Origin of the sequence: Chitinophaga alhagiae (assembly GCF_003568665.1) — a bacterium.
GTDB classification, from domain to species: domain Bacteria; phylum Bacteroidota; class Bacteroidia; order Chitinophagales; family Chitinophagaceae; genus Chitinophaga; species Chitinophaga alhagiae.
This window is the reverse complement of sequence record NZ_QXMH01000003.1, coordinates 57,672-115,342: the sequence shown is the minus strand read 5'-3', so window position 1 is coordinate 115,342 and position 57,671 is coordinate 57,672. Positions and strand designations below refer to the sequence as shown.

Annotated in this window: 48 protein-coding genes (2 of these 48 cut by a window edge); 38 read left to right on the top strand and 10 right to left on the bottom strand. The window is 53.5% G+C overall.

The annotated features are described in order from the left end of the window. The 12 genes from D3A97_RS16835 to D3A97_RS16780 all read left to right on the top strand — a co-directional run. Positions 1 to 404, top strand: the 3' portion of a protein-coding gene (locus D3A97_RS16835; protein WP_119079702.1) for an MBL fold metallo-hydrolase. The gene continues 376 nt to the left of window position 1, outside the view; the window shows 404 of its 780 coding nt (coding positions 377–780); its start codon lies beyond the left edge, outside the window; it ends in the stop codon at positions 402 to 404. 106 nt (positions 405 to 510) lie between these two features. Then, on the top strand, positions 511 to 2,250 hold the full coding sequence (gene nuoC / locus D3A97_RS16830; protein ID WP_119079701.1) for an NADH-quinone oxidoreductase subunit C/D: 1,740 nt from the start codon (positions 511 to 513) through the stop codon (positions 2,248 to 2,250). Between the two features lie 14 nt (positions 2,251 to 2,264). After that, positions 2,265 to 2,729, top strand: coding sequence for an NADH-quinone oxidoreductase subunit NuoE (nuoE, locus tag D3A97_RS16825; RefSeq protein ID WP_119079700.1), 465 nt, complete (start codon positions 2,265 to 2,267; stop codon positions 2,727 to 2,729). 2 nt (positions 2,730 to 2,731) lie between these two features. Next, a complete protein-coding gene (gene nuoF / locus D3A97_RS16820) occupies positions 2,732 to 3,997 on the top strand; it encodes an NADH-quinone oxidoreductase subunit NuoF (protein ID WP_119079699.1) in 1,266 nt (421 codons plus the stop codon). Positions 3,998 to 4,147: 150 nt separating this feature from the next. Further along, a complete protein-coding gene (gene nuoG / locus D3A97_RS16815) occupies positions 4,148 to 6,871 on the top strand; it encodes an NADH-quinone oxidoreductase subunit NuoG (RefSeq protein ID WP_119079698.1) in 2,724 nt (907 codons plus the stop codon). 10 nt (positions 6,872 to 6,881) lie between these two features. Then, positions 6,882 to 7,826 carry an NADH-quinone oxidoreductase subunit NuoH gene (gene nuoH / locus D3A97_RS16810; protein WP_119079697.1) on the top strand — a complete coding sequence of 315 codons (945 nt, stop codon included), beginning with the start codon at positions 6,882 to 6,884 and terminating at the stop codon, positions 7,824 to 7,826. A gap of 11 nt (positions 7,827 to 7,837) precedes the next feature. After that, the gene (nuoI, locus tag D3A97_RS16805; RefSeq protein WP_119079695.1) at positions 7,838 to 8,353 is read left to right on the top strand and encodes an NADH-quinone oxidoreductase subunit NuoI; all 516 of its coding nucleotides are present in this window, start codon (positions 7,838 to 7,840) and stop codon (positions 8,351 to 8,353) included. Positions 8,354 to 8,364: 11 nt separating this feature from the next. Further along, positions 8,365 to 8,895 carry an NADH-quinone oxidoreductase subunit J gene (gene nuoJ / locus D3A97_RS16800; protein WP_119079693.1) on the top strand — a complete coding sequence of 177 codons (531 nt, stop codon included), beginning with the start codon at positions 8,365 to 8,367 and terminating at the stop codon, positions 8,893 to 8,895. Next, positions 8,892 to 9,197 (top strand): NADH-quinone oxidoreductase subunit NuoK, encoded by a 306-nt coding sequence (gene nuoK, locus D3A97_RS16795; RefSeq protein WP_119079692.1) that lies wholly within the window; start codon positions 8,892 to 8,894, stop codon positions 9,195 to 9,197. Before nuoJ ends, nuoK begins: the two co-directional genes overlap by 4 nt. A 101-nt stretch (positions 9,198 to 9,298) precedes the next feature. Further along, the gene (gene nuoL, locus D3A97_RS16790) at positions 9,299 to 11,161 is read left to right on the top strand and encodes an NADH-quinone oxidoreductase subunit L (protein ID WP_119079691.1); all 1,863 of its coding nucleotides are present in this window, start codon (positions 9,299 to 9,301) and stop codon (positions 11,159 to 11,161) included. An 18-nt stretch (positions 11,162 to 11,179) separates the two neighbouring features. Continuing rightward, positions 11,180 to 12,646: an NADH-quinone oxidoreductase subunit M gene (nuoM, locus tag D3A97_RS16785; protein WP_119079689.1), complete on the top strand. Its 1,467-nt coding sequence runs from the start codon at positions 11,180 to 11,182 to the stop codon at positions 12,644 to 12,646. Between the two features lie 9 nt (positions 12,647 to 12,655). After that, positions 12,656 to 14,083, top strand: a complete 1,428-nt coding sequence (locus D3A97_RS16780; protein ID WP_119079687.1) for an NADH-quinone oxidoreductase subunit N — start codon at positions 12,656 to 12,658, stop codon at positions 14,081 to 14,083. A gap of 4 nt (positions 14,084 to 14,087) precedes the next feature. Here D3A97_RS16780 and D3A97_RS16775 read toward each other — a convergent pair whose 3' ends face one another. Further along, on the bottom strand, positions 14,088 to 14,798 hold the full coding sequence (locus D3A97_RS16775; RefSeq protein ID WP_119079686.1) for a hypothetical protein: 711 nt from the start codon (positions 14,796 to 14,798) through the stop codon (positions 14,088 to 14,090). Positions 14,799 to 14,983: 185 nt separating this feature from the next. Between D3A97_RS16775 and D3A97_RS16770 the strand changes: the two genes are divergently transcribed. Then, a complete protein-coding gene (locus D3A97_RS16770) occupies positions 14,984 to 18,226 on the top strand; it encodes a S41 family peptidase (protein ID WP_119079685.1) in 3,243 nt (1,080 codons plus the stop codon). 149 nt (positions 18,227 to 18,375) lie between these two features. Here D3A97_RS16770 and D3A97_RS16765 read toward each other — a convergent pair whose 3' ends face one another. The 3 genes from D3A97_RS16765 to D3A97_RS16755 form a co-directional block, all read right to left on the bottom strand. Further along, entirely contained in the window at positions 18,376 to 20,133 is a 1,758-nt protein-coding gene (locus D3A97_RS16765) for a RagB/SusD family nutrient uptake outer membrane protein (RefSeq protein ID WP_119079684.1), read from the bottom strand. 17 nt (positions 20,134 to 20,150) lie between these two features. Further along, positions 20,151 to 23,414: a SusC/RagA family TonB-linked outer membrane protein gene (locus D3A97_RS16760; RefSeq protein ID WP_119079682.1), complete on the bottom strand. Its 3,264-nt coding sequence runs from the start codon at positions 23,412 to 23,414 to the stop codon at positions 20,151 to 20,153. Positions 23,415 to 24,020: 606 nt separating this feature from the next. After that, positions 24,021 to 25,286 (bottom strand): aspartate kinase, encoded by a 1,266-nt coding sequence (locus D3A97_RS16755; RefSeq protein ID WP_119079680.1) that lies wholly within the window; start codon positions 25,284 to 25,286, stop codon positions 24,021 to 24,023. Positions 25,287 to 25,436: 150 nt separating this feature from the next. On the opposite strand from D3A97_RS16755, the gene fbp reads away from it, so the two are divergent. The 5 genes from fbp (at position 25,437) to D3A97_RS16730 (ending at position 29,020) form a co-directional block, all read left to right on the top strand. After that, complete coding sequence (gene fbp, locus D3A97_RS16750) at positions 25,437 to 26,438, top strand: class 1 fructose-bisphosphatase (protein WP_119080149.1); 1,002 nt, start codon at positions 25,437 to 25,439, stop codon at positions 26,436 to 26,438. A 59-nt stretch (positions 26,439 to 26,497) separates the two neighbouring features. Further along, entirely contained in the window at positions 26,498 to 27,019 is a 522-nt protein-coding gene (locus D3A97_RS16745) for a CAP domain-containing protein (RefSeq protein ID WP_119079679.1), read from the top strand. 86 nt (positions 27,020 to 27,105) lie between these two features. Continuing rightward, complete coding sequence (locus tag D3A97_RS16740; RefSeq protein WP_119079677.1) at positions 27,106 to 27,870, top strand: ABC transporter ATP-binding protein; 765 nt, start codon at positions 27,106 to 27,108, stop codon at positions 27,868 to 27,870. 29 nt (positions 27,871 to 27,899) lie between these two features. Beyond that, on the top strand, positions 27,900 to 28,430 hold the full coding sequence (locus tag D3A97_RS16735; RefSeq protein ID WP_119079675.1) for a YfiT family bacillithiol transferase: 531 nt from the start codon (positions 27,900 to 27,902) through the stop codon (positions 28,428 to 28,430). A gap of 29 nt (positions 28,431 to 28,459) precedes the next feature. Further along, the gene (locus D3A97_RS16730; RefSeq protein WP_119079674.1) at positions 28,460 to 29,020 is read left to right on the top strand and encodes an NUDIX hydrolase; all 561 of its coding nucleotides are present in this window, start codon (positions 28,460 to 28,462) and stop codon (positions 29,018 to 29,020) included. Between the two features lie 160 nt (positions 29,021 to 29,180). Here the strand turns inward: D3A97_RS16730 and D3A97_RS16725 are convergent, their stop codons facing one another. From D3A97_RS16725 to D3A97_RS16715, 3 genes are all read right to left on the bottom strand, one after another. Then, complete coding sequence (locus tag D3A97_RS16725) at positions 29,181 to 30,467, bottom strand: bifunctional folylpolyglutamate synthase/dihydrofolate synthase (RefSeq protein WP_119079673.1); 1,287 nt, start codon at positions 30,465 to 30,467, stop codon at positions 29,181 to 29,183. 8 nt (positions 30,468 to 30,475) lie between these two features. Further along, the gene (locus tag D3A97_RS16720; RefSeq protein WP_119079671.1) at positions 30,476 to 31,915 is read right to left on the bottom strand and encodes a DUF5723 family protein; all 1,440 of its coding nucleotides are present in this window, start codon (positions 31,913 to 31,915) and stop codon (positions 30,476 to 30,478) included. A gap of 93 nt (positions 31,916 to 32,008) precedes the next feature. Continuing rightward, a complete protein-coding gene (locus tag D3A97_RS16715; protein WP_119079670.1) occupies positions 32,009 to 32,896 on the bottom strand; it encodes a hypothetical protein in 888 nt (295 codons plus the stop codon). A 286-nt stretch (positions 32,897 to 33,182) separates the two neighbouring features. On the opposite strand from D3A97_RS16715, the gene D3A97_RS16710 reads away from it, so the two are divergent. Continuing rightward, positions 33,183 to 34,442 carry an MFS transporter gene (locus tag D3A97_RS16710; RefSeq protein ID WP_232826002.1) on the top strand — a complete coding sequence of 420 codons (1,260 nt, stop codon included), beginning with the start codon at positions 33,183 to 33,185 and terminating at the stop codon, positions 34,440 to 34,442. Here D3A97_RS16710 and D3A97_RS16705 read toward each other — a convergent pair. Genes D3A97_RS16705 through D3A97_RS16695 form a run of 3 tightly spaced genes read right to left on the bottom strand, consistent with a single transcriptional unit; the run spans position 34,384 to position 37,300 of the window. Then, on the bottom strand, positions 34,384 to 35,679 hold the full coding sequence (locus D3A97_RS16705; RefSeq protein ID WP_119079668.1) for a radical SAM family protein: 1,296 nt from the start codon (positions 35,677 to 35,679) through the stop codon (positions 34,384 to 34,386). The genes D3A97_RS16710 and D3A97_RS16705 overlap by 59 nt on opposite strands. Further along, entirely contained in the window at positions 35,676 to 36,263 is a 588-nt protein-coding gene (locus D3A97_RS16700) for a hypothetical protein (RefSeq protein WP_119079667.1), read from the bottom strand. The genes D3A97_RS16705 and D3A97_RS16700 overlap by 4 nt, the downstream gene beginning before the upstream one ends. A 2-nt stretch (positions 36,264 to 36,265) precedes the next feature. Next, positions 36,266 to 37,300 carry an agmatinase family protein gene (locus tag D3A97_RS16695; protein ID WP_119079665.1) on the bottom strand — a complete coding sequence of 345 codons (1,035 nt, stop codon included), beginning with the start codon at positions 37,298 to 37,300 and terminating at the stop codon, positions 36,266 to 36,268. A 138-nt stretch (positions 37,301 to 37,438) separates the two neighbouring features. Here D3A97_RS16695 and D3A97_RS16690 point away from each other — a divergent pair, with 138 nt between their 5' ends. From D3A97_RS16690 to D3A97_RS16600, 19 genes are all read left to right on the top strand, one after another. Continuing rightward, entirely contained in the window at positions 37,439 to 37,840 is a 402-nt protein-coding gene (locus tag D3A97_RS16690) for a cytochrome c maturation protein CcmE domain-containing protein (RefSeq protein WP_119079664.1), read from the top strand. A 39-nt stretch (positions 37,841 to 37,879) separates the two neighbouring features. Next, positions 37,880 to 40,366 (top strand): cytochrome c biogenesis protein CcsA, encoded by a 2,487-nt coding sequence (gene ccsA / locus D3A97_RS16685; RefSeq protein WP_232826001.1) that lies wholly within the window; start codon positions 37,880 to 37,882, stop codon positions 40,364 to 40,366. A 76-nt stretch (positions 40,367 to 40,442) separates the two neighbouring features. Then, positions 40,443 to 41,438, top strand: coding sequence for an alpha/beta hydrolase (locus tag D3A97_RS16680; RefSeq protein ID WP_119079663.1), 996 nt, complete (start codon positions 40,443 to 40,445; stop codon positions 41,436 to 41,438). A gap of 62 nt (positions 41,439 to 41,500) precedes the next feature. Next, positions 41,501 to 42,067 (top strand): DUF4294 domain-containing protein, encoded by a 567-nt coding sequence (locus tag D3A97_RS16675; RefSeq protein WP_198674037.1) that lies wholly within the window; start codon positions 41,501 to 41,503, stop codon positions 42,065 to 42,067. A 68-nt stretch (positions 42,068 to 42,135) separates the two neighbouring features. Continuing rightward, complete coding sequence (gene bshB1 / locus D3A97_RS16670) at positions 42,136 to 42,867, top strand: bacillithiol biosynthesis deacetylase BshB1 (protein ID WP_119079661.1); 732 nt, start codon at positions 42,136 to 42,138, stop codon at positions 42,865 to 42,867. 644 nt (positions 42,868 to 43,511) lie between these two features. After that, positions 43,512 to 44,066: a peroxiredoxin gene (locus D3A97_RS16665; protein WP_119079660.1), complete on the top strand. Its 555-nt coding sequence runs from the start codon at positions 43,512 to 43,514 to the stop codon at positions 44,064 to 44,066. A gap of 76 nt (positions 44,067 to 44,142) precedes the next feature. Continuing rightward, the gene (locus D3A97_RS16660) at positions 44,143 to 44,730 is read left to right on the top strand and encodes a carboxymuconolactone decarboxylase family protein (protein WP_119079659.1); all 588 of its coding nucleotides are present in this window, start codon (positions 44,143 to 44,145) and stop codon (positions 44,728 to 44,730) included. Between the two features lie 115 nt (positions 44,731 to 44,845). Then, on the top strand, positions 44,846 to 45,085 hold the full coding sequence (rpmB, locus tag D3A97_RS16655) for a 50S ribosomal protein L28 (protein ID WP_119079658.1): 240 nt from the start codon (positions 44,846 to 44,848) through the stop codon (positions 45,083 to 45,085). A gap of 28 nt (positions 45,086 to 45,113) precedes the next feature. After that, positions 45,114 to 45,296 carry a 50S ribosomal protein L33 gene (gene rpmG / locus D3A97_RS16650; protein ID WP_012790733.1) on the top strand — a complete coding sequence of 61 codons (183 nt, stop codon included), beginning with the start codon at positions 45,114 to 45,116 and terminating at the stop codon, positions 45,294 to 45,296. Positions 45,297 to 45,391: 95 nt separating this feature from the next. Beyond that, positions 45,392 to 45,562 carry a DUF4295 family protein gene (locus tag D3A97_RS16645; protein WP_119079657.1) on the top strand — a complete coding sequence of 57 codons (171 nt, stop codon included), beginning with the start codon at positions 45,392 to 45,394 and terminating at the stop codon, positions 45,560 to 45,562. A 271-nt stretch (positions 45,563 to 45,833) separates the two neighbouring features. After that, positions 45,834 to 46,796: a signal recognition particle-docking protein FtsY gene (gene ftsY / locus D3A97_RS16640; protein ID WP_119079656.1), complete on the top strand. Its 963-nt coding sequence runs from the start codon at positions 45,834 to 45,836 to the stop codon at positions 46,794 to 46,796. A gap of 87 nt (positions 46,797 to 46,883) precedes the next feature. Further along, on the top strand, positions 46,884 to 48,191 hold the full coding sequence (locus D3A97_RS16635) for a hypothetical protein (protein WP_157986594.1): 1,308 nt from the start codon (positions 46,884 to 46,886) through the stop codon (positions 48,189 to 48,191). 156 nt (positions 48,192 to 48,347) lie between these two features. Next, the gene (locus D3A97_RS16630; protein WP_119079654.1) at positions 48,348 to 49,247 is read left to right on the top strand and encodes a cupin-like domain-containing protein; all 900 of its coding nucleotides are present in this window, start codon (positions 48,348 to 48,350) and stop codon (positions 49,245 to 49,247) included. 175 nt (positions 49,248 to 49,422) lie between these two features. Continuing rightward, positions 49,423 to 50,730, top strand: a complete 1,308-nt coding sequence (rimO, locus tag D3A97_RS16625; RefSeq protein WP_119079653.1) for a 30S ribosomal protein S12 methylthiotransferase RimO — start codon at positions 49,423 to 49,425, stop codon at positions 50,728 to 50,730. Positions 50,731 to 50,794: 64 nt separating this feature from the next. Continuing rightward, entirely contained in the window at positions 50,795 to 52,549 is a 1,755-nt protein-coding gene (locus D3A97_RS16620) for a DEAD/DEAH box helicase (protein ID WP_119079652.1), read from the top strand. A 90-nt stretch (positions 52,550 to 52,639) separates the two neighbouring features. Then, positions 52,640 to 54,628, top strand: coding sequence for a 1,4-alpha-glucan branching protein GlgB (gene glgB / locus D3A97_RS16615; protein WP_119080147.1), 1,989 nt, complete (start codon positions 52,640 to 52,642; stop codon positions 54,626 to 54,628). A gap of 273 nt (positions 54,629 to 54,901) precedes the next feature. Next, positions 54,902 to 55,837, top strand: coding sequence for a DUF4382 domain-containing protein (locus D3A97_RS16610; RefSeq protein ID WP_119079651.1), 936 nt, complete (start codon positions 54,902 to 54,904; stop codon positions 55,835 to 55,837). Positions 55,838 to 55,943: 106 nt separating this feature from the next. Continuing rightward, a complete protein-coding gene (locus tag D3A97_RS16605; protein WP_119079650.1) occupies positions 55,944 to 56,519 on the top strand; it encodes a toxin-antitoxin system YwqK family antitoxin in 576 nt (191 codons plus the stop codon). A gap of 300 nt (positions 56,520 to 56,819) precedes the next feature. Beyond that, positions 56,820 to 57,671, top strand: the beginning of a protein-coding gene (locus D3A97_RS16600; RefSeq protein ID WP_119079649.1) for an ATP-binding response regulator. Its footprint extends 1,041 nt past the window's final position; only the first 852 of its 1,893 coding nucleotides appear in the window; the start codon lies at positions 56,820 to 56,822; its stop codon lies beyond the right edge, outside the window.

The following is a 57,671-nucleotide window of genomic DNA, read 5'->3' as shown; positions in this document are numbered from 1 at the left end:
TACCCGCCGCCACCGCAGATGAATTGATGGAGGACGGAGACTGGCTGCCGCTGGCCGGTGGCATGCATGTGGCCCACATTCCCGGGCATAGCCCCGGCCAGGTGGCGTTCTTCATGCCAGGGCAAAAGAACGTACTGTTTGCGGCAGACGCTGCAGACAATATGTTCGGCCTCAGCTATTCCTGTTTTTACGAGGACCTGGCAGAAGCGCAGCACAGCCTGGAACGCCTGGCCACATTCGATTTTGACGTAGCCTGTTTCGGGCACGGCCGCAGCATGCTGAAAGATGCCGCGGAACGTTTCCGGAAAAGATTCATACCCGTGCATCCAGCAACACCCGCGCAATGGCCGGCCGTGGAAACGGAGGCAATGGTGAGGATGCATGAGCCCGAAGAAAAGATCTGATATAGCTATAAACACAAACTGATACAGAAGCTCATTACAGCAAGGGATTAAAGCAGCTTGGCAAAGCTCAACAGCATGGCGCATTGATACAATTAAAACTGTCATCATGCCCGCAAGCATTTTTCAAACCCTCTGCTCCCGGTTTGGTGAGAATATTTTCCACGAACAGACCACCCGGGATGAAACGCCCACCATCTGGACGCCACAAGGGAAGATCATTGCCGTATTGCAGTACCTCCGCAGTGATGTGGAACAACCCTACCGCATGCTCTATGACCTCACGGCCATTGATGAGCGTGCCTTGAAAAGTAAGTACAACGGCACCGGAGATTTTACCCTCGTTTACCACCTCTTCTCTTTCGAACGCAACGCCCTGCTCCGTTTGAAAGTTGTGCTCCGCGGAGAGTATCCCGTCACCCCCAGCATCACCCATTTATGGCCCGCCGCCAACTGGTACGAACGTGAAGTGTATGACATGTTCGGCATCCGCTTTGACGGCCATCCGCTGCTCAAACGCATACTCATGCCGCTCACCTGGGAGGGGCACCCGCTCCGCAAGGAGCATCCCGCACGCGCCACTGAAATGGGCCCTTTCCGCCTCTTCGATGAAAAAGAAGACAAGGAACAGGCCGCCCTGCAGTTCAAACCCGAAGAGTGGGGGCTGCAGCGGCATAGTGAAGATTCTGATTACATGTTCCTCAACATAGGCCCGCAACACCCCGGCACCCACGGCGTACTGCGCATCATCCTGCAACTGGACGGGGAAGATATTGTAGACGCGGTGCCGGATATCGGCTTTCACCACCGCGGCGCGGAAAAAATGGGAGAACGCCAGAGCTGGCACACGTACATCCCTTATACAGACCGCATAGACTACCTGGGCGGCGTGAACAATAACCTGGCCTACCTGCTGTCTGTAGAAAAACTGGCCGGCATCAAGGTGCCGCCGCGCGCGGAAGTGATACGCGTAATGTTGTGCGAGCTGTTCCGCATGGCCAGCCACCTGGTATGGTACGGCACCTTTGCACAAGACGTAGGGCAGCTCAGCCCGGTATTTTACATGTTCACAGACCGGGAAAAGATATTCTCCATCATAGAAGCCGTATGCGGCGGCCGCATGCACCCCAACTGGTTCCGCATTGGCGGTGTGGCGCAAGACCTGCCCCGCGGCTGGGAAGTGCTGGTGCGTGACTTCGTGAACTACTTCCCTAAAAAACTGAAAGAGTACGATAAAATGGTGATGCGCAACAGCCTGTTCAAAGCACGCACCGTTGGCATTGGCGTGTTTACGCAGGAGGAGGCCATAGACTGGGGAGTAACCGGCCCCGGCCTGCGCGCCTGCGGCATGGAGTGGGATATGCGCAAAAAACAGCCTTACAGCGGTTATGAGAACTACGAGTTTGACATACCCACCGCGGAGAACGGGGATTGTTATGACAGGGCCGTGGTACGGGTGAACGAAATGTGGCAAAGCCTGCGCATTGTAGAGCAATGCCTGAACAATATGCCGGAAGGGCCTTACAAGTCAGATCACCCGCTTACCACGCCGCCGTTGAAACAATTCACCATGCAGGACATTGAAACGCTCATCCATCATTTCCTCAACGTAAGCTGGGGACCGGTGATGCCCGCGGGAGAGGCCCTGGTGATCACGGAAGCCACCAAGGGCTGGAACAGCTATTACGTGACCAGCGACGGCAATACGTCTCCGTACCGCGTAAGGGTGCGCACGCCTTCCTTTGCGCACATGCAGATGATACCGTATATCAGTCGCGGCTACACCGTAGCCGACCTGTTGTCCATACTCGGCGCCATGGATTATGTGCTGGCGGATATTGACCGTTAAAAACCGTTTGAACTATGCTCACCACTTCAGAAAAGGAACAAATTGAAAAGGAGATCAGGCAGGTGCCGGTAAAAAAGGCGGCCTGCATAGAAGCGCTGAAGATCGTACAGGAGCACCGCCGCTGGGTGTCTGATGAAGGCATCCGCGATGTAGCGGACATCCTGGAAATGAGCCCGGAAGAAGTGGACAGCGTAGCCACGTTCTACAACCTGATCTTCCGCCAGCCGGTAGGCCGCCACATCATTCTGCTGTGTGACAGCATCAGCTGTTACGTGATGGGTTACCCCGCGCTGCACCGCCAGTTGGTACAGCTGCTGGGCATACAATACGGCCAGACCACGCCAGACGGCCGGTTTACACTGCTTCCCAACCCCTGCCTCGGTACTTGTGACCATGCGCCCGCGCTCATGGTAGACCATGACCTGTACCGGGACCTGGCGCCGGCAGAGCTGGAATCCGTACTTGCTAAATATACCTGACCATGGAACGTCCGTTAACACAACATATCACCTTTCCGCCGCTGGGCCTGCGCCAGTACGAAGCCGTAGGCGGCTACCAGGCCGCGCGCAAGGCCATCCGGCACATGGAGCCGAAAGATGTAACGGCGCTGGTGAAAGAGGCCAACATGCGCGGCCGCGGCGGGGCGGGCTTCAGCACCGGCATGAAGTGGAGTTTTGTGCCCATGGACATGCCTGGCCCCAAATACCTGATATGCAACGCGGATGAAATGGAACCGGGCACCTTTAAAGACCGCTGGCTGCTGGAAGGCAACCCCCATCAGCTGATAGAAGGCATGATCGTTTCCGCCTACGCCATCCAGGCCACGGAATCTTTTGTGTTCCTCCGCTGGGCGTATAAAACGGCGGCAGAAGAAATACGCAAGGCCATTGCCGAAGCCTACGATGCCGGTTACCTGGGCAAGAACATCCTGGGCACGGACTATTCCCTGGAAATGCACCTGCATACCGGCGTAGGCCGCTACATGTGCGGGGAAGAGACCGCGCTGCTCAACTCGCTGGAAGGGAAAAGGGCCACGCCCCGCGCCAAGCCGCCCTTTCCACATGTAAGCGGTTTGTTTGGCCGGCCCACCATTGTCAATAATGTGGAAACACTCAGTTATATCCCACACATCGTGAACCATGGCGCGGCCTGGTTCCAGTCGTTAAGCCGCACGGCAGACGGCGGCACCAAAATTTACGGGGTAAGTGGCCGGGTCAACAAACCTGGCGCATGGGAGCTGCCCATGGGCGTTACCATGCGTGAGCTGATAGAAGAGCATGCGGGCGGCATGCAGAACGGTTACCGCTTTCGCGGGGTGTTGCCGGGCGGGGCCTCCACAGACTTCCTGGTAGAAGAGCACATGGACGTGAAGATGGACTTCACCGGTGTGGCGGCTGCCGGCAGTCGCCTGGGCACAGGCACCATGGTGGTGCTGGATGACCATACCTGCCCGGTGGGTTTTGTACATAACCTGGAGCGCTTTTTTGCGCAGGAGTCTTGCGGCTTCTGCACGCCCTGCCGGGAAGGCCTGCCGTGGACGGAAAAACTGCTCTGGGCGCTGGAGCTGGGAGAAGGGAAGGAGGAAGACCTGGCCGTGCTGGCGGCACACGCCACGCTGCTGGGCCCGGGCAACACCTTCTGCGCGCTGGCGCCGGGGGCCATGGAGCCGCTGCAAAGCGCGCTTAAATATTTCAGGGACGATTTTGAACAACATATCAGGCAAAAGAAATGCCCATATCACAGTTGAAAGGAAAGAAGAAACGACAAGCAGGAACAACAGGCAAAAGAATGTCAGGAATACGATTGAAAAGAGGACACAATAAAAAAACAGCATTCGCATGTTTCATAATAAGTGCTGACGAATGCTTCACATTTTGTAATTAATTCATCATTCCCAATGGCCAGGATATTCATAGACAACACGCCCTACGAGGTGAAAGAAGGCAAAAATCTGCTGGAAGCCTGTCTGCAACTGGGCCTTGACCTGCCTTATTTCTGCTGGCATCCTTCCCTCGGCTCCGTAGGCGCCTGCCGGCAATGTGCCATCAAGAGCTTTAAAGATGAAGACGATAAAAAGGGGCGGATCGTTATGAGCTGCATGGAGCCGGTGCGAGACAATATGCGTATATCCGTCAACGATAGCGAGGCCACCTCTTTCCGCGAACATGTAATAGGCTGGCTGATGACCAACCATCCGCATGATTGTGCCGTATGTGACGAAGGCGGCTCCTGCCACCTGCAGGACATGACGGTGATGACAGGCCACAGCTATCGGGATTACCGCTTCACCAAACGCACCTACCACAACCAGGACCTCGGCCCTTTCCTCAACCACGAAATGAACCGCTGCATTCAATGCTACCGCTGCGTGCGTTTTTATAAAGACTATGCCGGCGGCAAAGACCTCAACGTATTTGCCGCGCATAACCACGTGTACTTCGGCCGCCAGCAGAACGGCACGCTGGAAAGCGAGTTCAGCGGCAACCTGGCGGAAGTATGCCCCACCGGCGTGTTCACAGACAAGACCCTTAAATCGCACTATACCCGTAAGTGGGACATGACCTATGCGCCTTCCGTATGCCAGGGCTGCTCGCTGGGCTGCAACATCAGCGCCGGGGAGCGGTATGGCTCGTTGCGGCAGATCGTGAACCGGTACAACGGAGAAGTGAACGGGTATTTTTTGTGTGATAGGGGCCGCTACGGGTATGAGTTCGTCAACAGCTCCCAGCGCATTGTACATCCCGCCATACGCCCGCATCACAACGGTTCTGCTTCCCGCGAGTACATTATTGGCGAAGTAGCCGCCCGGCTGAAGAACGGCAAGGCCATCGGCATAGGTTCCCCACGCGCTAGCCTGGAGTCTAACTTCACCCTGCGGCAACTGGTAGGGGCGGAGCATTTTTACCTCGGCATGTCTGATACAGACCATGACCATACTTCCCTGGCCCTGAAAATACTGCACGGCGGGCCGGTACGCACCCCCTCGCTGCATGAGGCGGAAACGGCTGATATGGTGCTGATACTGGGAGAAGACCTTACCAATACCGCGCCCATGCTGGCCCTGGCGGTACGGCAGGCCGTGCGGCAGGTGCCCATGAACGAAGCCATGCAGCAGGTACACCTGGCCGCCTGGCAGGATGCCGCCGTGCGGGAGGCCATGCAGGAAGCCAAAGGCCCGCTGTTCATCCTGCATACTTTCCCTACCAGCCTGGACGAGCTGGCCACCGGTATTCACCGCGATGCGCCGGACAACCTGGCCCGCATAGCCTTTGCCATCAGCCGCGCATTGGGCGCGCCGGTAAACGGCAGCCTGGAGCTTGGTGAAACAGAGCAGGCACTGGTCAACGATATTACCGCGGCCCTGAAAGCCGCCAAACGGCCGCTGATCATTGCCGGCTACGGCACCGGCTGCGACCATATGATGAAAGCGGCCGCCAATATCAGTTGGGCGCTGCTGCAGGGCGGCGGGCAGCCCATGCTTAGCCTCACGCTGCCGGAATGCAACAGCCTGGGCCTCGAAATGCTGGGCGGCCACCGTTTCGATTCCGCGCTGGCCGCGCTGAAGAACGGCGAGGCAGACACGCTGGTGGTACTGGAAAACGACCTTTACCGCCGTGCGGATAAACATGTGATAGATGAGCTGTTCAGTTATGCCAAAGACGTGATACTGGTAGACCATCTGTATAACCAGACGGCGGAGAACGCCACCGTGTTGCTGCCGGCGGGCACCTTTGCAGAAGCAGACGGCACTATTGTGAACAACGAAGGCCGCGCCCAGCGCTATTACCAGGTCTATGTTCCCAAAGGAGAAGTACAGGAAAGCTGGAAATGGTTCCTCCAGATAGGGGAAAAGGCCGGGGTACAGCGCCTGCATGGCCTGCATAACCTGGATGATGTGGTGTGGGCCATGACTACCGCCATACCCGCGTTGGCGCCCATAGCAAAACTGGCCCCCAATGCGGATTTCAGGATGGCGGGCCAGAAGATACCGCGAGAACCGCACCGTTACAGCGGCCGCACCGCCATGCTGGCCAATGAGAGCGTGAACGAGCCCAGGCCGCCGGAAGATGAAGATACCCCGCTGTCTTTCACCATGGAAGGTTACAGGGGAGAAGCGCCGGCGCCGCTGATACCCTTCTTCTGGGCCCCGGGCTGGAACTCGCCGCAGGCCGTCAACAAGTTCCAGTCGGAAATTGGCGGGCACCTGCACGGGGGAGACCCCGGCAAACGCCTGCTGGAGCCGCATGTGAACGGCAGTATTCCGTTCTTCACAGAGGTGCCGCAGCCATACCTGTCTATGCCCGGCCACCTGCACGTAATGCCCCTGTACAGCATCTTCGGCTCTGAAGAACTAAGCATGTACACCAAAGGTATTGCACAGCGGGCACAGGATTTTTTTGTGATCTACATGAACCCGGAAGATATTGATGAATGGAACATTACGCCCGGCATCTGGGTCAACTTCCATATTGAAGGGCACGCCTACCTGATGGTGGCCGTGCCCAACCATTGGCTGCCAAGAGGTATTGCCGCCATGAACGCGGGGCTGCCCAAATCTCAGATCATAGACCTGCCGCAGTGCATCCGTTTCAGCGGCAGCGAGGTAACGTCAACCTTCTAAAAACTGTTGTATGAATTACTGGTGGATCATAGGAGGCGTTTTATTTGTACTGCTGAACACCGCGGCCGGCCTGATATGGCTGGAACGCAGAATGCTGGCGCTTTGGCAAGACCGTTACGGCCCCAACCGCGCCGGCCCCTTCGGCCTCTTTATTGTACTGGCGGATACACTGAAGCTCTTTTTCAAGGAAGACTGGATACCGCCTTTTGCAGACAAGGTAGTGTTCGTATTTGCACCGGCCATTGTGGTGGCCAGTGTGCTCATGAGCTTCACCGTGATCCCTTTCGGGCCTAACATCATGGTGGCGGACCTGAACATTGGCCTGCTGTTTTTCCTGGCCATGTCTTCCCTGGGCGTATACAGTATTGTATTGGGCGGCTGGGCCTCCAACAACAAATATGCCCTCCTGGGCGCCATGCGCGGCGCATCCCAGATGATCAGCTACGAAGTGTTCATGGGTATGGCGCTGATGGGCGTGGTGATACTCAGCGGCAGCTTCAACCTCCGGGAAATAGTGGAAGCGCAGCGAAAGATCTGGTTCATAGTACCGCAGTTTCTCGGCTTTGTCATCTTCCTCATAGCCGGCATTGCCGAAACGCACCGCCTGCCTTTTGATATACCTGAAGCAGAAAGTGAACTGGTGGCCGGTTTCCACTCGGAATACTCCGGCATGAAGTTCGGCATGTTCTTCATTGGCGAGTACCTGGGCGTAACGCTCATTTCCGCCATGCTGGTAACACTGTATTGCGGCGGCTGGCTGGGCCCTGATTTTCTGCCCGGCGTAGTATGGTTTGTGCTGAAAACCTTTGTGTTCATCAGCCTCTTTATTCTGCTGCGCGCTTCCATGCCGCGGCCCCGGTATGACCAGTTGATGGAGTATGGCTGGAAGGTATTGTTCCCGCTGTCTCTCCTCAACCTGATGGCAACAGCGGCTATTGTTTTAAGTCTGAAATAAAAAGACCGTATATGTTTAGTCTGATCAGAAGCATGTGGCTCGTATTTCTCCACGCTTTTCACAAGCGGGATACTTACCAGTACCCGGAAGAAAAGGCGCCGCTGCCCGCCCGCTGGCGCGGCCGCATTGTGCTCACCCGGGACCCCGATGGCGGAGAACGCTGTGTGGGCTGTTACCTCTGCGCGGCGGCCTGCCCGGTAGACTGTATTTCCCTCCAGGCTGCGGAAGCGCCTGACGGCAGGCGGTACCCTGGTTTCTTCCGCATCAACTTTTCCCGCTGCATCTTTTGCGGCTTTTGCGAAGAAGCCTGTCCCACCTACGCCATTCAACTGATACCTGATTTTGAAATGGCGGAATACGACCGGCAGAACCTGGTATACGAAAAAGATGCGCTGCTCATCAACAGCCAGGGTAAATACCCCGGCTACAACTATTACAAAGTGGCCGGCATGTCTATCAGTGGAAAGGAGAAGGGCGAAGCAGCAAGGGAAGAGCCGCCGGTGAACGTGAAAAGCCTTTTGCCTTAAAACCGGGTGTTATGGGAGCCGCATTTTATATAGCCGCCGCAATTGCCATATTGTCTACCGCCATGGTCATTACCCGGTACAACATCATGCATGCTTTGCTGTACCTGATCGTGTCACTGCTGAGCGTGGCGGTGATCTTCTACATCTATGGCGCTCCTTTTATGGCGGCGCTGGAAGTGATCATCTACGCCGGGGCCATTATGGTGCTGATGATATTTTTTGTGATGATGCTGAACCTCGGCCAGCAGTCTGCCGGAGATGAACGCCACTGGCTCACGCCGCGGGTATGGATAGGGCCGGCGCTGCTCTGCCTGTTTTTGCTGGCGGAACTGGTGTACCTCATCATGCAGCCGCCCGCGCCGCCGGCCGGGGAGATCGTGATGGTGGACCCCAAGGCCGTAGGCAAGAGCCTGTTCGGCCCATACATACTGGCCGTGGAGCTGGCCGGCATGCTGCTGATGGCGGGCATTGTAGGGGCCTATCACCTGGGCAGGCAGAAAAAGAAGATCACGCATCGTTTCCTTGAAAGAGCAACACAATGATAACGTCCACAACAGCAGGCCTGGTGCTTGCAGGCATTTTATTCACAATGGGGCTGGTGAGCATGCTCATACGCCGCAATCTTATTTTCATGCTGGTGTCTGTAGAAGTAATGCTGAACGCGGCGGGCCTGGCCTTTATAGTAGCCGCCTCCCGCTGGGGGCAGCCGGAAGGGCAGGTGATGTTCATGTTCATACTTGCGATGGCCGCGGCGGAAGTGTCTGTAGGCCTGGCTTTGATATTGCAGCTGTATCATCAGCTCAAAACGCTGGACAGTGATGAGGCCAGCAAAATGAATGGATAGCTTACCGGGTTGGTGTAGTCCCGGCCCGCAAATACATTGCCGGTGTGCCTGACGCGTTCGCAAAGGTTACAGGCACGAACATACAATTAAACAGACGTTTTATGAACTGGATGTACCTGGTTCCCGCCATGCCTTTTTTAGGCGCTCTGCTGCTGGTGCTGTTCTCGAAGAAGATCGGCAAAACCGGCGTGTCCCTGATCGGCTGCGGCAGTGTGGGTATTGCCGCGCTGGTCACCATTGTTGCCGGGCTGCAATTCATGAACAGTGGGCTGCAGCAGTTCAGCCTGCCGCTGTGGAACTGGCTCAGCGTAGGCAATTTCAACATCGGCATCACCCTCCATCTGGATGCGCTCTCGCTGGCATTTACTTTTGTGATCACTTTTGTGGGTTTCCTCATACATGTTTATTCTACGGGCTATATGGCGGAAGACCCTGACTTCGCCCGTTTCTTTGCCAGCATGAACCTGTTTGTGGGCGCCATGCTGATGCTGGTACTGGCAGACAACCTGTTGCTGCTCTACTTTGGCTGGGAAGGCGTGGGTTTGTGCAGTTACCTGCTCATCGGCTTCTGGTACAAAGACCCCGCCAACGGCGCCGCCGCCCGCAAGGCATTTATTGTGACCAGGGTGGGAGACACCGCCATGGCCATTGCGCTTTTCCTGCTGGTACAACATACCGGCAGCCTGCAGTTGACAGACATTCTGGCCAAAGCTCCCACGTTGTGGACAACGGGAGACGCCACCGTAGTGACCATCGCCTTCCTGCTGCTGGGCGGTGCTGTAGGCAAGTCTGCCCAGTTACCGCTGCAAACCTGGCTGCCTGATGCCATGGCCGGCCCCACGCCCGTGAGCGCGCTTATACATGCCGCTACCATGGTAACCGCAGGCGTGTACCTCATTGCCCGCAGCCATGTGCTCTTCACCATGGCGCCCGCCGCACAGGCCACGGTAGCCATAGTAGGCGCCGTTACGCTTATCCTGGCCGGCTGCAGCGCTTTTGTGCAGACAGATATCAAAAGAGTGCTGGCATATTCCACCATCAGCCAGATCGGGTACATGTTCCTGGCCCTCGGCGTGGGCGCATGGTCTGCCGCTATTTTTCATTTCATTACGCACGCATTTTTCAAGGCCCTGCTGTTTCTCGGGGCAGGAGCCGTTATTGTGGCGCTGCATCATGAGCAGGACATGTTTAAAATGGGCGGTCTTCGTAAAAGCCTGCCCGGCGTGTTCTGGATATTCCTTATCGGCTCCGCGTCACTGGCCGCCATTCCGTTTGTAACGGCCGGTTTTTACAGCAAAGACCAGATCGTTTGGCTGGCGGGCGCATCCGCGCAGGGTGGGGCAGGTTACTGGATAGTGGCCGTAATGGGGGCTTTCATCACGGCCATGTATACCACCCGTATGATGCTGCTCGTGTTTTACGGAAAAGAAAAAACGCACGTGCATCACCGCCCCGGCCTGAATATGATGGTACCGCTGTATGTACTGGCCGTATGCTCCACGCTGGCCGGCTTTATGGAATTGCCGCATACGTTGGGGCATGTGACCCTCCTCAGCGATTTTCTGCAGCCGGTATTGCCCGCCGTGGTAACGGAGCATGCCAGCACCGCGCTGGAGTGGGGCTCCCAGGGCGTTGCCACCCTGTTGTGCCTGGCCGGTATCTATATTGTATGGCGGGTGCTGCCCATTCCTTTCCCCCGTGAAGTGAAAACGTTCCTGAAAAACGGCTGGGGTTTTGATGCCGCCTACAACCTGCTGTTCGTACAGCCGTATGTGCTGTTGGCCCGGCTCAACAGGAAAGATGTGGTAGACCGCCTCTATGTGGGCCTGGCCGCTATTACACGGTATTTTCACCGTATGATGTCTGCTACGCAGAGCGGCATTTTACGCTGGTATATTATGGGTATTGTGATGGGCGCCGTAGTGATACTGTCTGTGATCATCTGGCGTCAATATACTGTTTAACGCTTAAACCGTTTACGCATGATACTGTTTTTGTTCATTCTCATTCCTGTGCTGGGCGCATTTGCGGCGTGGCTGTCTGCTGCATGGAACAAAAAGCTGCCGCGGTGGATTGCGTTGATGGTGCTGGTGTTTGAACTGGCTATGGCTACTGCTTTCTGGAGTGAGGCCGTCGGAGACGGGAGCTGGTACGTTACTTTCATCCGCCCGTGGATGCCCCGCTTCGGCATCAGCTTCTCCCTGGCCATGGATGGCCTGAGCCTGCTCATGCTGATACTGACGTTTTTCCTCGGTGCTTTGTCTGTACTGGTATCGTGGAACGAAATAAAGGAACGGACGGGTTTTTTCTTTTTTAACCTCTTGTTCGTACTGGCGGGCATTACCGGTGTATTCCTCACCATGGACCTCTTCCTGTTTTATTTCTTCTGGGAAGTGATGCTCATCCCCATGTACTTCCTTATTGGTATCTGGGGCCACGGCAACCGGCTGTACGCCGCGCTGAAGTTCTTCATCTTCACCCAGGCTGGCGGCCTGCTCATGCTGCTGGCCATCCTGGGCTTATACTTTGTGCATGCCCAGAGCACCGGCGTGTTCACCTTCAATTATTTTGACCTGCTCAATACGCCTATGGCGCAGGAAACGGGGCGCTGGCTGATGCTGGGTTTCCTCATTGCCTTCATCGTGAAGCTGCCTGCTTTTCCTTTTCATACCTGGCTGCCAGACGCGCATACAGAAGCGCCTACCGCCGGCTCTGTAGTACTGGCGGGCCTGTTGCTGAAAACCGGCGCTTATGGCATTTTGCGCTTCGTATTGCCGCTTTTCCCCGAAGCCTCACAGTATTTTGCCCCTTACATCATGCTGCTGGGCGCCATTGGTATTTTATACGGTGGCAAACTGGCATACGCCCAAACGGATTTCAAAAGGCTGGTAGCCTATACCAGCGTAAGCCATATGGGGTTTGTGCTGGTGGGGGCTTTTGCTTTCAATGAGCTGGCTTACCAGGGCGTGGTGATGCAGATGATCACGCACGGTATCAGCACGGGCGCGCTGTTCATGATTGCCGGCTCTTTGTATGACCGGCTGCATACCCGCGAGCTGGAAGAAATGGGCGGCCTCTGGCCGGCGCTGCCGGGCATGGGAGTAGTAACCATGGTATTCGTGATGGCGTCACTGGGCCTGCCGGGCCTCGGCAACTTCATTGCGGAATTTCTGATACTTGCCGGCAGCTGGCAGGCGCAGCCATGGATCACCGTGGCCGCCACCATCGGGCTGGTAGTGGCTACGGTGTATTCGCTGCGTATTATGCAGAAGGTATTCTTCGGCGTTTCAGTGCGGGAATACAAGCTGCCGGACCTCAGCCTCCGCGAGGCGCTGATGTTTGTGCCGCTGGTGATCGTCATTATCTGGCTGGGCGTATATCCCCAGCCGGTTATCAACACCGCCAAACCTGCCACACCGGCCGTTGCCGTTCACTTTACCTCTAAATAGCAAAAGCATATGTCTGCCACCGACCTTTTAAGCATATTACCTTTACTGATCATCAGCGGCGCCGCGGTCATAGCCATGCTGCTGGTGGCTATTAAAAGGAACCACCGCGTAATGCACGCGTTCACCGTACTGGCGTTCATACTGGCCTTTCTGGCGCTGTTCCTGCAGCCCGGCCCGCTGCCGTATGAGCTGCGGCCGCTGTTTGTGGTAGACGCTTTTGCCATGTTCAATACCGGCTTGATACTGGTGGCGGGCCTGAGCGTGCTTTTTTTGTCTTACAGCTACTTTGAACAAAGGGAAGAGCGGAAGGAAGAGTACTACATCCTGCTGCTGCTGGCTACGGTGGGGGGAATTGTACTGGTGGTGAGCCAGCATTTTATTTCCCTGTTCCTGGGCCTTGAAACCATGAGCATCAGCCTCTACGGTCTCATTGCCTACCTGCGTGCCCGCGAGCGGTCAGATGAGGCGGGTATCAAATACCTGTTGCTGGCGGCATTGTCTTCCGCGTTCCTGCTGTTTGGCATGGCCCTCGTGTATGCTGAAAGCGGGCGTATGGACTTTACCGGCATCGGCCTTTACCTGGCCGGTACCGCCACTGTACCCGTTAGTGTGGTGGCCGGTTTCGGGCTGATGCTGATCGGCATCGGCTTCAAGCTGGGCATAGTGCCTTTCCATATGTGGACGCCTGATATTTACGAAGGTTCCCCGCTGCCGGTGGCGGCCTATATTGCTACCGTATCCAAAGGCAGCATGCTGGTGCTGCTGATGCGCTTCTACAGGGACATTAACGGGTATGAATATACGATACTCTGGTGGGTGATCGCCATCATTGCCATGGCCAGCATGTTTACCGGCAACTGGCTGGCCCTGCTGCAACAGAACGTGAAGCGGCTGCTGGCTTATTCTTCCATTGCCCATATGGGCTATATCCTCATTGCCTTCCTGGCCGGCCAGGAAGCAGGGCAGGAAGCGGTGATGTTCTATCTGGTAGCATACGTTATTACCAGCATCGGCGCTTTTGGGGTGCTGGCCCTGCTCTCTGACAAGGTAAGGGATGCGGAAGAGCTGAGCGACTTCAAAGGTCTCTTCTGGCGGCAACCCTGGCTGGCCGCCATTTTTACCGCTATGATGCTTTCACTGGCGGGCATTCCCCTCACCGCCGGCTTCATTGGCAAGTTCTATATTGTAGCGGCCGGCGTAGATGCTGGCCTGTGGCTGCTCTTGATATTGCTGGTGGTCAACAGCGTAATCGGCCTGTTCTATTATGTTCGTGTAGTAGCCGTGATGTTCCAGCCACTGGAGGCCCCGCAGCGGAAACCCCTGCCTTTCTTCGGGGTATTTGCCCTTTCCGGCCTCATGGTGCTGCTGCTGTGGCTGGGCATTTACCCGTCTTCTCTCATTGCCGTGATCAGGGATATGATGCTGACAATGGGGTGAGGGGCTATGATTTCCTGAAGATCTTTTCCGGGTGAGCCTGAATGAAATCCCAGGCTTTTTTCACATCTCCCTTTACGTTAGGAGTGAGGAATTGTATCCATTCTGGTAGCTGTATTTCCTTTCGGATAAAACAAAAAAGCGCAAGTGCATAACCCCATTCCTGTTGCTTCAGATATCCGGCACCACTGGTGCTCCAGCCTTCAAACCCTTGCACAAAACGGTAGGCGGTATTTGCGTTAAAGATGCCGAAGCCATAGATCACTGTTAGCAGGTCTGTCATGTCTTCGTCTACTTTCTTCATTCTGCCGTCTCCCAGCAGTTTGATATGTGCTATTTCGTGTGCCAGGGTAGCTACAAGGCCTTCGGTATGTTTTAAGGCGCCCAGCTCGAGAGAAATAATAAAGCTGCCTTGCCTGTTCCTGCCGTGGTACATACCAAGGGAAAGATCATGCTGCTTTTCATAGTTGGAAGGAATTATACCGCCATGGCCGCCGGAGTAATCTACCCGCTCCTGGCTGTAAAAACGCAGCGTAATGTTGGCAGGGTCTGTTTCCATTTGCTGCGCTATGACCGGTAGCAGTGTATGAGCATCGTTTTCTGTCTGGTCAAAGGCTTGCGGGAAATCAGCCACATCTGGCCGGAATACCCGGCGCCGGCGGATGTTCTCTTCCCCGAACTCTTCTACCAGCCAAAGGAAAGCCCCCTCTAACCACATTCGTACTTCCTCCGGTACAGGGCACTGGTTTCTACTTGGTTTATTGAACAGGCCAAACACGGGTTAAATATATAAATTAATCTTCAGGTAATCTGACCGCCGGTATATTTTAGCAACCCCAAATTACCCGTTTTCCCCTATTTTGCATCATTGCCATTTTAGTTGCACAAAACCCATAACTGCTTATGATGAACAAATTAATCGGCCTGGCCGCCGGCGCCTTCCTCGCCTTCGGCCCTATATCTGTACAGGCCCAGTCTGAAACGAAACTTTTACGGAACCCCGCCGTCAGTGAAAAGCACATCGTTTTTATGTACGCAGGTGATATCTGGCTCGCCAACAGGGATGGTTCCTCGCCGGTGAGGCTCACCGTCAACCCGGCGTTTGAGCAAGATCCTTATTTTTCTCCTGACGGGAAAAAGATCGCCTTCACTGGTAATTATGACGGGAACACGGACGTGTACGTTATTTCCGTTGAAGGGGGAGACCCGCAGCGGGTTACCTGGCACCCCGCGCGAGACCTGGTGCGTGGCTGGGTAGACAATGATCACATCCTGTTTGCCTCCGGTGGAGAATCTCCCACCGGAAGGACCACGCAACTCTATAGCGTAAATGCTAAAGGAGGGTTGCCTGTGGTGCATGCCAGCATCCCGGAAGCCACGCAGGGCGCGGTTTCGCCAGACGGGAAGTACACCGCCTACATCAAAAACCCGGACCCCACAGAAGGCAGCGTAATGTACCGCCCATTCAAACGCTACCGCGGCGGGTATATGCCCAAGATCTGGATCTTCAATAACAGCACCCACCAGGTGGAAGAAATACCACCGGCGGGCTCTAACAACATCCGCCCGGTATGGGTGGGCAAAAGCGTTTATTTCCTCAGTGACCGTAACCATACCATGAACATTTTCCGGTATGATACGGAAAGCAAACAGGTAACACAGGTAACAAAGTATAAGGACGATGATGTGAAAACCCTGACCACAGACGGTAACACCCTGGCCTTTGAACAGGGCGCTACCCTGCACCTGCTGAACCCCGCTACCGCCGCGGTAACAAACATCAAGGTCAGCATCCGGGCAGACATCCCCTCCAAGCGTCCGCGCTATGAAAATATCCGCGGCTTTGAGCGCGTGAACCTGTCACCTACCGGCGTAAGGGTACTGGTGCAGGGCAGGGGGGAAATATTCTCCATTCCCAAGGAAAAGGGAGACGTGCGCAACATCTCCAACTCGCCCGGCTCTCATGAACGTGAACCGGCCTGGTCGCCAGACGGCAAATGGATCTCTTACCTCTCTGATAAGGACGGGAATTACAAGCTCATACTGCGGGACCAGAAGGCCATGGAAAAGCCGGTAGAGATCGAGCTGGGAAAAACGGTGTATTATTTCGGCCTCGGCTGGTCGCCAGACAGCAGGAAGATCGTTTATGCCGATGCACATTTTAACCTTTATTACGTAGACGTACAAACGAAAAAGATCACTCATATCGATACCAACAACAACGGTTCCATCCCTTCCGGCAGTTCCAATGTATTTGCGCCTGTCTGGTCTCCTGATTCCAAATGGATCAGCTATATCAAATTGCAGGAGAACGGGTTTGACGCTGTTTATCTTTATAGTATTGAAACCGGCAAAAGCACGCAGGTAACAGACGGCATGGGCGATGTGGGCAACCCCACGTTCAGCGCGGACGGAAAGTACCTGTTTTTCCCCGGCAGCACCAACAGCGGCATGTCTATTAGCGGGCTGCATATGCAAACCTATGGCCGCAACCGGTCTTTCAACATCTACGCGGTGATGCTGGCTAAAAACACGCCCACTATTTTTACACCGGAGAGCGATGAGGAACCCGTAAAAACCACAGAGCCGGAAAAGAAGAAAGATACTGCCAAACCCGCTGCCACAGCCGGTACCAAAATAGACCTGGACGGTATTCAGCAGCGTACCATTGCCCTGCCGCTGCCCGCTGCCAGCTACCGCTCATTAAGCGGGGCGGTAAAAGACAAGCTGTTTTACCTCACGGACGGAGAGCTGCGCTACTATGACCTGAAAACGCGTAAAAGTGAAACCTTTACCAAAGCAGGCGGCTACATTGTGAGCGCAGACGGCAAGAAGATACTGCTGGCCTCCGGGGGCGGCTACAATGTAGTGCCCGCAGACCGGAAACCCAATGCGGGAGAAGGGAAAATTGACGTTTCCAATGTCAGCGTATACGTAGATCCCGTGGCCGAGTGGAACCAGATATTTGACGAAGTGTACAAAATAGAGAAAGACTTCTTCTATGTCAGGAACATGCACGGTGTAGACTGGGATGCCAACCGGAAGAAGTATGCCGCGCTGCTGTCGCATGTGGCCAACCGTTCAGACCTCAACTACCTGCTCAACGAAATGATGAGCGAAATGGTGGTAGGGCATAACTACGTAGGCGCGGGAGACATCCCGGCCGGCCCCAATGTGTCTACTGGTGTACTGGGCGCAGATTATGAAATTCACCAAAACCGTTACCGCCTGGCCAAAATATACAGCACCCTGGCCTGGAACCCGCAGCTGAAGGCCCCGCTGGCCGTACCGGGTCTCGATGTAAAGGAAGGTGATTATATACTGGCCGTTAACGGCCACCCCCTTACGGCAGACATGAACATCCACGCCCTCTTGCAAAACACCGTAAACCGGCAGGTAACCCTGAAAGTGAACAGCCAGCCATCGGAAGCAGGCGCGCGGGAAATAGTGGTGCAACCGGTAGACGCGGGTGCGGAAATGGAACTGCGCAAATATGACTGGATAGAGAGCAACCGCAAGAAGGTAGACCAGTTGAGCAACGGTAAAATAGCCTATGTGTACATGCTCAATACGGGCCAGGAAGGTTACACCTCGTTTAACCGCTATTATTACGCGCAAACAGACAAGCAAGCCCTGCTGCTGGACGAGCGTTTTAACGGCGGTGGATCTGTGGCGGATTATGTGATTGACGTACTGGACAGGGAAGTACTGAGCTTTTGGGGGGTAAGGAACGGCCGCAGTTTCACCACGCCCGGCAACGGCATTTACGGCCCCAAAGCCATGCTGATCAATGAGTACGCCGGTTCCGGCGGGGACATGATGCCCTGGATGTTCCAGCAGAAAAAGCTCGGCAAGCTCATCGGTAAACGTACCATGGGCATACTGGTAGGCATCAGCGGCTATCCCAGCCTGATGGATGGTGGTTATGTAACCTCGCCCAGCTTTGGTATTTACGATACCAAAGGCAACTGGATCATCGAGAATGAAGGCACCCACGCGGATATTGACGTAGAGCAGACGCCGGCTGATGTGATTGCCGGCCGTGACCCGCAACTGGAGCGGGGCGTGCAGGTGCTGCTGGAAGAGCTGAAAACAAAGAGCTTCAAACCGGTACCCAAACCGGCAGACCCGGTGCGGGTGAAATAAAAATGGTGAGTTTGCGGAGGCACTTGCCGTTGACAAAACCCGTATTCACATTTGTTGAATAACTGGTGGTTGCGGTAGTGCAACCGGAAAACAGAGAGGGTGTATCATATCCGATACACCCTCTTTTCATATGCGTAATACAGCAGCATCTATAACCCGTCGTCCCAGTTAGGGTTCTGCGTGAGGTTGGTATTCAGCAGCCTTTCCTGGATGGGAATAGGTTGCAGGTAATCCCTGGTTTCGTCAAACTGCTTGGAAATATTGCGGTTGATGATCACGTTACCGCCGGCGGCACCGTTTTCCAGGTCCATTTCAGTGCCCAGCTTGAAATACTGTACGCCTTTTACGGCAGGGTCTGGTTTGGCGCCCTCATAGATGTGTACATCAGTTTTGCCGTCATGGTCAAGGTCGTATTGGCCAATGCCGGGGAAGTACATGCCTTTAAACTGGCGGGTCAGCAGTTTTCCTTCTTTCCAGCGCATCAGGTCCCACCAGCGGTAGCTTTCCATCACCAGCTCCACCCTTCTTTCCCGGCGGATCTCGAGAATAACGCCTTCATTGGCGCCGCTAACGTTGAGGTACTGATCGCCCACATACGGGTCAGGCGCTGCGTTGGCCGCGGCCATGTCTATATTCGGCATACCCACCCTGTCTCGCAATAGTTTGATGGATTTGTCCAGGTCAGCCTGGGTGAGCTGCCCCAGTTCGGCTTTGGCTTCCGCATAGTTCAGCAGCACTTCCGCATACCTGAAAATTGGCATGGAGTTGATGGAACGGTTGAACGAGTCGAACGAAAGGTCTGTTACGAACTTGATCAGCTGGTAGCCGGTAACGCTTGCGCCAAAATCGGGCGCCAGCCTGGCGGTAGTGCCAATGCGGGAGTAGCCGGGCGTGCGGATGGTCTGGGAAAGCCGCGGGTCGCGGTTTTGGGTCTCGGAGTAGAAAGTAATGGTATCGTACCGCGGGATGTCCGTAAAGCGGGTGCCGTCTTTCATCAGGTAGCTGTTTACCAGCTGTTTTTCCAGTCCAGGTTTGCCGTAAGATGATGTGATCGTATAGTAGTTCACGTTATGCCATACCTGTAATTCATTGCTGAAGGTTTTGGCCAGTATTATTTCATCCTTGATAGGTGCTATGGAGGCGAACAGTTCAAGATACGCCTTGTCTGGCGTGGACGTGTAGATCTTGTACTTGCCGGTGCTCATCAGCGCTTCCGAGGCCTCTACGGACTTTTGCAGGAAAGTTTCCCAGCCGGGGAGGCTCATTTCAGGATGGTACTTCCGGAAGGTGCCCTCAAACAGGCAGATGCGGCTCTTGAGCGCAAGGGCGGTGTATTTGGTTACGGCGTCCGTACTGGTAGTGGCGCCGTCCATTTTTGCAATGGCGTAGTCAATGTCAGCAAGAATGGAATCTACCACCAGCGCACGGCTGTCTCGCGCTTTGGTGAGCTTGTCCTGGTCTCCCTGTAAAATGGTAGAACCATACCAGGGCACATCTCCGAAGCGTTGTACTTTGTCGAAGTAGAAGTAGGCACGGAAGAATTTGGCTACGGCCACATATTTCTCTGCTTGCTGCTCCGGCAATACCCGGTTGTAATTGTCAAGGAAGAAGTTGATCTTGCGCAGCTCCGTCCACGTCCAGTTGCCGCCGGTTACGGGTACGGTGCGCCTGCCGGTGAGGTTATCTCCCAGGGAGGCTTTTACAATATTGTCGATATCCTCGTTGTAGATGCCTTCCGCGTTGGGGAAAGCGCTGTAGAGGGAATTGAGGTACGTGCTCAATTCTTTTTCGTTCTTGAAGAACTGGTCGGGCGCTATGTCAGACAGCGGCTGCCGGTCCATGAATTTGCTGCAGCCGGCAAATATGCTGCCGCCCGCAAGTATGAGTATGGATAAGTACTTTTTCATTTCAGTTCGTTTAATGGTTAGAATGACAGATCGAGACCGGCAGAAAAGGTTTTGGCGAACGGATACACGCGTCCGTTAGCGTCTGCGGCGGCCTGTTCCGGGTCTATGTATTTCGTTTCCAGCTTCGTCCAGGTAACCAGGTTGTCCCCGCTTACATAGAAACGGCAGCGGCCCAGGTGCAGGCGTCTCAGCAGGTGGTCTGGCAGGGAATAACCAACGGTAAGGTTTTTCAGGCGGAGGTACGCCAGGTCCTGCATGTATCTGTTGTTCGTGTTGGTGAGCGGGTTGTTGCCGTTGAGGGCAATGTAGCCGCGCAGGCGGGGAAAGTAGCTGGACTGTCCTTTTTCCGGGCTCCAGATCTTGTCCATGAAATCCTCGGGCACAAAAGAATAGTACGGGCGGCTGTACGGGCCCCAGAATTTATCCGCATTGGCGCCGGGGTACCAGTTTTTGCGGCCTATGCCCTGGAAGAAGAACGAAAGGTCAAACCCGTTCCAACTGGCGCTGCCGGTGAAGCCATATGGGAAGCGTATCTGGTTATTGCCGAGCTTTACGAGGTCTCCATGATCACCGAGGGTGTTTTTGCCCGGGCTGATCACACCGTCCCCATTGAGGTCCAGGAACTTCAGGTCACCGGCGCGGAGGCGGTTCCATTCGCCGCTGGCGCTGACGATGTTGGCGCCTACCAGCTTCTGGTCAACCTTGGCGGCCCATGCGGTGGCTTCTTCGTCTGTATTGAAATAGCCGTCTGTCGTATATCCCCACATGTCTCCGTAGCGCTGGCCAACATAATAGTCGTTCAGCAACTGGCTGGGGTTGTCAAAGCGGGTGATAACAGACGTGAAATCGCTCAGGTTGCCGCCAATGCTGTACATAAACGGTTTGCCGCCCACATCGAACTGGTTGTTGTAGCTGATGTTCAGCTCAAAGCCGCGGGTACGGAGGTCTGCCGCGTTTTCCCTCGGTTCTGCCGTGCCGAATACGGCCGGCAGGGTTTTACCCTTGGTCAGCATATCTTTTGTATCGCGGATGTAATAATCGAAGTTGAGGATCAGTTTGTTCTTCAGCAAGGCAGCGTCTACACCGAAATTGACGGAGCTGGTCTTTTCCCAGGTGAGGGTAGGAGAAATGGCGTTCGGCGCGGTCAGGTATTCCAGTTTCCTGCCGCCGGCTATCCAGTCTAGCGTACCCCTGCTCAACAGGGGAATGTACGGATAGGCGGAGCTGGTGATCTGGTTGCCCAGCGAGCCGTAAGAGGCGCGGAACTTCAGGTCGCCCACCGTGTTCTTCAAGGGTTCAAAGAAAGATTCCTCACTCACCCTCCAGCCTGCTGATATAGAGGGGAAGAAACCGAAACGCTGGTCTTTCGGAAAGCGGGAAGTACCGTCGTACCGCCCGTTCATTTCCAGCAGGTATTTGCCTTTATAATCGTAGTTGGCGCGGGCAAAGAAACCTAGGAGGGCCCACTCGCTTTGGGCGCCGTTGAGGGCGTAGTTACCGGAGCCGAGGCCTATGTCTATCAGGTCTTCAGACAACAGGTCGCCGCGCTCGGAGGTAATGCGTTTGAACTGTTTCAGTTCCTGGTTGTACCCCGCCATGAATTTTACATTATGGTGGCCATAGCTTTTAATGAACTCGCCATAGGCGTTGGCCACATGGTACATGTCGCTGTTCACTTCTTCGCGCAAAAAGTCTGCACGCGGCAGTTTGCTGATAACGCCGGGGTAGATGGAGTAGGGCGCAGCCGCCTGCCGGATGGTGGTGGTGGTAGCCGCATCATTGTCCCTGGCCGGGTTAAGGGTGAAAGTATAGTTGGCGTAGAGGTTGATGTTGTCGTTCACCTTGATAGTGGCGCCCCAGGTACTCATCAGCTCATTCCAGCGTTCTATGCCCCTTGATTTACCGTACAGCAGGTCTGCATAAATACCGTCTCCTATCTGGTAGTTGTTCAAGGCAGTGATGTAGGTGGCCGTACCGTCGGGGTTGCGCGGCACGTAGGAGGGGAGGGCGTGTACGGTGATAGATACGAAGTTGTTGTTAACGCCCCAGCCCGGGTAGGTGTATTTGGCAATGCTGAACTGCGTGTTGTTGGTGAACGTGAGCCACTTGTTGGCCCGCACCGTGAGTTTGGTGCGCAGGTTGTAGGAGTTGTATTCGTCCCTGTTGATGCGCATCATCCCTTTCCGGTGATACATGCGGCCGGAGAGCATGAAGTCTACCTTGTCCGTTCCGCCGGTAATGCTGAGGCTATGCTCCATGGCAGGTTGCGCATCAAAGAACATTTCTTTCCACCAGTCGGTGTTGCCGTAATACACGTACTGGTCCCGGCCGTTCCGGTTGTCTATTACCACAGACGGCAGCGATTTGTCTGTTTGCCTTTTTTTCAGCTCTTCATAGTCTTCCGGTGTATAGCGGGTGTAGGTGTTACCGGTAGATACGCGAAAGGCTTCATCGTTCATCATGGCGGCGTTATACCCGTCAGTCATGAAATCTGTGCTCACGGTTGATCTTGAAGAGGAGAAGTTGTTGCCGTAGTTCACGGTCAGCTTACCGTTCTTAGCGGCTTTGGTGGTAACCAGTATTACGCCGAACGCGGCGCGGGCGCCATAGATGGCGGAGGCCGCCGCGTCTTTGAGAATGGTAACGGTCTCAATGTCCCGGGGATTCACGTTGTTCATGGAGCCGGGTACCCCGTCTATCAATACCAGCGGGCTGGCGCCGGAGCTGAGCGGGTTGTTGCCGCGGATGTTGAAGCGGCCGTTGGAGCCGGGGCGGCCATCGGTAAAGTTGATGTTCAGGCCAGGCACGGCTCCCTGGAGGGCTTGCGTAACGTTAGCCACAGGCCGGCTTTCGAGCATTTTGGCATCTACCTGGGCAACGGCGCCGGTAAGGTTCACTTTCTTCTGAGTGCCGTATCCCACTACCACCAGTTCGTTCAGTTTCTGGTTGGCTTCCTTCAGTTGTATTTTCAGATTGTTGTTGCCGGCTTTCAAAACCTGGTTATTTAGTACTTGTGCTTCGTAACCAATGAAAGAAAACGTAACAGTTACTGGCGAGCCAACCGGCAGGCCGGGAATATTGAAAACGCCTTTTGCATCGCTGGCCGCGCCCTTGCGCTGGCCGTCTGGCGTTTTTACTTCTACGGAAACACCGGGCAGCGCTTCCCCGCTGGTACCGGTTACAACGCCCGTGAGTACGGCGTTGGGTTGTTGGGCCATAGCCGCTGCAGGAAGCAATACCAGCAGCCATAGCCAGATCTTGAACAGTTTTTGTGTAAGCATGACGAAGTAGATTTTATAGATGAACACTGTTAAAAGCCGGAAATAGAAAACCCGTTCAGGGCAGTTTGCTGCACTGTCAGATATAGACGCCGTTCCAGTCTCGAGAATTAGAAATGCGCCCGCAAGATGGGAAGAAATGCAAAGGATTGCATCTCCTTCAAGGTTAAGTTACCTTTAAACAATTGTTAAGCGATTGAAACAGGCTGATGACAAGGCCAATCTGGTTGAATTTCCATGACTCGTGGATGTATGGTTCTGATATAAATACGGTTGCCTACTTGTTTTTACAGGTTTTCGGCTCCTTCCTGGTTTTTTCAATATGGTCACTGCACTGGGTACATTATTCACTGCGTTGATAAAAATAAAAACTATTTTCTACATTTTAATAATAAAATAAAAGCATGAAAGGAAAGTTATTGAAATGTAAGGAAAGTGATGGAGGCAGGCACAAAATTGCCTCCCGGGGCTTCCCGGTTGACCGAGAACCCTTTAGCAAATTGTACGGCGAAAATTACTTCATTACCAGCTGCGCGGTTCTGTCCGGCCGGTGTTCCAGTATTATCTGTGCCCCTTGGTGAGGTTTTGCAGCAGGCAGTACGGCGAAAATTACTTCATTACGAGTTGCACGGTACTGTCCGACCGCTGTTCCAGCAGTATCTTGTGTCCCTTGGTCAGGTTTTCGAGCAGGCCATTGCGGTAATGTCGCACGGTCAGCAGTTCCAGCCCTTCATTATAGGAGATCTTGAAACCGCTGTGCAGGGCCTTGATAAGCAGCTCTATTTTCTCGGGGTTGTTGTCTATGCAGCAGGAGAAGCTGATAGCCGCGTTCTGGGTAAGGTTGATCTTGATCTTTTTGGCGTGGAATATTTCATAGATGTCACTGATCTTGTCTTCCGTAATGAACCCGAAGTCCCGGGAAGTAATGGTGATCAGCACCTGGTTCTTTTTCAGTACAATAATAGGTGGCAACTTGCGGTTGTCCGCATCCTCCCGGATCACGGTGCCGGGCAGGTCTTTGTTCAGGAAGCATTTTACGTATAGCGGTATCTGCTTGTTCTGCAGGGGTTTGATGGTTTTGGGGTGTATCACCTGCGCGCCGTAATAGGCCATTTCAATTACTTCGTTAAAAGCTATTTCCGGTATATTAACGGTATCGGGGAACAGCTTCGGGTCTGCGTTCTTCAGGCCCTCCACGTCTTTCCAGATGGTCTGGCTTTCGGCTTCCAGGAGGTTGGCAAATACGGCAGCGGAAAAATCACTGCCTTCGCGGCCCAGGGTAACGCTTTCGTTCTGGTCCGTACTGCCAATAAAACCCTGGGCAATCACGATGTCTACTGCATTGAACAGGGGCAGCACTTTTTCCTTCACCTGTTTTTCCGTTACTTCCCAGTCAATATTGGCATCGCGGAAGTTGTCGTCTGTGCGGAACACGTCGCGCACGTCTACCCAAACATTGGTAATGCCAGTCTGGTTAAAGTAGGCGCTCACAATGGCGGTGCTGAGCAGCTCGCCGAGGCCCACCAGCTGGTCATAGTAATAGTCGTACGGGCGGAGGGGCTTTTCTCCCAGCGTCCATTCGGCCTCTGTAAAAAACTGCTGCAACTGGGTGAACAGCGGATGCTCCCGGCCGCCCAGCAGGTTTTCAGCCACCTGGAGGTGCTGCTGTTCAATGTTGAACAGCAACTGGGCGGCTATTTCGCGCTTGCGCATGAAGAAGTTCTGGGCCACCTTTTCCAGCTCATTGGTGGTTTTACCCATGGCAGACATCACTACCAGTATTTTTTCACCGGCATAGGCCTGTAAGATATTACCCACCTGCTGAATGCGCTCAATAGTTTCTAAACTTGCGCCGCCAAATTTGAAAACCTTCATACGGAGAATCGACTTCTGTTAAAAAATTACCCGGCAAAGTACGGCAACTTTAGAATTGTTTAAAAATGAATTTACCGGAAAATGACAATTTCTATGAAATAGGGCTGTTTAGCTTAATTTAGCACACCTTAACCAAACACGTATATGAACATGAACCAACGAGTTATGACGCTGGACGAATTTACCATCCAGGAACTGAGAAACTACCCTGGCGCAACGGGCCAGCTATCCGGCCTCCTGCGTGACATCGGGCTGGCCGCCAAAAGGGTGAACGTGGAAGTGAACAAGGCCGGTATTGCGGACATATTGGGCGAAGCCGGTAAAACCAACGTACAGGGCGAGGCGGTAAAGAAACTGGACGAATTTGCCAATGACCAGCTCATCAACTCCCTGCGCACCAGCATCTACTGCTGCGGCGTGGCGTCTGAAGAAAATGAAGACTTTATCTGTTTTGAGGATGAATTTTCCCGGAACTCCAAATACGTGGTGCTGATGGACCCGCTGGACGGGTCGGGCAACATAGACGTGAACGTGTCTATTGGTACCATCTTTTCCGTATACCGCCGCCTTTCTCCCAACGGGGAGCTATGTACGCGGGAAGACTTCCTGCAGCCGGGCAATATGCAGATAGCCGCGGGGTATATTATCTACGGCTCTTCCACCATGCTCGTATACGCCACCCGCAGAAGCGTGCAGGGCTTTACGCTAGACCCCAGCATCGGGGAATTTTGCCTTTCACACCCTAACATGCGGGTGCCGGAAGACAGTGATATCTTTTCCGTGAACATGGGATATTATTATCTCTACGAGAAGAAGATACAGCTGGCCATAGACCTGTTTATGGCGCAAAACGCGGCAGACAAGGTATACCGCCACCGTTTTGTAGGCTGCATGGTATCCGAGATACACCGTACCCTGGTGCAGGGCGGGGTGTTCATGTATCCTGCATTTGGCAAGTATGCCAACGGGCGCTTGCGGCTGTGCTATGAGTGCAACCCCATGTCTTTCCTGATGGAAAAAGCAGGCGGCGCGGCCATTGCAGACGGGCAGCGGCGGTTGCTGGACATCAAGCCTGACGAGCTGCACCAGCGCATCCCCATTTTTATCGGCTCCAAAAAGATGGTGGAAGCTATCCAGGCGGTGATCGATTAAACTTTTGGCGCGAAATTGGATCATACAATTTTCAGTATTAAAAAAACGTTTCTAAAAACATGTTTAACCAGCACTATTGTAAGGTCCTTTTGTTTTCCGCAGCGGTATTGATAGGCTGCCAGGCCACCGCCTGCAGCAAGGCTGTAACGGGTAAACCCGGTACTACGGCTGTACGCAACACAGGCGATGTGGAAGAAGATATCCTGTATTACGTCAACAAGTACCGCAAGTCAAAAGGCCTGCCCGCGCTCAAAATGAATGAGACCATCAACGTGGAAGCCCGCAGCCACAGCAAGGCCATGGCCAACGGCCGCACAGGTTTCGGGCACGACGGGTTTGAAAGCCGCGTGGATGATATTTCCAAAAAACTGGGCCGGGTAAGCGGCGCCGCGGAAAACGTGGCGTACGGCAACCTGAGCGCAGAAGCAGTGGTAGACGGCTGGATCAAAAGCCCCGGCCACCGCAGGAACATGCTCGGCAACTTTAACCTGATCGGTATCGGCGCGGCCAGGGGGAAAGGGAATATTGTTTACTTCACGCAAATATTCATCAACAAGCCGCAGGCAACGGCTTCCAAATAACTACCTGCCAACCTTTTAAATTCAGAAGAGAGGCGCCCGGTAAAACGGAGCGCCTCTTTTTTTGTGTTTTTATGTAATTTGGCCGAATGGAAAAACGCAAGATCATTGAGGTGAAAGACCTGGTAAAGCAGTATGGCGACTTTACCGCGGTAAAAGGGATCAGTTTCGATGTATACGAGAACGAGGTGTTTGGCCTCCTGGGGCCTAATGGCGCGGGCAAGTCCACCACGCTGGAAATTATTGAGACCCTGCGCGAGAAAACCTCGGGCACTGTGATCGTAGACGGCCTGAACCTGGACGAGCGGCCCGATGCCATCAAGAAGATCATTGGCGTGCAGTTGCAAACATCCGGTTATTACCCCGGCCTGAACCTGCTGGAGCTGATAGCGCTGTTTGCCGGGCTGTATAACCAGCCGGTAAACGGTATGGAGCTGCTGAAGGAGTTCAACCTGGAAGATAAAGCAGGAGAGAAATTCAAATCCCTTTCCGGCGGCCAGAAGCAACGTTTTTCCATTGCCACTACGCTGATCAACCGCCCCCGCATCATTTTCCTGGACGAGCCTACCACCGGCCTGGACCCGCAGGCCCGCCGCAACCTGTGGACGCTTATTCAGCACGTACGGGCGCAGGGAACCACTGTAGTCATCACCACGCACTACATGGACGAAGCGGAGTTTCTCTGTGACCGCTGTGCCATTGTAGACAGCGGCCGCATCATTGCGCTGGACTCTCCGGATGCGTTGATAGACCAACTGGTGGCAGGCGGTTTTGAAAGGAAGAAGGAAGTGAAAAAGGCCAACCTGGAGGATGTGTTCATTCACCTCACCGGGAAAGATCTCCGGGAGGAGTAGACAGCATTCGTCAATCGTAATTGTTTCATATGGAAGATTTACGCTACCCCATCGGCCCCTTTCACGCGCCGGTGGTGATCAATGCAGACATGCGGAGAAAGTACATCAACGACATCCGCTATTTACCCGCTCTGCTGGAGCTGGCCGTGCAAAACCTGGATGCGCACCAGCTACAGACGCCTTACCGCCCCGGCGGGTGGACGGTAGCGCAGGTGGTCCATCACCTGGCAGATTCCCACATGAACGGTTTTACCCGCCTGAAGCTGGCCCTCACGGAAAACAATCCCACCATCAAACCATACGACGAAGCGGCCTGGGCGGAACTGCCAGACGTACAGCATGTGCCCATCAACGTGTCTATTACCCTGCTGCACGCGTTGCACGCCCGCTGGGTGGCCGTGCTGGAGCACCTGGAAGCGGGAGACTGGGACCGTACCTTTTTTCACCCCGGTAATAACGTGTCAAACACCCTGTCAAAACACCTGGCCAACTATTCCTGGCATGGCCTTCACCACCTGGCGCATATTGAGCGTCTGAAAGAAAGGGAAGGCTGGAAGTAAGTATTCTTCATTCGTAATAACAACAGACATTGGACTGGAAACTTGTAAACTCGGAATATCTCTTTAAAGAACCCTGGTTAACCCTGCGCAGAGACATTTGCGAAACACCCGCCGGCGTGCTCGTAAACCCGTATTACGTGCTGGAGTACCCAGACTGGGTGTGTGTGATGGCCGTAACGGAAAGCAGGCAGGTGATCCTCATCCGGCAATACCGGCATGCTTACGGCCGGGTGCTGCTGGAAATTCCGGGCGGTGTAATGGATGCCACGGACGTTTCTCCCGAAGCCGCCGCCCGCCGGGAATTGCTGGAAGAAACCGGCTTCGCCTTCCATCAATTTTATGACCTGGGCGCTGTATCTCACAACCCTTCTACCAGCACCAACCTTACCCACATGTTCCTGGCTACCGGCGGAACGCGTGTACAGGAGCAGGCGCTGGATGAGAATGAGGAAATAGAGGTGCTGCTGAAAGATATAGACGAAGTGGAAGCCATGCTTAAAGAGCGTGAGTTCTTGCAAAGCCTGCATGTAAGCTGCCTGCATTACGGGCTGGAAAAAATAAAGGAGCTGCGGGGCAGGGGGGAACTGTAGGTGTTGCAACAGGAGGCGTGGAACAGGAGCATTGCACGATGGTACCCGTCGGCTGCGGGGGGGACGGCAGGTGTTGCTGCGTTGCAGCGGGAGGTCAGCACGATGGTATCCGGTTGGCTGCGGGGCAATACAGATAATATCCAGCTTTCCCCGCGTGTTTTCAGACGCCCGGCACTTCCCCCACAATGAATACAGACCCGCAAACCAGCACCATGTCTTCCGCACCGGCATTGGCCAGTGCGGCCTGATAGGCGGAGGGCACGTTCTCAAACGCTGCCCCCTGCAGGCCCGCTTCCTGCGCCATGCGGTACAGGTCTTCTTCCGGGAGGGCGCGCGGTATCTGCGCTTTGGTAAAATAGTACTGCGCGTCTTTGGGCAGGAGCCGGAGCGCTGCCGGCACGTCTTTATCTTTTACAAAGCCGGTCACAATATGCAGCCGGCGGTAATTGACCAGCGCCAGTTGTTCCAGTATGGCCTTCATGCCCGCTTCATTGTGCCCCACGTCCAGCACGGTGTAGGGCGCCTGCCGTACTACCTGCCAACGCCCCCCTAACCCCGTGAGCTTCCGCACATTACCGAGCGCCGCCGCCGCATTGCCCGTTTCCCAGCCCGCCTGTTGCAAGATGCGCAGCGCAGACAGTACGCCCAGCAGGTTTTTTTCCTGGTAATGGCCCGGCAGGTCAAGCGTGTAGGTGGCCTGCTCGCTGGTGCGTGTGTTCGCTACCGTTACCCGCAGGGAATCCGGGGCGGGGTGTGAGTCCATTATTGCCCATTCCTGGTCTGCAAAATAAATGGGGGAGAGGCGCTGGTCTGCCGCGTCGTAGAACACGGAGGCGGTTTCCGGTTGTGTTTCACTGATCACCACCGGCACGTCTGGCTTGATGATGCCCGCTTTTTCATACGCTATCTGCTGCAGGGTATTACCCAGCACGTTCATATGGTCAAAGCTGATATTGGTGATCAGGGAAAGGATGGGGGTGATCACGTTCGTACTGTCCAGGCGGCCGCCCAGCCCGGTCTCTATCACTGCAATGTCTATCTTTTCGGCGGCAAAGTAGGCAAAGGCCATGGCTACCGTCAGCTCAAAGAACGAAGGTTGTATGGTGTCTATTTTGGTACGCAGGCGCTCCACGAAATCCACCACCCGGTTTTCGGGTATCATGGCGCCGTCTATTTTAATGCGTTCCCTGAAATCATGCAGGTGCGGTGAAGTATAAAGCCCTGTTTTATACCCGGCCTGTTGCAGCACCGCGGCCAGCATGTGGCTGGAAGAGCCTTTGCCGTTGGTGCCGGCAATATGTATGGAGGGAAACCGGTTTTCGGGGTGGCCCAGTATGGTGCAAAGCTCCCGGGTGTTCAGCAGGTCATGTTTCAGGGCGGAAGCGCCCTGCTTGCTGAACATGGGTAGCTGGTTGTACAGGTAGTCGATGGTTTGCTCGTAGTTCATATGCCTGGCTATATGTCAGGGCAGGCAACGTTGCTTTTCCGCCTGCGGAAAATGCCGCCGTCTCCCTTATCCCAGCTTCCCTTTTTAAAGCGGACCGGGATCACGCGCAAAGCTACGAATACATCCGCATGATTGATGCGGCTTTGGAAAAGAGTAGTGAAAAGACTGGAAGAACCAATTACCAGCGGCCCGGCGCGGAGGGCCAGCCCGGCGTCTGCCTGCCCGTAGCGGTTAACGGAAAGCGGCAGGTAAGCGCCCAGGTGTTTTGTTTCAAAACGCGGGGTTACCATCAGCCAGGTGAGGGCGCTGGTCTTGTGATCATCATTGGTGCCGCCGGTGAGGGCAATGGTAGCGCTGGCGCTCACAAAAAAACGGCCGTCTATATTGTAGTCTCCCATCAGGTTGAGGGAGGTGGGCAGGTTCATGTAAAACGTATTGTCCGTTTCCAGGGCGGTGAAGGTGTTGGCCAGGCGGTTGGCATACTGACGGATGCTTTCTTCCTTGCGTTTGCCCAGCATGTTGGCGGGGTAGTTCTGTGCCCGCATGTCAAGGTCTGCGCTGATGAGCGACTTGTCATACCGGATGCCGCCAATGTCTACCACGGAAATACCTACACGGGCTTTCCAGGTATCTGCGTCAGGGTTCCAGTCGCCATTCTCGTATACGCTGCCAAACCCGTCGTTATCCGGCCGCCATTCGTAAATAACGCCAATGTCTGCCCCTATGCCGGGGTTGTGGAAAGGGCTGTAGAGAGATTGCCAGCTATCCCCGTTGGTATCCAGCTCTGCGTTGTACCCGTAGTATAACGAGCCCTGGTTGATATCAAGGAGGTTCTGGTTTTTCAGCAGCAACGAACCATCGCGCCCTACTGCGTAGACCGCGGCCTGACCGGCCAGGTATTTGAGGGTAATGCCGGCTTTGAGGCGATGGTCTCCGCGGTCCCGTATCACACGGGCGTAGCTGAGGCCGAACTCGTTCCACCAGTGGGCAAACCCGCCGCCGTAGGTGTCTGAAACATTACGGTTGTTGTATTTGGGGTTAGGGTAGTTGATGGCGAAGAAATTGGCGGTGGAAGTTTCCATGCCACCACCATAAGTGGAGCCGCGTACGCGCCAGGTGAAGGCTACAGACTGTTTTTCGTCAATAGCGTAGAGCCCTGACGGCAGCATAATGTCTGCGCTGCCCCAGCCATATTGTTTGCGGGTGGCGTTGGTATCCGGAAAGTAATCCCGCCATATCCGGAAAGAGTCTGCCGAAAGCAGTGATGATTTTTCAAACTTGGTGTACGTATTGCCGGCCCTTGCATCTGCGCCCACGATGTTCACATCCCAGCGGTAACGGCTGCCGGCCGCGCTGGCAGGATTGAACGGCACGGCATGTATACCGGCGTACTGGCTGGTATGATATCCCGGAAAACTTTGCGCCTGCACGGCGGCAGTTGCGCACATTCCCGCTATTAACAGTAAGAGCCTGTTCTTTAAGTACATAGAATAGTCGGCAGATTAGTTTTTAATAACGGGAAAACAGGAATAATATTCTCCCTATTGTGCTTTGAAGTAAAAACGGATGGGGCCGAACTGTTCTTCCGGCGCGTCCGAGCTGGCATTGTACTTAATTCTTTTGGCCGCTTCAATAGCGATCTGAATGGCTTTTGGATTGTTAATGGTAGAATTTTTTAAGGTATAGGAAGCGCTGATCACATTGCCTTGCCGGTCTACTTTAATGTTTACGGCTACATAGCCGGTTTCGTTGCCATCCCAGGTAACAGAGGGCCTGTTTACCAGGTTCCTGCCCTGCAGGCGGAAGTCAGATGCGCCCCTGCCTGCGCCGGGTGTACCGGTATAGCCGGTGGCATTCGGGTCTCCGCCCAGTACGCCACGGTCTCCGGGCCTGCCGGTATTGCCTTCGCCGGTGGAGTTGTTGCTGCCATTGGCGTTGTTGCCGCTATTGGCGCTGTTGGAGCTGCCACCGGTGAATACTGCCTTGGGCCTTTGCGGGGCTGGCGGAATGGGAGTAGGCGGCGCTACGGCTTTGGGCTTGCGCGGTGTTTTTTCCGTTTTGGCCTCTACGGTTTTGGCTATTTCTTTCGGTTTGGGCGCCGGTTTGGGAGGATTTTTCACCTCCGGGGCGTCTTCTTCGTTTTGGGTGGCCAGGTCTTGCGTGTTGCCCTGCTCTTCAGCGGGCGCCGGCGTGTTTTGAGGAACGGCAGGCGCAGGCTGGCTGGCTGCCGGCGGGTTGGGGTTCAACGGCTGTTCGTCTCCCATACCGTCATCAGAGGTGCCCAGGTTCACTTCCATGCCCAGGTCCTGGTCAGGCAGTGGCGGCGGCGCCGAGAAGCTGATCATGAACAGCCCAACTAACAGCAACGCATGCACGGCTACCGTGAAACCGGCCGCTTTTATATTTTTCTGTTGTTTTTGTTCCTCCATCTTGATTCCAAAGTTAATGTTTTTTCAATATGCCGCCCGTGTATTGTATGAGCGGGCAAACGGGCCGGGGCCTTTTTGCCTGTTTGCGGCAAAAACCGCACCAGGCAGCCTGCGGAAAGCACTTCATGCATCCCGGGCCGCCGCGGCAATACATGCGTTTCGGATACATCCCGGCCCGCCGCTGTATTGGTAGTCAGTGCGGCCAAATTACCGGATAAACGCAATTAATCAACAAACCGCCTCATTGGTAATATTCCTTTTGGCAGTTACTGTAACCCGGCATAGCTTGCAAACGTATATGTACAACAAAACGATCTCGCTTTACAGGAACGCCTACAGCGGCATTTCGCCCCGCGTGTGGTGGCTGGCCGTGGTGCTGCTGATCAACCGCAGCGGTAACATGGTGATCCCCTTTTTAACGATCTACCTCACCTTTGAATTGCATCTGCCCCTTGAACAGGCGGGTATTATTATGACCCTCTTCGGCGCCGGTGCTATCTGCGGCTCCCTGCTGGGCGGCAAACTGGCGGATACCATCGGGTTTTACCCTGTGCAGTGCTGGAGCCTGGTGCTCAACGGGGCCATGTTCATTTTGCTTGGGCAAATGCATACTTTTTCCTCCCTGGCCGCCGCCATTTTTTTCCAGGGCCTCATAGGGGAGTCTTTCAGGCCGGCCAACGCCGCCGCCGTAGCGCATTACAGCGATGCCGCCGGCCGGTTGCGGGCCTATTCCCTCATACGCCTGGCCACCAACCTGGGCTGGGCCGTTGGCCCTGCTTTGGGCGGCATGCTGGCCGCCATCGGTTACAAGTGGCTGTTCTGGACAGACGGGCTGGTGTGCATTTCCGCGGGCCTGCTCATGCGCCTGGTATTGCCCCCCGTGAAAGCAGTGCGGGAAAAGAAGGAAGAAAAGGAAATGAAGGCCTTGAAACAGGATTCTGCCTACAAAGACTGGGTATATCTCTTTTTTGTGCTGCTGGTCACCCTTTTTGCCGTGTGCCTGTTCCAGATGTTCACCATTGTGGGCGTGTTCTTTAAAGACAAATTGCAGCTTACGGAAGGCCTCATCGGCATTGCCTTGTCTGTTAACGGTTTGCTGATTGCCCTGGTAGAGATGATATTGGTGTACAAGCTGGAAAACAAGCGGCCGGATGTGTACTATATCGGCATCGGGGCCTTGATGATGGGTCTGGCGTACCTGGTGTTCAATATATTTCCCCCTGTTACCGCGCTGGCTTTCATCTATATCATCACCTTCACCTTTGCGGAAATGATGGCGCTGCCGTTTATGAACAACTTTTGGATACACCGCAGTAAAGACCATAACCGCGGCCAGTATGCAGGGTTATACATGGCCAGTTACAGCGCGGCGCACCTGATAGCGCCTACGCTGGGGGCTTTTGTGGTGAAGGAGCTGGGTTATTCGGCCTGGTGGTACATGGTAACGGGCATCTGCCTGCTTACGTTCATCGGGTTCAGGTGGTTGTTCAGGCGTGCGCAAAGTCCTGTTCATAGTTCCCCTGCATCCGTTCCATCGGTGGGTTGAAGTAACCGAACTTCAGATCCGGGAACTCTTCGCGCAGCAGCTCCAGCATTTGTTTCATGCCCAGGCAGTCCCCGGTTTCGGTAACGCCGATCTTGCCGAGGTACCAGTCAGGGTCAATGTTGAAATTGCGCCATTGTATCATGCTCAAGCCGGTGGTCCTGATCAGCTCGCGCAGCGCTTCATATTCCTCCACGCTGTCTGTCATGCCTGGAAATACAAAATAGTTGATGGACGCCCAGCCGCCATGTTCCCGTACCACCCTGATGCTTTCCACGATGTCTGCAAAGGTGTAGTTATTAGGGCGGTAATACGGCGTGTAGATATGCTCCCGTACGGAGTTGAGGCTTACGCGGATGCTGTTCAGCCCGGCCCGGCACAGTTCGCGTACAGCGTTGGGCTTGCTGCCGTTGGTGTTGATATTGATGCTTCCTTTGGAAGTATGTTTGCGTATTTCGAGAATGGACTCGCGGATGGTTTCCCACATCAGCAACGGTTCTCCCTCACACCCCTGGCCGAAGCTCACAATAGGGAACGGGGCCGTTTCCAGGTGAGGCACGGTAAACTCCACAATTTCCGCGGCATTGGGTTTGAAAGCAAGGCGGTCTTGCGTGGACACAATGGTTTCCTCTTCCGGCTGGAAAGAAATGCAGCCTATGCAATTGGCGTTGCAGGCGGGAGAAGAAGGCACGGGGCATTCCCAGCGGCCCATGAAATAGTTGCGGGCGGCGGGGCAGTGGTAAGTGAGGGCGCAGTTATTGGCCAGGTGCTGCACCAGGCGGTTGTGCGGATAGGCCTCCAGCAGGGTAGATACACCGCTTTTTACCTTGCTGTCATTAAAGCCGGCGCATTCCTGCCTGATATCCTGCTCAATGCGGATGGCGGGTACGTAAAACTCGTTGTTATACCAGCCGGCGGCGGTATAGCAGAAAAGCGGCAGCGTGGGCGCGTCTGGCATGGTTTCGTACGCGGCCAGGTAAAAGCCGGTATGCGCGGGCGGAATGAAGGCCGCTACGGCCCAGCCTTTTTCACAAAGGCGCATTTCGCCCGTTTCCACATCTATGCCAATACCACGGCGGCCGGGCAACTCATAAAGGTTGCCGCCGTCCGGCAGCGTTATCCATTCATCGTCCGGGATGGGCTGGGCGTCCCAGCCGCTGCGCCCGGCCACATAAAGGGAAGTGTCTTCAAAAATATTCCCTTTACCGTCTGAATAGAGTATGTATGGAGATACGTTCATTGTAAGCGCGTTTGGAAAAATTGGTTCATTTCCGCGGCTTTGGTGGTGGAGATATCGTCCAGCACTTCCAGCTGCAGCAGTTTATTGTTTGAAAAATCCAGCGTGAGCAGGTCGTTCCGCAAAATTACGTTTTTCATTTCGTTCCAGCCTACGCGGCGCTTGCCGAACAAGGTGGGCAGCGTAATGCCGGTAGTGTCAAATTCCACGTAAGAGGGTTGCAGTATCTTGTATTCCGCATAACCGATATAACCAATGCCCAGGCCCGCGAGGAAAAGCGTGAACCCCACAATGGGCTGCATGTGCGAAAGGAAGTACAGGCAGCCGCTCAGCATGGTGAAAGCCTGCAGCATGCGCAGTACGGTATTGGCCTCGGAAAATTTGCGGATGCGCCGCATCAGCAGGGGAAAGGCCACGCTCACCAGGCCCATGGCTATAAACAGGAAGGCGATCATCCAGTTGGGGCGCTCCAGTTTATACGTGCCGATCACATTGAACAGGAAAAGGATACCTACCATGCCATGCATTACCGGCTGCAAACGCAGGCGGGTCATAGCATTGGGATGTAATATGCGGAATTTGTACATGATTATTTCACCATCAGGTTACACAACTTGAACAGCATGCGGGCGCCCACGTTGGCATCCCACTCATCCAGCCCTGCGCTTACCTCTACCAGGTCAAAGCCTATCAGGTTGCGGCCGCTTTCCAGTATTTTCCTGAAAAGGTAAAATACCTGCGGCCCTTCCAACCCGCCGGCTACCGGCGTGCCTGTATGGGGGCACAGCTTGGGGTCAAGCCCGTCTATGTCAAAACTGATATATACCTGCTGTGGCAGTTGGTTGATAATATCGTCGCAAATGTTTTTCCATGGTTCGCCTTCAAAACCCCGTTCCTTGATCCGCTGGTCAAAGAAGGTCACCACACGGCCGTTGCTGTTGCTGATGTAGTGCAGTTCCTCTTCGCAATAGTCCCTTACGCCCACCTGCACCAGCTTCGTCACCTGCGGCACTTCCGCCAGCGCGTTGTACATAATGGAAGCATGGGAGTATTTGAACCCTTCGTAACTGTTGCGCAGGTCTGCATGCGCGTCTATTTGCAGAATACCATAGTTTCCCTTATGCTCGCCAATGGCCTTGAAATACCCCAGCGGCGTGCTGTGGTCACCGCCAATGAGCCCTACCAGCTTGCCGCGCTGCAGCAGCTCTTTCGTTTGCTGGTATACCCAGTCGTTCATTTTCTGGGCGCCCCTGTTCACATCGTCCAGCGAGCGGCGCAGGAAGTCGTTCTCCAGCACGTCCCCGCCTTCGGCCAAAAAACGGAGGTACAGCTCAGCTTCCTTGCGGAGGTAGTCACTGCGGAGCAACAGCTGTTTGTCACATTCCCGCATGTAGAACCCCTGCCGCCAGCCGTTCTCCACATCCGCATCGTAAAGATCTACCTGCAGGGCGGCTTTGAAAATGTGCTCCGGCCCGCGCGCCGTACCATGTGCATAAGACACTGTCACTTCCCAGGGTACGGGCACCAATACCAGCCGCGCGTCTTCCTCGCTGAAGGGAAGCCCAAAAATGTTATTGGACAATAACCCAGGCGAATTGGGATCAAATTTCGAAAGATCAGCCATGATTATTTCAATATACTTTGCTATTCCGGCGCAAAGGTAACGGTAAAAATCGGAAACCCCGCCCCGCAAACCTGACGAATATCAGCCTTCCCCATTCAGTTTTTTGGCTACCTTTGTTAACAAATCAATCTGGTAAGGATGAAGAAAACTAGTATCATTTTACTCGTCGTAATAGCCGTATGTGTGGCAGGTATGGTAATGATGGTGGGGGATTTCAGTACCTATGAAACATTTGCCACCGCGCGCAAGAAAGAAGGGAAGAAAATTCACGTAATAGGCGCGCTGGACAAGGGTAAAGAGGTGGTGTACGATCCCGCCAAAGATGCCAACTATTTCAGCTTCTTTATGAAAGACAAGTCCGGTGAGGTCACTAAAGTGGTATTCAACGGTACCCGTCCCACCGACTTCGAAAAATCTACAGAACTGGTGCTCACAGGCAAAATGGTAGGTTCAGAGTTCCATTGCGACAAGATACTGATGAAATGCCCTTCCAAATACAAAGACGAACAGACCGCCTACAGCGCACAAAAAGACATATAACGTCATTTTTACAACTACAACAACTTACGGATCATAGCTTTGGAAAATATTAAATATGTAGGGGAGCATTTACTTCCCGGCCAACTAGGGCATTTCTTTACCATCCTGGCATTTGTGGCTTCCCTGGTGGCCACGGTGTCTTATTTCAGCAGCGTACAGCAGCAAGACCCGCTCAAGAAAGCATCCTGGCTGAAAATGGCCCGCTGGGCCTTTTTTGTGCAAACGGCTTCCGTGTTTGCCGTGTTCGCTTTCCTGTACTACATCATTTCCAATCACCTTTTTGAATACAAGTACGCCTGGCAGCACTCCTCGCGTGACCTGGAGGTAAAATACCTCCTGAGCTGCTTCTGGGAAGGGCAGGAGGGCAGTACCCTGCTCTGGAGCGTATGGCACAGCGTGCTGGGTTGTATCCTTATCTATACCTCCAAAAAATGGGAAGGCCCGGTGCTGACGGTGATCTCTTTTGCCCAGGCCTGCCTGGCCGCCATGCTGCTGGGTATTTATGTTTTTGACTACAAGCTGGGCAGCACGCCCTTCATTTTAATGCGGCAGGATGCGCCGGACTCACCCGTGTTCATGAACCCGAATTACCTGCAATTCAAACAGTTCGTAGACGGCAACGGCCTCAACGAGCTGCTGAAAAACTACTGGATGGTGATTCACCCGCCCGTGCTGTTCCTGGGATTTGCCTCTGTAATAGTGCCGTTTGCCTACGCTATTGGCGGCCTGTGGACGCGTAAGTACGCCGAGTGGGTAAAACCCGCGCTGCCCTGGGCCCTTTTTGCCGCCATGATGCTGGGTACCGGTATCATGATGGGCGCCGCCTGGGCGTATGAATCCCTCACCTTCGGCGGTTACTGGGCATGGGACCCTGTGGAGAACGCCTCCCTGGTACCCTGGCTCACCCTGGTGGCCGGTGTGCACACCTTGCTGGCGTACCGCAGCTCCGGGCATGCGCTGCGCTCTACGTTCTTCTTTTTCATCATCTCTTTCGTATTCATCCTTTACTCCACCTTCCTGACCAAAAGCGGTGTACTGGGCCAAACCTCCGTACACTCCTTCACAGATATGGGCATGAGCGGCCAGTTGCTGGTGCTGCTGGGCCTGTTCTCCATCCCTTCGTTCTGGCTGCTGATTAAGCGGAACAAGGAAATACCGAAGATCGTAAAGGAAGAAAGCACTTACTCACGCGAGTTCTGGCTGTTTGTAGGCGCCCTGGTGCTGCTGGTATCCGGCCTGCAGATCACTTTCATCACCTCCATTCCGGTATGGAACAAACTGCTGGATTTCTTCGGCCTCAAAAAGCTCTTTAACCTGGAAGATTTTGCGCCGCCCACCGAGCCGGTGTTCTATTATAACCAGATCCAGATATGGCTGGCCATTATTGTAGCCACGCTTACCGCTGCGGTGCAGTACCTGAAGTATAAAGACACGCCCAAAGGCACCGTCATGAAAAAGCTGGGCTGGCCCACGTTGATCGCCGTTGGCATTACAGTACTGATTGCCTGGGCCGGGCGTATTTATTATACCAATTACGGCGCGGGTTTCCTAGTGGCCATCTACCTCATGCTGTTTGCCAGCATATACGCCATAGTGGCCAACTTCGGCTATATCTTCGTAGTGCTGAAAGGGAAAACCAAAGCCGCAGGCGCTTCCGTGGCCCACATCGGTTTTGGCCTTACGCTGCTGGGCATCCTCATTTCTTCTTCCAAAATGGAAGTACTGTCTATTGACAGCATGGGTGTGCTCAACGGCTATTTTACCAAGGAAAGCGGGCAGAACTCACGGGAGAACGTAATGCTGCCCAAAGGCCTGCCGGTGCAGATGGGGCCGTATTTTGTGACGTACCGCGGAGATTCCGTGGATGCGGCAGACAAGTCCAAGACGCTTTTCATCATGGACTATGAAAAGAAAGCCCGCCTGGAAGACGAGCCCGCAGAGCGCTTCACCTTGTACCCGGATGCGTTCCTGAACATAAAAGGGCAGGAAGGCATTACCCCAAACCCGGATTCCAAACACTATCTTACCCGCGATATCTTTACCTACATTACCGCGGTACCGCGGAAAGATGTGGTGACAGACAGCACGCCCTACCAGGAGCACGTAATAGCCCAGGGCGATACCATTTATTTCTCCAAGGGCTTTATGGTGCTGAACAACCTGAAAACGTCACCCGAGCAGAAGAACTATCATCCGGAACCGGGAGATATTGCCGTAGGCGCGGAAATTTACGTGCATACCAAAAGCAACGGGGACTTTAACCTGCGGCCGGTATATTTTATCCGGGACAGTAGCTTCCAGAGCAATATCCCTGACTCCATTACCCCGCTTTCCCTGGCCGTGCGGTTCACCAAAATACTGCCTAACGAAAACAAAGTGCAGATAGAGGTGAAAGAGACCCAGGCGCCGATGGACTATGTGGTGATGAAAGCCCTGGTATTCCCCTTCATTAACGTGCTGTGGATAGGCATATTGGTGATGATAGTAGGGTTTGTGATGAGCATCCGCCAGCGCATTAGAAGATAGGTAAAATAAAAATAATATGGGGAGGGCAGCCGTAACAGGCTGCCCTTTTGTTATATTGCAGGTAAAATAACACCCTATGCGCCGTATCCTCCGCATCATATTACTGGTTTTGGCGTTGTTCGGCATCCTGTACTTCCTGGGGCCTAAACCGGCCCCGCCGGTGCTGGGCGGCATATTGCCAACGGTGCCGGAAGGATCTATTGCGCTGGACGGGTATGTGAAGCGGAAAGAAGCGGGTTTCCGCATCAAACCGCATAATGAGGCGCGTATCTGCTGGGCAGACTCCCTGCACCAAAAAACGCCCTACAGCGTGGTATACCTGCACGGCTTTTCAGCCAGTGAAATGGAGGGAGACCCCGTACATCACGATTTTGCCCGCCAGTTCGGCTATAACCTGTACCTCAGCCGCCTCAACGGCCACGGGCTGGATACTTCCGATCCGCTGCTGGACATGACCTCCGCCGGCCTCTGGGAAGACGCAAAAGAAGCCCTGGCCATCGGTAAAAAGCTGGGGCACAAGGTGATACTGATAGGCACCTCCACCGGCGGAACGCTGGCGCTGCTGCTGGCCGCGGAGTTTCCCGGCGATGTGGCCGCAGTGATCAACCTTTCGCCCAATATTGCCATCAATGAGGCCATGATAGGGCTGCTGGACGAGCCCTGGGGCATTTACCTGGCGCGGTTGATCAAAGGCAGCAAATACAACGAATACAAGCCCGAAAACCCCGAAAAAGCAAAGTACTGGTATACGAAATACCGCCTCGAGGCCGTTGTGGAGCTGGAGAACCTGGTGTCTCATACCATGACGCCGGAGCTGTTCCGGAAGGTGCGCCAGCCTGTGCTGAACCTGTATTATTACAAGAACGAGCAGGAACAGGACCATACGGTGAAAGTGTCAGCCATCCTGGACATGCACCAGCAACTGGGCACGCCCGCCGCCCTCAAGCGCGCGGTACCCATACCGAACGCCGGCGCTCATGTAATAGGCTCCAGCATTACCTCTGCCGACGTGCCGGCGGTAACGGCCGCCATCAGCCGCTGGTGGAAGGAAATCTCCACGAATCAGAACTAATTCGTATCTTGGTTTCATTCGAAATTTGTATGTGCCGCTTCCTGACAATTGCCGTTTTTTGCATGCTATGCCTCCAATTCACTGCCACAGCCCAGCAGCGTACGGGTGCAGACTCCGTGGCGGTAAGGGCAATTGTAATAGGAACAGATACCATCCCCTCCATTACCTTGAGCATTGTGGAAGTGGTAGACAGGCTGCCCAAACGCCTGCGTAAGGAACGCGCCCGGTGGACGAGGCTGCGCAATGCCGTGTACGTCACCTACCCTTATGCCGTTGCCGCCAGCCGCGTGCTGAAAGATGTGAGCATTGAGCTGGAGAGGACCCCTAATAAAAAACAGCGGAAAGCCTACCTGGCCTCCAAGGAAAAAGAGCTGAAAGAGCAGTTCGGCAACAAGCTGGAGAACCTCTCCGTATACCAGGGTAAAGTGCTGATGAAGCTGATTCACCGGGAAACAGGGGAGAACTGTTACGAGATCATCAAGGAGCTGAAAGGCGGCTTCAACGCGCGGGTGTACCAGACCGTGGCGTTCTTTTTCGGCGGCAACCTCAAGAGCGAGTTCAACACGCGGGACGACCGGGATATTGAGATGATCGTACAGGAGATACAGTTGTATCACCGGTTTAATTAGATGTTGCCCCTTCAATTTGGAACATCCCCCCATAACCCCGAACTTTGCCCCCCTAAATTGATGAAACAATGAAATTGGACATACTGGCAATAGCCGCCCATCCGGACGATGTAGAACTGTCTTGCGCCGGTACCCTCATGGTGCATGCCTTGCAGGGCATGAAAGTAGGGATAGTGGACCTCACCCGCGGCGAGCTGGGCACCCGCGGCACGCCCGAAGGCCGCCTGCTGGAAGCGGCAGACGCCTGCCGGCTGATGGGGCTGGAAGTGCGGGAAAACCTGGGCCTGGCAGACGGTTTTTTCCAGAACACCCGGGAAGACCAGCTGGCCGTGATCAGCGCCATCCGCAAGTTCAGACCTGAAATAGTACTGGCCAACGCGGTAGACGACCGCCACCCTGACCATGGCCGTGCCGCCAAGCTGATCGCAGACAGTTGCTTCCTGGCCGGCCTCCGGAAGATAGAGACGAAGGGAGAAGATGGCCAGCCCCAGCAGGCATGGCGCCCCAAGCAGGTGTTCCACTTCCTGCAAGACAGGTACCACGAGCCGGATTTTGTGGTAGACATTACCCCGGTTATTGATAAAAAGGTGGAAGCCATCAAATGCTTCAAAACCCAGTTCCTGGCCCAGAAAGATAATGAGCCGCAAACGTACATCTCTTCCCCGGAGTTTTTTGACAGCGTGCTGTACCGCGCCAAAATGCTGGGCAAAATGGTAGGGGTGGCATACGCCGAAGGATATACTTCGGCCAAGATGATAGGGGTGAGGAGCCTGAAGGATCTTATCAGTGAAAACACCTGAGCCGGAAGAAAGGCATAAAATAAAGCGGGTTGAACGTTGCCGTTTCAACCCGCTTTTTTATATAAGACCCCTTGCAATAGGGGGACAAAATGCCCTTTTGATGCGCACTGCGCTCAGGCGCCAGTGGCAGCAAAACAATTCCACGTGTTCTGCACGAGAACGTTTTTTTCAGATACGGTACAATGGAACCCGCTGCGGTCAAGGGCCTTGGGTAGCCTCATGACCTGCCGAAACTAGATGAATAAATCCTGCGTTGCATCAAATTCATCTTGTTTGTTGATGCTGTTTTTGATAAACGGAATCAAAGCAAGGCCAACCGTAAGGATCACTAAAAGTACATTTCTCAATTTCATATCCAGTCTTTTTAATTCTTGCTACATATATAACTAAATAACGTGCCAAAAGGTTACGCGAAATCGTTAAAAAATTACACGTTGGAGAGGCCGGAAGGCCAGTAAAATAAGGAGGTTCAGACTGGTGGCGGGTTTGATGGCAGTAGCGTCTATTTAATATTAAAACAGTATAGATAAAGTCGATATATGATGTGGCGAAATCTATTTGATTTATAGGAATTTGATAGTGACCTTTGCGGCGGCATTACTAAATAGCTTAGCATTCAATCAATAAAAAATAGATATAGAATCATGAAAAATGCAGTTGTATCAGTAGGGTCTCAATTCCCTGAGTTCGCTAAAAAGGCAGTTGTTTCAATCGAAAAAGGGAAAGAGTTTTACGAGATCTCTTCCGAAGAGATCAAAAACTCCGGCAAGTGGATGGTGATGTTCTGGTGGCCCAAGGATTTTACGTTTGTTTGTCCTACCGAGATTGCCGAGTTCAACAAACACTACCAGGATTTTGCTGACCGCGACGCTATCCTGATAGGCGCTTCTACTGACTCCGAGTTTGTACACCTGGCCTGGAGGAAAGATCACGAAGACCTCCGCGGCCTCCAGTTCCCTATGCTGGCAGACACTTCCAAAAGCCTGGCCGAAGAACTGGGCATTCTGCAGTCAGATGAAAAGATAGCTTACCGCGCCACCTTTGTGGTAGATCCCCAGGGCATTGTTCGCTGGACTTCCGTATACGACCTGTCTGTAGGCCGTAACGTGAAAGAAGTGATCCGTGTGATAGACGCCCTGCAAACAGACGAGCTGTGCCCCTGCAACTGGCAGAAAGGCGAGGCAACCCTGAATGCATAATGAAACTGGCGGAAGGGGCTTTACCGGCCCCTTCTTCTTTTCCACTTCTCAATACTGAATATTTAAAAATAATAATATGTTTGCAACCAATACACAGGAAACCGCCCAGCAGCTGCTGCAGGCGGTAGGGATGCCCACTGCCGAGGTGCCGGGGAAACTGGCCGCGCTGGCAGCTACGGACGCCCGTTACCTGAAAGACCTGAAGATCAATGTGAGCAATGCCCTGGAGGCCGCCACCCTTAACAAAAAGGAAGCTTACCTGCTGGGCCTGGCCGTAGCCGTAAACGAGAAACTGCCTGCGCTGCAGGGAGGTTTTGAGCAGCTGGCCTTGGCTGCGGGCGCTACAGACAAGGAAGTGGCGGACATACTGAGTTGTACCTCGCTGATGAACGCCAATAATGTGTATTACCGCTTCCGCCACTTTGTAGGCAAGGAATTTTACACCACCGCCCCGGCTGGCATCCGCATGAGCATTATGGCTAACCCCGTGATAGGGAAGGAGTTCTTTGAGCTGCTGAGCCTGGTGGTATCCGCCCTCAATGGCTGCGAAATGTGCGTTAGCTCCCATGAAGAGGCTTTGCTGAAGCATGGCACGGAACAACAGCGCATCCTGGACGCAGTGAGGCTGGGCGCGGTTATCAGGAGCCTGGGCGTGCTGCTGTAAACGGCAAAGTGTTCACAAAATTAGACAGTCGTTTAATTATGTGAATAAAAACAATTCTCATTATTTGATATTTCGATAAAATAGTGCGACTTTTGCAGTCCAAAATTTTTAGAACATGGCAAGAGTATGTCAGGTGACAGGGAAAAAACCAATTACAGGTCATCATGTATCTTTTTCGAACATCAAGACGAAAAGGAGGTTTCTGCCCAATCTGCAAACCAAGCGTTTCTTTTTGGCAGAAGAAGATCGTTGGATCACTTTAAAAGTGTCTGCTGATGGTCTGAGAACCATTAACAAACGTGGCCTGTATGCCGTAGTGAAAGAGCTCCGCGCAGAAGGTAACAAAGACATCTAATTGAGGACCAACTTAATCCGAATAAACAATGGCAAAGAAAGGTAACAGGGTGCAGGTGATTCTGGAATGCACGGAGCATAAAACCTCCGGCCAGCCGGGTACTTCCCGCTACATCAGCACCAAGAACAAAAAGAACACTCCGGAGCGTCTGGAGCTGAAAAAGTACAACCCTATCCTGAGGAAGGTGACTGTACACAAAGAAATCAAATAAGGTCAGTTAATTGCTGGGCAGTTAATCGTTTCGGGTTTCATACGATTAGCTCTGAATGATTGACACTTTACAATTAACGATTAACTTTTATACAAATGGCAAAACAAGCAAAAACCGCGATCAAGAAAGATGCAAAGGCTGCTGCTGAAGCAAAAGTGTGGACCAAGGTGGTTAAAGCGGTACGTTCTCCTAAAAGCGGTGCATATACTTTTAAAGAAGCTATCATACACAAGGACAAAGTTCAGGAGTACATTAACCAGAAGTAATTCGGCTTTACTAATCATACTGCAATAAAGCTGTTCGCGGGAGCGAACGGCTTTTTGTGTTTTGGGGAAGAGGGATGGCTTCCTAAGGCTGAAAGGGCCCGCCCCCGCAAACGCCGCAACAGGGCGGCAGCCCGCATATACGCGGCCACCGGCGCTGCCCGCCGAATATTTTTATACATCACATGCTGAATAAAGCTACATTTGTAGCCTGCTTCCGGGAAACAGGCCGTTAACCGCCTCCGGAGATGTTTAACACCGTAATTGAACTTGTATGGGTTTTTTTAATAAGCTCTTTTCCCGGGAAAAGAAGGAAAGTCTGGACCAGGGCCTGCAGAAAACAAAAGAAAGTTTCCTCTCCAAAATTGGCCGCGCTATTGCCGGCAAATCTACCGTAGACGCTGAAGTGCTGGATAACCTGGAAGAAGCGCTGGTATCCGCAGACGTAGGGGTAGACACTACTGTACGGATCATCAATAAAATAGAAGAACGCGTAGCTAAAGATAAATACCTGAACACTAACGAATTAAACAGGATACTGCAAGAAGAGGTTGCGGCAATCCTGGTAGACGCGCCAGATAGCGGCTTCCGTGATTTTGACGTACCGGCTGGCAAAAAGCCCTACGTGATCATGGTGGTAGGCGTAAACGGGGTAGGTAAGACCACTACCATCGGTAAACTGGCCTATAACTTCAAAAAAGCCGGCAAGTCTGTGCTGCTGGGTGCGGCAGATACCTTTCGTGCCGCGGCGGTAGACCAGCTGACCATCTGGAGCGAAAGGGCAGGCGTACCCATCGTAAAACAGCAAATGGGCTCAGATCCCGCTGCGGTGGCCTTTGATACGGTGCAAAGCGGGGTGGCCCGTGATGTGGACGTCATCATCATAGACACCGCCGGTCGCCTCCACAACAAACTCCACCTGATGGACGAGCTGAGCAAGATCAAAAGGGTAATGAACAAGGTCATCCCTGACGCACCCCACGAGGTATTGCTGGTGCTGGACGGATCTACCGGCCAGAATGCTTTGGAACAGGCTAAACAATTCACGGCCGCCACAGAAGTAACGTCCCTGGCCATCACCAAGCTGGACGGTACGGCCAAAGGCGGGGTGGTGCTCGCCATTGCCAACCAGTTCAAAATACCGGTAAAATACATCGGCATCGGTGAAAAAATGGAAGACCTGCAGGTGTTTGACCGGGAAGAGTTTGTAGATACATTGTTTAGTTTAAATAATTGATTATCAAAAATATATAAAAAAGCCGGAGCCTTGCCTCCGGCTTTTTTATTATCTTCCCGTTCCATTCAACACTCTAACCCGATATCTATGAAATTATTATCTTATTTGTTTGTGGCCGTTCTGTTTGTCAGCGCCCGCGTTTCTGCGCAGAATGTTTTTCCCACACCTTCGGGTAATGTAGGGATTGGTACGGCAACTCCTGCCAGCAAATTGCATGTGCTGGATAATGGGAGAAATTACTATGTAAACAGGGGCATACCCGGTCAAACGGAAGACGCGCAAGGCGCGAACTATCTGCTGCTGCACAAGATCTATACAGGAACGTTGCTGGCGGAGCACTTTGTTATGGGCAAAATCACGGCTATAAGAGGGGGCATCAGTGCACTTAATAGAAAATGGACGGTGGAGGTGAATACATCGGCTGCTTATAGCCAGAACCATGGCAGCATGATCAGCTACAATGAACCTGCAAGATTAGTGACTTTGACCTATAGCGGACAGGCCTATCTTGCTGTAGAGATCGTCAGTTCTCCTACTTTGGCTTCCTTTTCGTTTACCGGTTATGCCAACAACGAATCCCTGCAACTTGTATTTGATCAAAACGTAAGCAACGTACAGCTATTCCAGCCAACTGACCCTATTGGCATCCAGGGCAGACTGGGGATAGGGGTAAGAGATCCCGCCACTATGCTGCATGTGCATGGTCAACAAAACACTAACATTGCCAAATTCACTTTTGGTAGTATACCGGCTGCTGAAGCGTATTTGGATGTTAGCAACGGTACAATCATAGGCGGTTCCTATCTCCCGCTTATTCGTGGCCGTAGCTATACTCCGGGGAGACCGTTGGGGATATACCTGATCGGAGAAGCGGAAGATGTTGTGGCCGCAGGGCCCGAAGTGCATCATGCTGCTATTGTTCTTGATGGAAGAGCCAAAACCAATACTAAACTGAATAACAATAATGTATTGGCCGTAAACAGCAATGCCCAAAACCTCATGCTCCTCAAAGCAGACGGCAGCCTCGGCATCGGCACCACCAACACCTTTGGTCACAAGCTGGCAGTCAACGGGAGCGCCATCTTCACCAAAGTGAAAGTAAAAGCCTACGCCGGCTGGCCGGATTACGTTTTCCAGCCGGGATACCTCCTGCCTTCCCTGCAGGAAGTGGAGCAATACATACAAATCCACCGCCACTTACCGGGCATTCCTGCGGAACAAGAGGTAAAGGAACAGGGCATAGACCTCGGGGAAATGGACAAGAAGCTGCTGCAGAAAATAGAAGAGCTGATGCTGTACACCATTGCGCAGCAAAAGCAGATAGACACCCTGCTGCAAATGAACCGCCAGTTGCAGCGGGAGGTAACCCAAATTAAGCAGGCCAGCCAAAAGTAACCAAAACAGGCCGGCCGGGAACTAGGCTCCTCCGCCGGCCTGCTTCATACAGTATCCCCTATTTATCAACCTTTTACGCACCCTGTACTACTATTGCGGCAATTCCTTAAATTTGATATAGTTTAATATTGTTTCACCCGAAAACAATTCGTTTTTATGAAAATACAATCCATAGATCGAGTTGAGCATATTTCCGCAGAAGATTTCAGGACACAATACTTTGAACCACGCAAACCCTTGATCATTACAGGATTGTCAAAAGCCTGGCCTGCGCGCAGCAAATGGACATGGGATTACTTCAAATCCATTACAGGAGACAAAACGGTAGGGGTTTACAACAACGAAAGGGCCGGGGCCAAAACGCTCGTGAACGGCGCGGACGATTACATCCGTTTCGGGGATTACCTGGATATGATCCAGCAGGGACCGGTCAAGCTCCGCATCTTCCTTTTCAACATCTTCCAGCACGCCCCCCAGCTGGTCAATGACTTCACCTGGCCGGATTTTCTGGCAAAAGGCTTTCTGAAAAAGTACCCCATGCTGTTTGTAGGCGGGGCCGGCTCCGTGGCGCATATGCACTACGATATTGACCTGAGCCACATCTTCCATACCCAGTTTCTGGGCCGCAAAAGGGTATTGCTGCTGGAAAATAGCCAGTCGCGCCTCATTTACCGCATGCCCCTCACCGTAGAAAGCGCGGCCAATTTTGTGAACTGGAAAGAGCAGCTGGACGAGACCAACTACCCCGCGCTCCAATATGCCAGGGGTTACAGCACCATCCTGGAGCATGGAGATACCATGTTCATGCCCGGCGGCTACTGGCACCATATGGAGTATATGGACGGCGGCTTTGCCATGAGCCTCCGCGCCCTTGACCATACCCTGGCCGGCAAGCTCAACGGCCTCTACCACATTGCGGGCCTCCGCAGCATGAACAACCTCATGATCAAGGTGGCGCCGGAATGGTGGTACCACTACAAACGCAAGGTGGCCCGGCAACGGGCGGAAAAGGCCATGAAGGAACTGGTAGTGGCCGGTAACGGCCTCCAGGCCTGATTAATTATATGTTAATACACATATTTTCAATATAATTTGCTACCTTTGCACCTTCTCAAGAGACTCCACAAAGACTCATAGTCACTCAAAAACAGCCGCCTGCTGTACATTCATAGCGTGTCTGCGCGTCTTCGTGGCAATACCGGGCAACCGGTACCAACTTAAATATTGCTATTTGAAGACAAGAACTTTAAAGAAAGACAAGGTTAATATTATTACGCTGGGTTGTTCCAAGAACATGGTTGATTCGGAGGTATTAAGCGGTCAGCTGAAAGCCAACGATATAAACGTGGTGCATGAAAATGCCAAACGGGACCACAACATCGTGGTGGTGAATACCTGCGGGTTCATTGACAAGGCCAAGGAAGAATCTATCAACACTATCCTTGACCAGGTAGAGCTGAAAAACCGCGGCCGGCTTGACAAGGTGTTTGTGACCGGCTGCCTGAGCGAGCGCTACCGTGGGGATCTGGAGAAAGAAATACCCGGCGTGGACGCCTGGTTCGGTACCATGGAGCTGCCCCTCATCCTCAAAAAATTTGATGCGGATTATAAGGCGGAACTGGTGGGCGAGCGGTTGCTGAGCACCCCTTCGCACTATGCCTACCTCAAGATATCGGAAGGCTGCAACCGTACCTGCGCTTTTTGCGCCATCCCCCTGATGCGCGGCCAGCACGTATCCAAACCCATTGAACAACTGGTGGCGGAAACGGAAAAACTGGTGAAAAGCGGTGTGAAGGAAATTATGCTGATCGCACAGGAGCTGACCTACTACGGTCTTGACCTGTACAAACAGCGCCGCCTGGCAGACCTGCTGCATGCCCTGGCGGATGTGAAAGGGCTGGAGTGGATACGCCTGCACTACGCGTACCCCACCAAATTCCCCCTGGAAATACTGGACGTGATGCGTGAAAGGGACAACATCTGCAAGTATCTTGACATGCCGCTGCAACACATTGCAGACCCCATGCTCAAGGCCATGAAACGCCAGATCACCCGCCAGGAAATATTTGACCTCGTCAGCACCATCCGGGAAAAAGTGCCCGGCATTTGCCTCCGCACCACGCTTATAGCGGGCTACCCCGGTGAAACCGAAGAAGACGTGGAAGACGTGAAGCGTTTCCTGGAAGAAGTGCGGTTTGACAGGGTAGGCGTGTTTACCTACAGCCACGAGGAAAATACGTCCGCCTACGCGCTGGAAGACAACATTCCCGCGGAAGAAAAGGAAAGGCGCGCGCAGGACATCATGGAAACACAGCAGGAAATTTCCCTGGAAAAGAACCAGGAAAAAATAGGAAAGGTATTTAAAGTAATCGTAGATAAGAAAGAATCCGGCCGTTACCTGGGCCGTACGGAGTTCGATTCGGTGGAGGTGGATAATGAGGTGATCATTAACACAGACAGGAAGTTGAAACCCGGCGATTTTGTACAGGTTAAAATAACCAAGGCGTTCGACTATGACTTGGAAGGAGAGCTGGTGTAAGACATCCACCGGCAATTGATCACCCGGCCTGTTAAAAAACAAGCGGGCCACCGAAAAAAATTAAATGACAACATTTGAATCTTTAGGATTGCAGGAGAACCTGCTCAAAGGCGTTACAGACCTCGGCTTTGTTTCCCCTACGCCCATCCAGGAAAAAGCGATCCCGGTACTCCTCGGCGGAGACAGGGATTTTGTGGGCCTGGCACAGACCGGCACCGGCAAAACGGCTGCCTTCGGCCTGCCCCTGCTGCACCAGCTGGACGTAAAAGTGCGCCAGCCCCAGGCACTCATCCTGTGCCCCACACGCGAGCTTTGCCTCCAGATCACCAACGACCTCAAAAATTTCTCCAAATACCTGGGCGACGTAAGTATTGTGGCCGTATACGGCGGTACCGCCATCGGCCTGCAACTGCGTGAGCTGAAAAGGGGCGTGCACATTGTAGTGGCTACCCCCGGCCGCCTGCTTGACATCATCGAGCGCGGCGCCATCAACTTCGAAAAAGTACGCTATGCCGTGCTGGACGAGGCAGACGAAATGCTGAACATGGGCTTCCAGGAAGACATCAACAGCATCCTGTCCAACACCCCGGAAGAAAAGACCACCTGGCTGTTTTCCGCCACCATGCCCGCTGAAGTGCGCCGTATTGCCCAGAAGTATATGGACGATCCGTTTGAACTGACCGTAGGCAGCAAAAACAGCGGCAACGCCAACATCGAGCACGAGTACTACGTGGTGCGCCCGCGAGACAAGTACGCGGCGCTGAAACGCATCGTAGACTATAACCCGGATATCTTCGGCATCATATTCACCCGTACCAAGATCGAGAGCCAGGAAATTGCGGAGAACCTGATCAAGGACGGGTATAACGCAGACGCCCTGCACGGTGACCTCACCCAGCAACAGCGTGACAAGGTGATGAAACGCTTCCGCGAAAAGTCTATCCAGGTGCTGGTGGCTACAGACGTAGCCGCGCGCGGTATTGACGTGGATAACGTGACCCACGTGATCAACTATGACCTGCCTGACGACGTGGAAAACTACACCCACCGCTCCGGCCGTACCGCCCGCGCAGGCCGCTCCGGCGTGTCTATTGCCATCATCGGCGGGCGGGACGTTGGCAAGATCCGCCAGATAGAACGCGTGCTCGGCGGCAAAAAATTTGTAAAGGCCGAAGTGCCTGACGGGTTTGCCGTATGCGAAAAGCAGCTCTTTGCCCTCGTACACAGGGTGCATAACGTAGTAGTGAACGAAGAACAGATAGACCCCTATCTCACACGTATATACGAAGAATTTGCGGACCTGAGCAAGGAAGAGCTGATACGCCGCTTTGCCTCCCTGGAGTTCAACGAGTTCCTGGAATACTACCAGGACGCGCCAGACCTCAACGTGAAGGAAGAACGCCGCGGCAGCGAAGATTTCGGCCGCTCTTCCCGCAACGGCAAGTTCAGCCGCCTGTTCATCAACCTGGGCTCTGTAGACAATTTCACCCGCGGGGACATGCTCCGTTTCATTTGCGACAATACCGGCCTGCGTGGCAACATGATCGGCCGTATTGACCTCAAAGGGGTGTACTCCTTCTTTGAAGTAGAGAACGATGTGGTGGAAAAAGTACAGAACTCCTTTAAAAAGGTAGAGTACAACGGCCGCACCGTACGGATAGAAAGCTCGCAAGACGGGGATAAGCGCCGCTCCGGCGGTGGCTACCGCTCCTCTTACAGCGACCGTCCCCGTAAAACCTGGCAAGGCAGCGAAGATGGCGGTTTCCGCCCCCGCCGCGAGTTCTCCAAGCCCGGTGGCGGCTTCCGTGGCAAACGCTAGGAACAGCATCACAGATATTTATTTTAACCCGCAGGCGGAAGTTTGCGGGTTATTTTTTTTATCTTGAAAAAAAACCAGCAGGCCACCCGTATGAGCAAAGCCCGTAACCTGAACAAAAGCAACATTCCACAGGATGAAGAGCCCTTCCGCACGTTAAAGCCCGTAGAGCCGTTTTCCCTGTTTTCCGCCCGGGACGTTCAACTGTTCCAGGAAGGCACGCATGACCGCCTGTATGAAAAGTTCGGCTCCCATGCCCTTACCTATGAGGGGGTAGCCGGTACCTACTTTGCCGTATGGGCCCCCAATGCGGCTTTTGTATCAGTAATAGGGGACTTCAACAGCTGGAACAATTACAGCCATACCCTGTACCCCCGCTGGGACGAGTCTGGCATATGGGAAGGTTTTATACCCCACCTTCAAGACCGGCAGTTGTACAAATACTTTATCCGCTCCAACTCCGGCGAAGAATTGCGCAAGGGAGACCCTTTTGCCAACCAGTGGGAGGTAAGGCCCAAAACGGCCTCCATTACCACCCAGTTCAACTATAAGTGGAAAGACGCCGCCTGGATGAAGAAACGCGCTGCTAAAAACAGCCTTGCCAGCCCTTTTTCGGTGTACGAAGTACATCTGGGCTCCTGGCGGCGGCCAGACCCCGAAAACCATGAGGTGTTTTACTCCTACCGGGAAATAGCCGCCATGCTGGTGCCTTACGTAAAGGAAATGGGTTTTACCCATGTGGAGCTGATGCCCATTATGGAACACCCTTTTGACGGCTCCTGGGGTTACCAGCTCACCGGTTTTTATGCGCCCACCTCAAGGTACGGCCCCGCGGAAGACTTTATGGCCATGGTAGACGCTTTTCACCATGCCGGCCTGGGCGTGATACTGGACTGGGTACCGTCCCATTTCCCGTACGATGACCATGGCCTCTACCGCTTCGACGGTTCGCACTGTTACGAGTACGCGGATATGCGGAAAGGCTTCCACCCGGACTGGAACAGCTATGTATTCAACTACGCCCGCAACGAGGTAAAGTCTTTCCTGCTCAGCAACGCCCTCTTCTGGCTGGACAAATTCCATATAGACGGGCTGCGGGTAGACGCAGTAGCCTCCATGATACACCTGGACTATTCCCGCAAGGCCGGCAGTTGGGAGCCTAACGCCCACGGCGGCAACGAGAACCTGGAGGCCATTGCCTTTCTCAAGGAAATGAACAGTACCATTTACAGCCGTTTCCCCGATGTACAGACCATTGCCGAAGAATCTACTTCTTTCTACGGCGTGTCCCGCCCCGTGTTTATGGGCGGGCTGGGTTTTGGCATGAAGTGGATGATGGGCTGGATGAACGATACGCTGGATTATTTCAAGAAAGACCCCCTTTTCCGCAAATGGTACCAGAACCAGATCACCTTCAGCATCATGTACGCCTTCAGCGAAAACTTCATGCTGCCCCTCAGTCACGATGAGGTGGTGCACGGCAAAAGCCCGATGATCTATAAGATGCCGGGAGATGACTGGCAGCGTTTTGCCAACCTGCGCCTGCTGTACAGCTACATGTTCACTCACCCCGGCACTAAACTGTTGTTCATGGGCGGGGAGTTCGGGGACACAAAGGAATGGAACTACAAGGGAGAGCTGGGCTGGCACCTGTTGCAGCATGCTACGCACGAAGGCCTGCAGCAGTTCGTAAAGGCCGTTAACAAGCTCTATACCAGCGAGCCGGCCCTGTACAAGACCCAGTTTGATATCAACGGGTTTGAATGGGTACACCTGGCAGACCAGGATAACAGTATCATGGTATATGCCCGCAAAGGAGAAGAGGGGGAAGTAATATTGGTAGCCCTTAATATGACCCCTGTTGCAAGGGAAGAATACCCGGTGGGCATACCCTGGGACCTTACTTTTAAGGAAGTGCTGAACAGTGACGAGCCGCGCTTCTATGGCAGCGGCGTGGTCAATACCGGCCTTATCAAACCCGTGCCCGGCCGCTTCGGCAAACCTTATGATATCATACTGCGGCTGCCGCCCCTGGGCGCCGCCATCTTTAAAAGCAGGAAGAGCGCAAAGAAGAAATCCTGACCCGCAGGCCCGCTCATAAAGCCCTCATTTGTTAATGCCGCCCCATGGCGCGTTACAGCGTTGCGTTTGGAACGGAAATTGCTTGTATATCTCCGGACCATATCTTTTAACGGCATGAAAAATTTTTAAAAGCTGTTTAAACTTTCCCCTGAAAATAGCATCTAACACGTTGGTGCAATAAGGAACAGTGAATCCGCGTTTATTTACCACTTGACCTGATTATTCCATATAAGTTGAAAAACGAGTAACTAACTCTTAAAACCAGTCTTTATTATGAAAAAAGTGTTCCGCAAATGGGGGATGCCCGTCATGCTCATGGGTGCCCTCGCTCTCATCTTGTACGCCTGCACCAAAAACAACTCCGCTGAACCGGCTGAAGTGCCTGAAGGCAAGCAGCGTGTAAGCATCATGCTTACAGACGGCCCGGGCGTTTTTGACCAGGTGCTCATAGACATCCAGAAAGTTGAAGTACTCATAGATACCTGCGCAAGGAATGTTGATGACGATGATGATGACGACCGCTGGAACGACCGCGACCGTTGCGGCTGGTGGGAAGACAGAAGAGGCCGTGGAAGGGGAGATGATGATGACGATGACGATGATAAGGACTGCCAGGTATGGGATTCACTGGCCATCAGGCCCGGTGTATATGACGTACTGCAGCTCCGTAACGGTGTAGATACCAGCCTGGCCGCCGGCGTTATTGCCAAAGGCAAGATCAAGGGCATCCGCATCACCGTAGGCCCTAACAACTCCCTTGTAAAAGACAGTGTCAGCTACCCGCTCAAGTCCGTCAACGGGCAGGTGAAGATCATGATCAAGGTAAGGCACTCCGAATGGGACGAGATATCTCCTGACAACCTGCAGCTCTGGCTGGACTTTGACGTACAACGTTCCATCATACAGGTAAGCAGGGGCAAGTTCATTCTCATCCCCTTCATCCATGTGTGGACGCTGAAAACCACCGGCTCCGTGTCTGGTAAAGTATTACCGGCAGACGCGCAGTCAGTGATCACGGTATACAACACCGCGGATTCCATGTATGCCCTGCCGGGCCGCCATGGCGAGTTCAAGATACGCGGCCTGAAAACAGGTACCTACAGCATGTTCGTGAACGCCGGCAACGGATATAGAGATACTACTATTACGGATATAAAAGTGGAAAGAAACAGGGATACCAAGATTCCGACTATCACCTTGACGAAGTAAATCTTGCAACCTGAATTGATACAACAGAGGTCCCGGTTTGGCCGGGGCCTCTTCTTGTTCCGGAAAATGTTTAACTTGTGGTACACCAATAAACCCTTTCGATCCTGTGAAAAAAATCATCTCATTGATCCTCTGCTCACTTGTTGTGCTTACCGCCGCCGCTCAGGGCGGCATGAACAGCGTAGACGCCAAAAAACGCAAGCAAGGCCCCTGGGTGGAACAGATACCCGCTGTACGCGGCGAGCCCGGTTACTCCTGGGAAGGCAATTATAAAAATGACCGCAAGGAAGGCGTCTGGAAAAAATATAATGTGAACGGAGACGTTATAGCCGAAGAAACATTCCGGAACGGCGCGCTGGACGGTTTGTGCAAGTATTATTACCCGAACGGGCGGCTGGCTGCCACCGGCGTGATGCTGGCCGTAGACCTGGAAGGCCAGAAAGATACCGTAACCGTAGTAGACCCCGTGAGCGGAGAAGAAACCCTTACCGAAGTGACCCGCAAAGGCCATTCCGTAAAGCATGGGGAATGGCGCGTGTATGATGAAGACGGCAGCATGATGCGTGAAACCTATGAACGTGGAGAACTGGGCACTTCCGCCCCCGGCAACCGGCCCCGCAATGCCAATGTTCCCCTGCCGCATGAGCAGCAGGCAGGAAAAAAGAAGAAGGGGAAAGAATAAGTTTTTTTCATTTAAATCGGTTACGCAAGTATTACAGGCTGGTTGATAATGTAATACAGGCAAAAACTTTTTTTTTCTTCGCCTAAATCCGGGTAACTGCCGGCCAACGTATATATCGCGTTAGCAAATTAGGACAGTATTCCTTAAATTTAGTAAGAGCCAATACATGAGAGGGAGCCACTGTTCAACCAAAAGCAATAAAAAACAACCAAAACTTATCATCCCCCCTGTGTCTTGAATACCGTGTCTTTATTGGGTAGTGATAATATCAGTCCTATTGTTTAATTAAACCTGTTCGTGATGTCAAGTCTAATATCCCAAACGTTCCGCGCCAGGCTGCAGCATATTTTCAAGTTGGGCACATCGCGTACATCTGTCAAGGAAGAAGCCCGCAGAATAAGAGTGGTCAACATTGTGAGTTTTGCTACCGGCATACTGGTGGCCGTATACGGCATTGCGTTCCATTTGCTCCTGCATTCCCTGTTGATATTGATACCGGCGGTATTTGTTTTCTGTCCCGCTTTCTTCTGCATGATATGGCTAAATTCCCGCGGGTACTTCAATGCATCCCGCATTGGCCTGCAGGCCATTTTTATCCTGATCATACTGTATTACGGCGCCATCCTGGGCAGGGTTACGGAGGTACAGCTGCTGGCCGTGTTCCTCATGAGCGTGGCGCTGCTGGTAAGCCGCCCGCAGGAAAAAGCGCAGCGCATCATATGCGTATCTATGCCTATTATTTGCCTGGTGGCGCTGGAGTTTAATTATTATTTCCACATCGTAGAGCCGTTGCCGTTGTCTGCCCAAACGCAGAACATGTACCGGTGGATGGTGATGCCCGTGGTGTTGTTCCTCAACTACCTCGCCATCAGCCTCTACCAACGTAATATCATGGACCTGCTGCGCGTATTGCGCAGCCGTAATACGGCCCTGGTACGCAGCCGCAACGAGGTGCTGGACCAGCGCATGCAACTGGCAAAGTACAGTGAAGAGTTGGAAGACCTGGTACATGACCGCACTATGGCCCTGCAAACCGCCAACGATGCCAAAACCCGGTTTATCAGTGAGCTTAGCCATGAAATACGCAACCCGCTCAACGCCATCCTGGGCATCAGCGAACTGTTGACAGACGCCCTGGGCCAGCCTGATTCG

Bases quoted from the DNA above. Each gene is read 5' to 3' on its own strand.
- nuoC (WP_119079701.1), top strand. From the start codon at position 511: ATGCCCGCAAGCATTTTTCAAACCCTCTGCTCCCGGTTTGGTGAGAAT.
- nuoE (WP_119079700.1), top strand. From the start codon at position 2,265: ATGCTCACCACTTCAGAAAAGGAACAAATTGAAAAGGAGATCAGGCAG.
- nuoF (WP_119079699.1), top strand. From the start codon at position 2,732: ATGGAACGTCCGTTAACACAACATATCACCTTTCCGCCGCTGGGCCTG.
- nuoG (WP_119079698.1), top strand. From the start codon at position 4,148: ATGGCCAGGATATTCATAGACAACACGCCCTACGAGGTGAAAGAAGGC.
- nuoH (WP_119079697.1), top strand. From the start codon at position 6,882: ATGAATTACTGGTGGATCATAGGAGGCGTTTTATTTGTACTGCTGAAC.
- nuoI (WP_119079695.1), top strand. From the start codon at position 7,838: ATGTTTAGTCTGATCAGAAGCATGTGGCTCGTATTTCTCCACGCTTTT.
- nuoJ (WP_119079693.1), top strand. From the start codon at position 8,365: ATGGGAGCCGCATTTTATATAGCCGCCGCAATTGCCATATTGTCTACC.
- nuoK (WP_119079692.1), top strand. From the start codon at position 8,892: ATGATAACGTCCACAACAGCAGGCCTGGTGCTTGCAGGCATTTTATTC.
- nuoL (WP_119079691.1), top strand. From the start codon at position 9,299: ATGAACTGGATGTACCTGGTTCCCGCCATGCCTTTTTTAGGCGCTCTG.
- nuoM (WP_119079689.1), top strand. From the start codon at position 11,180: ATGATACTGTTTTTGTTCATTCTCATTCCTGTGCTGGGCGCATTTGCG.
- D3A97_RS16780 (WP_119079687.1), top strand. From the start codon at position 12,656: ATGTCTGCCACCGACCTTTTAAGCATATTACCTTTACTGATCATCAGC.
- D3A97_RS16775 (WP_119079686.1), bottom strand. From the start codon at position 14,798: ATGTGGTTAGAGGGGGCTTTCCTTTGGCTGGTAGAAGAGTTCGGGGAA.
- D3A97_RS16770 (WP_119079685.1), top strand. From the start codon at position 14,984: ATGATGAACAAATTAATCGGCCTGGCCGCCGGCGCCTTCCTCGCCTTC.
- D3A97_RS16765 (WP_119079684.1), bottom strand. From the start codon at position 20,133: ATGAAAAAGTACTTATCCATACTCATACTTGCGGGCGGCAGCATATTT.
- D3A97_RS16760 (WP_119079682.1), bottom strand. From the start codon at position 23,414: ATGCTTACACAAAAACTGTTCAAGATCTGGCTATGGCTGCTGGTATTG.
- D3A97_RS16755 (WP_119079680.1), bottom strand. From the start codon at position 25,286: ATGAAGGTTTTCAAATTTGGCGGCGCAAGTTTAGAAACTATTGAGCGC.
- fbp (WP_119080149.1), top strand. From the start codon at position 25,437: ATGAACCAACGAGTTATGACGCTGGACGAATTTACCATCCAGGAACTG.
- D3A97_RS16745 (WP_119079679.1), top strand. From the start codon at position 26,498: ATGTTTAACCAGCACTATTGTAAGGTCCTTTTGTTTTCCGCAGCGGTA.
- D3A97_RS16740 (WP_119079677.1), top strand. From the start codon at position 27,106: ATGGAAAAACGCAAGATCATTGAGGTGAAAGACCTGGTAAAGCAGTAT.
- D3A97_RS16735 (WP_119079675.1), top strand. From the start codon at position 27,900: ATGGAAGATTTACGCTACCCCATCGGCCCCTTTCACGCGCCGGTGGTG.
- D3A97_RS16725 (WP_119079673.1), bottom strand. From the start codon at position 30,467: ATGAACTACGAGCAAACCATCGACTACCTGTACAACCAGCTACCCATG.
- D3A97_RS16720 (WP_119079671.1), bottom strand. From the start codon at position 31,915: ATGTGCGCAACTGCCGCCGTGCAGGCGCAAAGTTTTCCGGGATATCAT.
- D3A97_RS16715 (WP_119079670.1), bottom strand. From the start codon at position 32,896: ATGGAGGAACAAAAACAACAGAAAAATATAAAAGCGGCCGGTTTCACG.
- D3A97_RS16705 (WP_119079668.1), bottom strand. From the start codon at position 35,679: ATGAACGTATCTCCATACATACTCTATTCAGACGGTAAAGGGAATATT.
- D3A97_RS16700 (WP_119079667.1), bottom strand. From the start codon at position 36,263: ATGTACAAATTCCGCATATTACATCCCAATGCTATGACCCGCCTGCGT.
- D3A97_RS16695 (WP_119079665.1), bottom strand. From the start codon at position 37,300: ATGGCTGATCTTTCGAAATTTGATCCCAATTCGCCTGGGTTATTGTCC.
- D3A97_RS16690 (WP_119079664.1), top strand. From the start codon at position 37,439: ATGAAGAAAACTAGTATCATTTTACTCGTCGTAATAGCCGTATGTGTG.
- D3A97_RS16680 (WP_119079663.1), top strand. From the start codon at position 40,443: ATGCGCCGTATCCTCCGCATCATATTACTGGTTTTGGCGTTGTTCGGC.
- D3A97_RS16675 (WP_198674037.1), top strand. From the start codon at position 41,501: ATGCTATGCCTCCAATTCACTGCCACAGCCCAGCAGCGTACGGGTGCA.
- bshB1 (WP_119079661.1), top strand. From the start codon at position 42,136: ATGAAATTGGACATACTGGCAATAGCCGCCCATCCGGACGATGTAGAA.
- D3A97_RS16665 (WP_119079660.1), top strand. From the start codon at position 43,512: ATGAAAAATGCAGTTGTATCAGTAGGGTCTCAATTCCCTGAGTTCGCT.
- D3A97_RS16660 (WP_119079659.1), top strand. From the start codon at position 44,143: ATGTTTGCAACCAATACACAGGAAACCGCCCAGCAGCTGCTGCAGGCG.
- rpmB (WP_119079658.1), top strand. From the start codon at position 44,846: ATGGCAAGAGTATGTCAGGTGACAGGGAAAAAACCAATTACAGGTCAT.
- rpmG (WP_012790733.1), top strand. From the start codon at position 45,114: ATGGCAAAGAAAGGTAACAGGGTGCAGGTGATTCTGGAATGCACGGAG.
- D3A97_RS16645 (WP_119079657.1), top strand. From the start codon at position 45,392: ATGGCAAAACAAGCAAAAACCGCGATCAAGAAAGATGCAAAGGCTGCT.
- ftsY (WP_119079656.1), top strand. From the start codon at position 45,834: ATGGGTTTTTTTAATAAGCTCTTTTCCCGGGAAAAGAAGGAAAGTCTG.
- D3A97_RS16635 (WP_157986594.1), top strand. From the start codon at position 46,884: ATGAAATTATTATCTTATTTGTTTGTGGCCGTTCTGTTTGTCAGCGCC.
- D3A97_RS16630 (WP_119079654.1), top strand. From the start codon at position 48,348: ATGAAAATACAATCCATAGATCGAGTTGAGCATATTTCCGCAGAAGAT.
- D3A97_RS16620 (WP_119079652.1), top strand. From the start codon at position 50,795: ATGACAACATTTGAATCTTTAGGATTGCAGGAGAACCTGCTCAAAGGC.
- glgB (WP_119080147.1), top strand. From the start codon at position 52,640: ATGAGCAAAGCCCGTAACCTGAACAAAAGCAACATTCCACAGGATGAA.
- D3A97_RS16610 (WP_119079651.1), top strand. From the start codon at position 54,902: ATGAAAAAAGTGTTCCGCAAATGGGGGATGCCCGTCATGCTCATGGGT.